The sequence below is a fragment of the Sphingobium sp. BHU LFT2 genome, from assembly GCF_018604485.1.
GTDB lineage: Bacteria > Pseudomonadota > Alphaproteobacteria > Sphingomonadales > Sphingomonadaceae > Sphingobium > Sphingobium yanoikuyae_A.
Map to the genome: position 1 here is coordinate 1 of NZ_JAFCGW010000004.1, position 56313 is coordinate 56313.

The window sequence follows — 56313 nt, forward strand, 5'->3', positions numbered from 1 at the left end:
TGTCCTGCTATGTTGGCGACCGTGCGTGGCGAGAACCGTTGGTCATCACCGCGTCGGTGGAGTGGCATCTAGGCCCGTCAGGCGAACCCGTCAACTCCTTTCTCGCAAAAAAAGAACCAAAAACGAAAATCACCGCGCAACGGCCCACCTGTATGCCCTGGAGGCTGCGCTACGAGGCCGACTTGTAGAAGGAACAGAATAACTTAATTCACGCCCCTGCCCCTTTCGGATAGCAATCCGGCCGCGATCCCATCGCCCTCGCCTCCGCAAAGACGACGACGTCATGCGCTTCCTTCCACATTGACGGGACAGCAGCGTCGGAAACCGGCGTCGCGTCCTGGGGATAGTTCATGATCTTTGCACAATTTGCGCAATCTCCCGTCGCGACACCGGATATTCCGTGATGGAAAGTGGGGGGTCGCTCGTTCTGGACATCGGGTCGGAAGAATAAGGCGTGTCCGTGATACGAAGGTGCAGAAGAGCCGGTGTCGCGCGGCCGGGGCGGCATGCGCTGCGCCGGATCGCGACAATCGGCGCGCCCCTACTCCTGGCCCTGCCCATCGTGCCCACCCCGGCATTCGCGCGCAGCGGCACTGACACCTCCTTCGATATACCGCGTCAGAAGCTGGAAACCGCGATCCAGCAGCTCGCCTTGCAGGCAGGCCGGCAGATCGTCTTTCGCTCCGCCCTCGCCGGTTCGGCCACGTCGCATCGCCTGTCGGGCACCATGTCCTTTTCGAGCGCGCTGCGCCGGCTGCTCAAGGGCAGCGGCCTGACCTTCCGGGAGACGGACGCCCATGTCATCCTGATCGAACCAGCCTCCCCGGTCCGCGGCACAGCCGACATTGCAGCCGCCCCCCCCCCATCCCCCCGGCCCCCGACCCGCCCGCTGATCGTCACCGCGCAGCGTCGCACCGACCCGGTCAGCTTTGCCGGCGACCTGCGGCTGCGACCCAGCGGGGCGGGGATCGCGACCCTGGTCGAAGCCAGTCCGGGTATCAGCAGCGAGCCGGGTAATGCCGGTCAGCGCGCGCTGGTCGTGCGCGGCGTCGGCATGGCGGGAGAATCCACCACCCTGGTCTATTTCGGCGACGTGCCGATCGCCGGCCCGTCGGGCACCGGCAGCGACGCCGCGCGCACGACCAGCGACCTGTCGCTGGTGGACGTGGCGCAGGTCCGCATCGCCCGCACCGCACGCAGCGCCGAACATGGCGTCGGCGCGCTCGCCGGCGAGATCGAGATCGCGCCGGAAGAACCGCATCTGGGCCAATGGGGCGGCGGCGCCAGCCTGGGCCTGGGCATGCAGCAGGGCGGCGAGCCCGACCTGTCGGCCTCCTCCACGCTCAATATCCCGCTGGGCCAGCGCGCCGCCCTGCGCACGACCGCCTATGTCAGCCGCGCGGGCGGCTATGTCGACAATGTCCGCACCGGCGCGCGCAACGTCAATGACGACGACATATCGGGGCTGCGCCTGATCGCGCGGATGGTGCCGCAGCCCGATCTCGACATATCGGCGCTGCTCACCTGGCAGCATCGCCGCATTGCCGATGCCTCCTCCTGGTTCCAGTCGCTCGGCCCCTATCGCACCGATCGCTATTTCGCCGCGCCCACCACCCATGATTTCCTGATGGGGCGGCTGAAGATCGGCTATGGCGGCGGCCCGGTCCGCCTGACCAGCATCACCGCCGCCTATCGCTGGTCGCTCGACCGGCGTTATGATCGGACCAATGCCACCTTGTTGCAGGGGCAGGATCCCGAAGCCTGCCAACGCTATTTCGGACTCGACAGTCCGTCCTGCGACCCGGCGCAGACGCAGCAGTTCGCCGATTATGCCGCCGGCCTCGCGCCGTCGCTGCTGCATATTCCGATCGTGTCGACCCGCATCCTGCAGGAACTGCGCCTGGGCCATGACAATGTTCACGGGCTGGGCTGGGTGGCGGGCGTGCTGATCGATCATCGCAGCGAGCGGCTGCGCAGCGAACTCTCCTCCTACAACGGTGATCCCGATGTCACCGGCGAACTGTTCGGTGCGCGCCGGCTGGCAATCAGCCGCGACCAGGCGGCACTGTTCGGCACCCTCTCCTATCGCGAGGATGACCTGCTCGTCTCGCTCGGGCTGCGCTATGACGATTATCGCGTCGCATCGCAAAATGACGTGGTCGTGCCCAATCTGCTCAGCGGATCGATCGACTCCTGGCCGCGCACCGTCAGCCGGTCGGGCGGGCTCAGCACCCGCGTCCATATCGACCTGCCGATCGCGCCGGGCGCCAGCTGGCATACCCAGCTGACGCGCAGCATCCGGCCGGGCGGGGTCAATACGGCTTCGGTATTGCTGCCCGACCGGCGCACCTATGATGGCGACAGCCTGTGGGGCGCGGAACTGGGCTTCAACCTGCATCTGGGACGCGACAGCGAGATGACGCTGACCGCCTATATGAACGACTGGCGCGACATGCAGTATCGGGCCCTGTCCGAAAATCGCTCGCACGCCTATCTGGTCAATGTCGGCAATGCGATGATCCTGGGCACCGAGTTCGAACTGGTCGCCCGGCCGCTGCCGGGCCTGACCGCCCGGCTGGAAGCCAGCCTGATCCGCGCCGACCTGACCCGCGTGTCCGACGCCGCGCCGCTGGTCGGTGGCGCCGACAAGGGCGACAGCATCCCCTTCGTGCCGCATCGCCGGTTGCAGGCCAGCCTGGCGCGCAGCTGGTCGGTCGGCGGCCATGGCCAACTGACGGTCGATGGCGATTGGCAATATCAGTCGGGTTCCTGGTCCACCTTCACCCGTGACGATCCCGATTTCGTCGAGACCTCCGGCTTCTCACTGTTCGGCGCAGGGGTCAGCTGGCGCCGGGAACGGACCAGCCTGTCGCTGCGCGCGCGCAATATTTTCAACCGCGTCGCGAATTTGCGCGCAGTGACTAACGGATATGGGGTCGGTCAAACGTTCAGTTCAGGACCGCGATCGATCCTGCTGAGCTGGGACCGGCATTGGTGATGCGGGTCGCCGGGGCGGCCCGCAAGGGATTGGAAAGCGCGGACAAGGGGTTTCGGGGTTGAACCGTCTATCAGGATCGTCGTTGCCGCAACCGGGCGGGGCGGAAAACAGGGCGACGGACTATTCCGCCTATATCCCGGCGCTGCGCCGCTATTTCGCCCGCCGCGTGGCCAACGCCCATATCGTCGACGACCTGGTGCAGGATGTGATGCTGCGCATGCATGTGCGCCAGTCGCCCGACGGCATCGACAATCTGGAAGGCTATATCTTCCGCACCGCATCCAGCGTATTGCGCGATCAGGCGCGGCGCGATCAGGTCCGTCATGCCAAGGGGCATGATGAACTGACGGAAAAGGATCATCCTGCTGAGGAACGGACCGCCGACCGCGTCTTACAGGCAAGGGAAGAGATCGCCCAGGTCGTCCGCGCGCTGGAAGAGCTGCCGGAACGGACCCGCGACATCTTCCTGATGCGGCGCTACGAAGGGCTGGCCTATGGCGATATTGCGGAAAGGCTGGGCATTTCGGTGAGCGCGATCGAGAAACATGTCGCCAAGGCCGTCGCGCATATCGCCCGGCGCATGGCACGATAGGATAGCGGTCACTTCATGACCCAGGACGGGGACGACCCCTTCGATATCGCCGCCGCCCATTGGGCGCGGTTGCAGTCCAGCACGGCGACATCCGCCGAGCGGGCGGCGATTGCCGCCTGGTGCGACGCGGCCCCGGCGCATCGCGCGGCCATGGACGCGGTCGAGCGCGGCTGGGACGTCGCCGGCGCTGCGGAGCAGGATGACGCGATTGCGGCGATGCTCGCCCAGATGCAGGCGCGCCAGACCGAAGCCTCCGCCCCCTCCACTAGCCGCCGCCCCTGGCGCGCCGCCTTGCTGGCCGCGTCGCTGACCGCGCTGCTGGCGGTGCCGGCAACGCTCTGGTTCACCAGCCGACCTGCCGAGCATCCCGTGCCACCCGCCCTGTCCGGCGAACAGGTGGCACAGGCGACGGGCACGCGCCTGTTCAGCCCAGCCGGCCGCCGCCGCAATATCCAGCTGCCCGACGGATCGCGCGTGATCCTGGACGCCGACAGTGCGATCCGCTTCGCCTTCTCCGCCGACAAGCGGGCGGTCGCGCTGGAATCGGGCCGCGCCTATTTCGCCGTCCACAAGGACAAGAACCGCCCCTTCAGCGTATCGGCCGGCAAGCTGACCGCCACGGCAGTCGGCACCGCCTTCGACGTGTCGCGCCTCGCGGGCCGGGAACAGGTCACCACGACCGAGGGGCTTGTCCGCGTCGTGACGGCTGCAGCAACCCACAATGGCAGCCGCGCCACCCTGCTGCCCGCCGGCATGCGGCTGACGCAGAAGGATCAGAGCGTTTCGGTCGACCCGGTCGACGTGACCCGCGAAAGCGCCTGGCGCGACGGCCGCATCGTCTTCACCGGCCGCTGCCTGTCCGATGTCGCGGCAGAAATGAACCGCTATGGCTCGGGCCGGCTGGAGGTGAAGGAGGATGCCGCGCATATCGCCATCAGCGGCGTATTCGACATCGACAATGCCGATGGCCTGGCCGAAGCACTGGAGCAGCAGGGGCTGGTGCATGTAGCGCGCAGCGCCGACCGGATCGTCCTGACCCGCGGCGACCAGATCATCCCCGGCGACTGCGCCGTCCGGGGCTGATCCAAAAAAACGGGGCGTCCGATGACGCCCCGCTCCTTTCCTTATTTCCGATCGGCCGCGCCATAGAGCAGCGCGTTGAACAGGAATTTGAACGTGCCATAGGATTGAGCGCGCTGCGCCACTTCCGGCCCCATCACCAGCAGCTTGCCCTTGCCGACATCGACATCGGCGACGGCGATCGTGCCGGCCAGCTTCTCCTGTCCCACGGCCCAGCCGCTGCGCAGCAGATCGCGGCCCTCGAACCAGGATACCTGGCCATAGGGGGTGGCATTCGCCGTCACGAAAGTCTGCGAGCGGTTGAAGAAGATATCCACCTGATCGGGCAGGCCATAGGCCAGCGGCTGGCGGTTATCGACGCGCGCGCGCAGGATCGATCCGGGGATGAAGAAGCTCTTGGTGTCGAGCGGCTTCATCGCCCCCTCCACTTCCCGAGCCAGCGCGGGCTTGAGCGGCGTGCCGAGCAGGTCGATGAAGCGGGCCGAATTGCCGATCGCCACCACCGCGCCGCCGTTGCGGGCGAAGTCCGCGACCGCTGGCACCGTCTTGGCGTCGGTCAGATCGCCCAGCATCGGCACGAACTCGGCCGGCGTGTCCTTGACGTCCGGCTGCTTGCCGGCACGGGCCGTTCCCCAGGCACCGCTCGGCGGCAATGCGCCGTCGGCGAACAGCAGCACGTCATAGTCCTTCGCCAGATTGCCCGCATCCAGACGCTTGGCATAGACCGGCGCGAAGGGGAATTCGAACTTCTCCAGCAGGAAGCGGGTCCAGCCGGTCGGGATATTGCCGCCATAGCGATCGACCAGGCCGATGCGCAGGGGTTTGAGCGCAATGCGATCACCCTGCGGCGCGGCGTTGAGCGCATGGGCGGTCAGGCCCAGCTCCGTCACCGCATCGCCGATGATCTTCTGCGCGCCGGCCGATGCCGGGATCCAGATCGCGCCGGCCTGCATCGCCTCGCCATCGGCGCTCACCGCCTGCTTCAGCCAGGCCGGACGCACACCGGCCTTCAGCAGACGGTTGGTCAGGATGAAGCTGTTGTTGCTTTCATGACCGACGATCCAGCCGGCCTTGCCCTGCCCCACGATCCGGCCGGGCGGCGGCGCCAGCAGGTCGGGGACCGGGGTGAAATGCTGGTCCAGCCCGTCGAGCAGCCGGTCGAAGCCGATCCCCATCTGATAGGCCAAAGTATAGCCGGTAATGTCATAGGGCGCCTTGGGCGGGCCGCCGGGGAAATCCGTATCGTGCGGATGGTCCTGCGGCTCGAACATGTCGATCACATGCGGGCGATAGGCCTGATCGGTGCGTACGATATAGGAGCCGGCGGCATAGCTTTTCCCGCCCGCCTGGAACGGCGCGTCGGCCCGCTCCACCTCGACGCCATTCTTGATCAGCGCGTTGAGGAAGGCGATCGCAGTCGGCATGTCGCGCTGCTCGGCGGGGATGATATAGGCGCGCGGATCGCGCTCGGCGGGCGCCTGCAGCATCGTCTTGTAGAGGCCGGGATCGACCTTCTTGGGGCCACGCCCTTCGTCCAGCGCCTTGGCATTGGCCAGCCGGTCGACCTTGGACGGGGTGATGGTCCAGCTGTCCTTGCTGCCCTTCTCGATGCTGTTGGCGCCCATCTTCCAGATGTTGAACAGCAGCCGCTCGCGATTGCGCGACGCATAGTCGATGACCGCGCGGTCCAGCGTCCACTGATAGTCGAGCGAATCCTGCAAATGCCAGTCGCGCGGGCCGATCGGCATCATCTCGTCGCCGCGCGGCAACTGGGTCGATGGCACCAGCGGGATCTTCGCCGGGGTCGGCCCGCCGATGATCTCGGTCAGCAGGCCGATGCTGTTGTGGAAATAGGCGACCGAGCGTTCCATGCCATTGTGCCAGGTCGAATAGGGCGCCGCGCTGCGCGTGCCGGAACCCGCCTTGCCTTCGGAAATCAGGCGCGAATGCATGGCGAAGCCGACTTCGTTGAGCTGCGCCATGACGATCGGGTCATAGTTGAAATTGAACGGATCGCGGAACGGCGGCACGAACACCACCATGCCCTCCGGCCCAGTCTGATGCTGGTTATAGACGATCTGCGGATACCATTGGCGGAACAGCACCCGATTGACATTCTCGGTCTCGGGCATCGCCGCCATGAAGCTGTCGCGATTATTATCGTGGCCGATATATTTCTGGTAGAGGCGTGGCAGCGTCGCCATCTCGCGCTTCTTGGGATCGGCCGAGCGCATATACCAGTTGGCGACCAGTTCCATGCCATCGGGATTGTCATGCGCGAACAGGATGATGCAATCGTCCAGCATGCGCATCGTTTCCGGGTCCGACTGGGTCAGCATCCGGTAGAGCACTTGGATCTGCCCCTGCGACGTCACCGTCTCGGTCGCGTGCATGCCCGCGTCGATCCAGACCACCGCCTTGCCCTGCGCCGCCAGCGCGCGCGCCTGCGTCTCGTCCACGCCATGGGCGCGGGCCAGCTTCTCGGCAATGGCGCGATACTCGTCCAGCTTGGCCAGGTTCGCGGGCGAGGAGACGATTGCCATCCACTGGCTGCGCCCTTCCGCGCTCTTGCCGATGTCGACCAGCTTCATCCGGTCGCTCTGGGTCGCCAGCTTCTGGAGATAGGCCTCATATTCGCTGTAGTTGGCGAGATAATGGTCGGTCCCCGGCGGCTGCTTGAAGAAGCGCTCGGGCGGGGTCGGCGTGCTGGTCTGGGCCACGGCAGGGACCGCCTGCAACAGCAGCGCGCCCGACAGGAAAAGCCAATGGGGTTTCATGCAATCTCTCCAGATATCTGGTCGTAAGCGGGCAGAAAGGGGAAAGGGGCGCGATGCTTCATCGCGCCCCTTTCGAACAGGCCGTCAGCCCTTAGTAGAAGCGGACATTGTCGATCTGCAACCACATGCGCTTGCCCGGACCGCGCGATCCGCCGAACTCGACCTGGGTGATGCCGTCACCGGTGAAGGCCGGGCCGACCTTGCCGCGGCGCTCGACCGGCTTGAACTGGCTGAACGGCACCTCGACCGCAGCCCAGCCGGCGCCGCCCTGCACCTGCGCTTCCCAGACGCCATCGAGTCCGTTCAGGCGAACGGTGTAGGCGCCGTCGCCCTTCAGCTCGAAGCGCAGGCCCTTGTAACCGCTGATCTTCGCCGGGGTGATCGACCCGCGGCTCAGCGGAATGGCAAAGCCGGCATAGGCCGCTTCCTTGACCGCCATGCGCGCCGACAGCGACAGCGCCTTGCCGCCCTCGTCGCGCGGCACCGTCTGGGTGATCTCGACCGACCGGTCGATGCCGCCATCGGGCGTGTCGACGCGCAGCGTGTCGATCGACGAGCGGCGATCGTCGCGCTCGAAATCGTCGATCAGCGCGGGCACGCTGATCGAGGGCAGACGGTCGGTCTTGTTGGCGGCGGGCAGCGCCGGGGCGCCGGCGCCATAGGCCAGCTTGCCGTCGATCAGCACCTGCGAGACCTTGTAGACATCCTTGATGTTGGTCCAGGGGGTGCCGTCGATCAGCACGATGTCGGCGCGCTTGCCGACCGCAATGGTGCCGCGATCGGCATCGATGCGCATGATCTTCGCACTGGTCTGGGTGCCGGCGACCAGCGCCTGGCTCGGCGTCAGGCCGGCCTGCACCAGCAATTCCATCTCGTGCAGGGTGGACGGACCATGCGGCGTGCCCGGCATGCCCGCATCGGTGCCCAGCGCGATCGGCACGCCGGCATCGAACAGCGCCTTCACATTGCCCAGCGCAAAGCCGAACTTGCGGAATGTCTGCTTCAGGCGCGGATCGTCCGCCTTCACGTCGCCGCGCTTATAGGGATCATAGACCGCCAGCGTCGGGGCCATCGCCATGCCGCTCTGCTTGATCGCGGCGACTTCCTCGGCGGTGATCGGCCGGTCCTGCAGGCCATGGGCCAGCGAGTCCACGCCCGCCCGCGCCGCGACCAGGCCGCGATCAACGGTGACGGTGTGGGTCAGCACCGGCCAGTTCTGGACATGGGCCGCCTCGACCGTGGCCTTCAGCGTCCATTCGTCCATGCTGGTATTGTCGGGCGACACGCCATAGCGCCAGCCGTCGGAGAAGATCTTCACCAGATCGGGCTGATAGGGCACCAGGCTCTCGATCGCGGCCTTGCCGGCGCCGGGCGTGTTGACCCAGATGGTGGTCGCCTGATCGGCCCAGTCGGCGCCATGGCCGCCGGGCGTGCTGATGCGCGCGGCGAAGCGGACATGGGGGGCGTTCATCTGGCCCAGCCAGGCGCGCAGCGGCGCGAACGCCTCGGGCGCCTCGTTGAAATCATTCACCGTGGTCACGCCCGCCGCGACATAGGCATTGGCGATCTGCGGGAAGGTGCTGGGGCTGCCGCCGGCGGTCCAGTGGGTATGGACGTCGAAGAAGCCGGGCAGCAGCGCCTTGCCCTTGGCGTTGATGACCCTGGCGCCGCGCGGCACCTTCACGTCGGCGCCGACGGCCGTGATGCGGCCATCCTGGATCAGCACGGTGCCGGGCGCGGGCGCAGCACCAGTGCCGTCGAAAATGGTCGCGCCGACGATGGCGACCGTGCCGCCATCGGCCGGGGCCGAGACGGAGGCGGCGGAATGCAGCGCGATCGGCAGGGCGATGGCCGAGGCCAGCAGAGCAGTGACAACAGATTTACGCATGGGACTTCCCCCTCAAAGGCAATGATTATTCTTCGGTCGCCGGCACCGCCGGCATGCAGAACCAGCATTCGGCATCGCTGCCGATCGGCGCGCCCGGCGGGATCGGCGGCGGCGGCGCGATCGGCTCGGCCAGCTTGGCGCGCTCCTCGGGCGAAGCGGTCAGCATTGTGGCGAGATAGCGATTATGCGCGGCGTCGGCGGCGGCGCCACGCTTGCCGAGGCGCCCGGCCAGGCTCTCCATATGGGCCCGCACGATGGCGATCGCGGTCGACGACAATTGCTTGTCGTCGGCCAGGCTGATGAGGCGCAGGACATAGCGGGCACGGACCTGCCGCGCGATTTCCGCCTGCCGGCCCGTTGCCCCGGCGGCCATCACCCGATCGTCGATCGCGCCCAGATATTCGTCGAGCGACAGCTGGCCGGCATCGGCGGCATGCTGCGCCACCAGCCGGTTGAGCCGCTCGGGCGCCAGCATCGCGATGAAGCTGCCGTCGGCCGCCACTTCGGCCGCGCGCGCCCAGTCGAAGGCGGCGGCGGTGCGGCCAGGCAGCAGTTCGATGTCGGTCTGGCGGTCGCTCATGCCCGACTGGATCGATGACAGCAAAGGTGACAGGCGATCGGGCAGATCGAGCGCGGCGGGATCGAGTGTCGCGAGCAGGGCGCGCAGCGCCGCCCGCTGCTGCGCGGCGTCGACCGGCAGCGCCTGCTCATGGCCGTCGCCCTTTACCGCATAGCTGTAATCCACCCCGCCGATCAGCTTCGACGCGGCCGTTACCTGATAGCGGTGGAACAGGTAGATCGGCACGATCATCCGGCGCAGGTCGGCGGCGGCCGCCCCGGCCGGCAGATTGTCGAGGCCGAAGCGATCGAGCGCGATCCGGCGCACATCCATGATATGGGTGAGCTGCCCGGCGGCGTCCGTGCCGTCATCCCACATATTGCCCCAGGGCTGGGCATCGCCATCGCCGCGTGTGTCACCATCGGCGACAAAGCGATAGCCCTTGGCCTGAACCGCGCGGGTCATGGCGTCCAGCGCGCCCTTCTCGTCGGTGCCGGCCGGGAACTGGCGATAGAGCCAGTCGATCGCGAACTTGTCCCAAGCGCCGACGCCGGTGGCATAGGCATCGGAAAAGTCGAGCGCACCGTCCCGCACGGCGATGCGCGGCGCGGGATAGTCCATCACCGACGCCCGGTTCTCGAAGGTCGAACCGGCGAAATTGTGCGACAGGCCCAGCGCATGGCCGACCTCATGCACGGCGAGCTGGCGCAGCCGCGCCTTGACCAGAATGATCGGGTCATCGCTGGCGCCGGTGCCTTCCCTGGATGCGCCGGCCAGCCCCTCGAAGATCAGCTTGTCCTGCCAGGCCCGCAGCGATCCCAGCTGCACCACGCCGCGCACGATTTCGCCGCTGCGCGGATCGACGATGGTGGTGCCGGTCGACCAGCCGCGCGTCTCGCGATGGACCCAGGCGATGACATTGTAGCGCGCGTCCATCGGGTTGGCGCCGACCGGCAGTTCCTCGACCCGGAAGGCGTCGACGAAGCCGGCGGCATCGAACGCCTGCGCCCACCATTGGGCGCCTTCCTTCAGCGCATCGCGGATCGCCTGCGGCGCGGCGCGGTCGACATAGAAGATGATCGGCTTCCTGACGGCCGAACGCTCGGCATTGGGATCGGTCTTTTCCAGCCGGAACCGGCGGACCAGCCGGGTGACGATCGGCTCGTCCAGCGCGGCGGCATAATTGTTGCGGATGACCTGCACCGACGTGCCGGTGCGCGGGTCATGGGCGCGGGTGTGGAAATTATCGTCGGGCAAGCGGATGAAGCTGTGATGCACCCGCACCGTCAGCCCGCGCGCATCGGGCAGCACCCGCTCGATGCTGCGTCCCGGCTCGTCGCTGGTGAAGGTCAGCGCCGCCTCGAACTCGACATTGTCCGGGAAGGCCAGGCTCTGCGCCGGATCGACATAGGACAGCGCCGGCGCAATCTTGAAATTGCCGGCCTTGGTCGCCTTCAGCCGACCGGCGACATCGAAGGCGTCGCGCATCAGCAGGCCGGACAGGTCGAGGGTGATGCCCTTGTCATCTTCGCTGACAATATCGCCCGACCAGATCGGCGAATTGGAGAAGGAGCGCGCGACCGCCTGCTCTTCACCGGCGTCGCCATTGAGCGCGCGGAAGCGGTAATTCTCGAACTCGGCCAGCACCTTGTTGCCGACCTTGCGGAACAGCAGCACCTGCGTCTCGCCCAGCCGCGCGCGATCCAGGCCGATCTCTGCTGCGCCAAGTCCCCCGGCGATCGAAGGGGTGTAGAGATAGCGGGCGATGACGCCATTGGCGCCTGCCCTGGGCAGGACGATCTTCTGCCCGCCCGCCAGCGTGAACAGGCTGGCCGGGGCCGGACTTGCCGCTACCGGCGCAGGCTGGGCCAGCGCAGTGCCGGCCGGCACGCTCAGGATCATCAGGGCGACAAGCGGCAGCGCGCGCAGCGATTTCATCAATAACATGTCCCGAAAGCAAAAAATGGGCACCGGCGCGATGGCCGGTGCCCCAGGAGGCATCAGAATTTGTGGCTGACGTTCAAGTACCAATAGCGACGCAGCGGCGAATAAAGCTGGCCCTGATAGCCACTGGACGACAGCGGCGGCGCCTTGTCGAACAGGTTGCGCACGCCAATCCGCATGCTGGTGCCGCTCAGCGAGCCCTCGGTGAAGCGATACTGGCCATAGAGGTTCGCCGTGGTGGTCGCCTTGACCGTCCAGTAATCGCCGTCCGCATCGATCAGGCCGGTGTCATAGACCTTGCCGGTATATTGGGCGAAGGCGCCGACCGTCACATTGTTCAGCGACCAGGTGAGCGAGGCCGAACCGCGCCACTTGGGCTTGCGATCGAGCTGCAGCAGGCTGCGGCCGCCCGAGATGTTGACGGCGGCGTCGATGTCGCCCGCGTCTTGCGCCGCCAGCAGTTCGGCAATGCCCGGCGAGGGTTCCTGATAATATTTCAGGAAGTGCGACGCATTCACCGCGAAGTTGAAACTGCCGATTCTGGTTTCGGGCGTGCGATAGGTCAGGTTGAAGTCCAGGCCCTTCACCGTCTGCGGCTGCAAATTGGTATATTGGTCGAGGACGTAGAGAACCTCGCCCGCCGGGGTCAGGCCGGTGCCGGCAAAGGCTTCGACATCCGAAGCGGTGGCCGCGGCGCGGATCACGTTCGGATTGCTCGAACCCTGCTTGCGCAGCAGATAGTCGAGGATCAGCGCATTGCCTTCGCCGAAGATGCCGACCAGGCCGGTCTGGCGCACCCGCCACCAGTCGGTGGTGAAGGTCAGATGGCCCATGCCGTCGGGCAGCGGCGGCTCCAGCACGACGCCGAAGGACAGGGTCTTTGCCCGTTCGGGATCGAGATCCGGGTTACCCGAACGCCGGGCCGAGGTGGTCTGCGCCCGCGAACATTGCGAGAAGTCGGTGATGCGGCCGGCGCGGACGTCCGCCTCGCACATGATATAGTCGGTGCGGCTGTTCGCGCGCGTCACGACCGTTGCGTTGGTCTGCTCCAGGTTCGGGGCGCGGAACGACTTGGCCCAGGAACCACGGAAGCGGATGCCGCGCACCACTTCCCAGGCACCGGCGATCTTGGGCACGGCGACATCGCCGAAATCGCTATAATGTTCGTAACGGCCGGCCAGCTGGAGATCCAGGCTGCGCACCAGCGGAATGTCCATTTCCGGCGAAACCAGCGGCACGGCAAATTCCGCATAGGCGCCGAACACTTCGCGATGGCCGCTGGTGTCGTTGTTGAGCGCGGAGTTGACGAAGTCGCCCGAGACCGCGCCGGTCAGCGGATCGGTGTAGGTGATGGTGCCGTCGATGCGCGGATCGCGATCGTCAAGCTGGGTCTCGCGCCGTGCCTCGATGCCGGCGGCAAAGCCGACATTGCCACCCGGCAGGGTGAACAGGTCGCTCTTGGAGATGCGGAAGTCATAGGTCGCCAGGGTCGACTTGGTATAGCGGACCAGCTCCTCGCGCATCGCGTCGATGGTCGACTGGCTGTTCACCGACGTGCCGAAGATGTTATAGGCATCCGGGGTCGACAGCGACAGATATTCCTGCAGCTTGGTGCGGCTGATATTGTCGCTGACGTCGCGGGCCCAGGCTTCGGAATAGCTGATCGCGCTTTCCCAGTTGAAGCCGTTGAACTCGCCGCGCAGACCGGCCAGCAGGCGATATTGCTGGTTGGTCACGGTAACGTTCATCGGACCGAAGTCATCGAACAGATAATTGTTGATGGTGAGCGGCAGGCCCGCGGCCGGTGCATTGGTGCCGGCCAGACGGTTGGGATTGACGGTGCCGTTGGCGAACACGGCCTGACCCAGCGGGTTCCAGTAATTGCTTGCCGGCACATAGATGGGGATCGAGCTCAGCGTCGCGACCGGGCTCTGCTGCGCCTTGGTCTTGCTGCGATAGAAGCCGGCTTCGGCGAAGAAGCTGACATCGTCGCTGATGTCATAATGGCCGGTCATGAACAGGTTGAGGCGGTTGAGGCGCGGCATGATCGACGTGCCCTGCGCCAACGAGTCATAACGCAGGTCGCGGTCCGCGCCTGCCGTCGCCATCGCCCCATTCTGGATGCAGCGATCATTGCCGATCGTGGCAACACAGCCCGTGCTGCTGGTCGGCTGCAGGTGGAACTGGCCCGATGCGTTGGTCAGGGACGTGCCGTTGATGGTGACGGGCACATTGCCATAGGTGCGCAGGTTGGCGAAGGGCGTGGTGGTCGACCGGCCGTCAAGCGAGGTCGAGCCTTCAAATGCCGTCCCTTCGAACAGGCCGCGCTTGTCGGAGGATTCGGTATAATATTGCTCGGTCGAATCCAGGCCGGTGCCATGGTCATAGCTGCCGAACAGGGTGATGTTGCCACGATTTTCGGCAAAGTTGGTGCCGATCACGCCATTGGCGTTGAACTCGCGCAGGCCGGTGCCTTCCGCGCCGCCATATTGCAGCGACAGCTCGGCGCCCTGATAATCGGTCTTGAGCACGGTGTTGACCACGCCCGCCACCGCGTCCGCGCCGTAAATGGCGGCCGCGCCGTCGCGCAGCACTTCCAGCCGCTCCAGCCCGTTCACCGGGATGGCATTGGTGTTGTAGCTCAGCACTGGCACCAGCTGGTCGTTCGCCTGGCTGGTCGGGTGGGCGACGACACGGCGGCCGTTCAGCAGCACCAGCGTGTTGCCGATGCCCAGGCTGCGCAGATCGAGCGAACCGACGTCGCCGCGCGCGCCGTTGGAGCTGCCGGGCAGATATTGGCTGTTGAACTGGACGTCGCCAAATTGCGGGATCGAACGGAACAGTTCGTCGCCCGACACGGCGGCAGCGCTCTTGATCTCGTCGGTCGATACGACCGTGACCGGCAGCGCCTCGTTGATCTTGGCGCCCTTGATCTGCGAGCCGACGACGACGATGCCGTCCGCCGCATCCGCCGCCGGGGCGGCGTCCTGCGCCAATGCGCTGCCTGCGGTCATGGCCCATCCCATGGCGATCAGGCTCGCCGCGCAGGCTCCCTTGTTCCGATACACACCCATATGTCTTCCCCTGGCTCCCGCCATCCGATCCCTTCGGATGGGCTCTGATCTTTTGAGGTTGTCCCCTCGTCCGGCTGCGTGGCCGGAAACCCTCTCATTGTCGGAGACGCAGGCCCGAAAATTTCCCCCATCAAAAATTTCACTTTTGTGATGGTGGTATCCATCGCCCTGATCGATAAGCCGTTTCACCAGTGGGGGATGGTGCTGACCGCCCCGCTTCATGCAGCCAGGGGATCCATCCATGTCACGCTTCGCCCGCTCCTTCCTCGCCCTCCTCGCGCTCGGCGCATCGGCGCCCGCCCTGGCCGGGCCGCTGGCCGATGGCGACAAGATGGCGATCATGGCGGATGTCGATCGCGGCGCGGATACGCTGGCCAAGAACGCGCTGCAGATCTGGAACTATGCCGAAATCGGCTTTCAGGAGACCAAGAGTTCGGCCCTGTTGCAGCAGCAGTTGAAGGCCGCCGGCTTCACGGTCGAGGCCGGGATAGCCGGCATGCCGACCGCCTTCGTCGCCCGCTTCAGGACCGGCGACGGCCCGGTCATCGGCCTGCTCGCCGAATATGACGCGCTGCCCGGCCTGCCCCAGGCGGCCGAGCCGGTGCGCAAGCCGATCGAGGGCATTGCCGGCCATGGCTGCGGCCATAATCTGTTCGGCGCCGCCTCGGTCGCGGCCGCCATCGCCACCAAGGACTGGATGGTCGCGCACAAGATCAAGGGCGAACTGCGCCTCTATGGCACCCCGGCGGAGGAAGGCGGATCGGGCAAGGTCTTCATCGTCCGCGCGGGCCTCACCAAGGATGTGTCGGCGATGATCCACTGGCATGCCGCCGACAGCAACAGCGCGTCGCAGAATACCGCGCTCGCCAATATCAGCGGCAAGTTCCGCTTCCACGGCACCGCCGCCCATGCCGCCGCCGCGCCCGAACGTGGCCGCTCCGCGCTCGACGGGGTCGAGGCGATGGATGCCATGGTCAATATGATGCGCGAACATGTGCCGCAGGAAACCCGCATCCATTATGTCATCACCGATGGCGGCAAGGCGCCCAATGTCGTGCCAGACACGGCCGAGGTCTATTATTATGTCCGCCACCCCAATCAGCAGGTGGTCGCCGACATCATGGATCGGGTGAAGAAGGCGGCCGAGGGCGCGGCCATGGGCACCGGCACCACGGTCGAGTTCAATCAGGTCGGCGGCACCTTCGACCTGCTGCCAAACGACACGCTGGGCCATGTCATATATGACAATCTGAAACAGGTGACCCTGCCCAGCTATAATGCGCAGGAACAGGCCTTCATCACCCAGATCCAGTCGAGCTTCCCCAAGGGCACGCGCATGGGCGACGGCAGCGTCGAAGCCTATAGCAGCGGCGGCCTGACCCCCGCCTCCACCGATGTCGGCGATGTCAGCTACACGACGCCGACGGTCGGCATGGTCGCGGCCACCTGGGCGCCGGGCACCCCGCCGCACAGCTGGCAGGCCGTCGCCGCCAGCGGCACCAGCGTCGGCACCAAGGGCGCGGTCGTCGCTGCCAAGGCGATGGCGCTGACCGCCGCGCAACTGTTCCAGAGCCCGGACACGCTGGCGGAGGCCAAGGCCGAACTGGATCGCCGTCGCGGCAAGGATTTCGTCTATCGCTCGCTGCTGGGCGACAAGGGACCGGCGCTGGAATATCGAAACGGGAAGTGACGATCCCGAAGCAGGACGATTACTCGCCCGCCTCCTTATAGGCGGGCAGACCCAGCCCGCGGCGGATCGCGAGCGCGCGCAGGCCAAATCCCAGCAGCGCCGCGATCACGCCTGCGACCGGCACATCCAACCCGGCGAGCCGCAACAGCACGAACAGGCCGGAGGCGAACGCCGCCGCCGTAACGTATAGTTCGGGGCGCAGCAGGATCGACGGCTCGCCGGCCAGCGTGTCGCGCATGATGCCACCGACACAGCCGGTGACCACGCCCATCATTCCCGCGACAAAGGGCGGCACGCCAAAGCTCATTGCCTTGGCCGCCCCGAACACCGCGAAAGCAGCCAACCCGACCGCATCGAGCCAGTCGAGCGCATGGTCGCTCCACCAGCGGCGCGGCGTGATCCAGACGGTGATGGCGGCCGCCATACACACGATCGACGGCGCCGGATCATGGATCCAGAAGACCGGCGCATCGATCAGCAGGTCGCGCACCGTGCCGCCGCCCACCCCGGTCAGCAGGGCGAAGAACGCAAAGGTCACCAATGTCTGGCGCAGGCGCGCGGCGGCCAATGCGCCGGAAGCCCCGAAGACGAAGGTGCCGATCAGGCTCAACGCCTCCAGCACGGGTCCGATATGGGTGGCGATGGTCGGGGTCGGCGGCAGCATGGCCTTCCGTAGCCGCTATCGGGCGCCAGCGGAAGGCGGCGCCCGATGGTCGATCATTTCCGGCCCTTCTCGGCCGACAAACGGGTCATCAATATGGCTGCCCGCTTGGCCTGGCGCGGCATGGTGGACAGGTCCGCCTTTTCCGCCGGGCTATGGTCGCCGGTCGAAGCGAGGCCGAGACCCACCAGCCCGTCGACATCCTGCGCGACGAAGCTGATATCGCCCGCGCCGCGCTTGAGCGGATCAAGCTCGGGCATTTCGGGCAGGCCCAGATCTTTGTTGATGCCATTCAATTTGCCCAGCAGCGCGCGATTGCCCGCCGTCGGCGCCATGGAGGGATAGCCCAGGTCAAAGGCGATGCTGGCGCCAGTGCCGGGCAGATGGCCGTTGTCGACGATCGCCTGCATCTTCGCCCGCACCCGCTCGGTCTGGTCCTGGCTAAGGGTGCGGAAATCGCCCTTGGCGACGGCGATCGGCGGGATGATGTTGGTCTTGCCGGTCACGGCGATGCGCACGCCATCCTTGTCGACGTCCGCGCTCTGGCCGCCGCCGATCAGGCCGACATTGAAGGTCAGGTTGGGTTCCGGCAATTCCTTGCGGAAAGCGGTGATGATCCGCGCCATTTCATAGACGGCGCCATCACCGGCCGCGGCCGAGAAGATGCCCGAACTATGCGCCGACTTGCCGCTGGTGGTCAGCGTCCAACTGTTGGAGGAGCGGCGCGCGATCGAGCCCATATCCTTGCCATCCTCGCGGCTCAGCCCCTCGAAATCGAGCGCGACGTCGGCGCGCTTGCCGGCCGCGATCAGGTCAGCGCGCGAGATCGAGACCGGATCACCCGAATCCTCCTCGTCACCGGTCAGCACCACCTCGATATTGGCGTTCTTGAGTGTGCCCGCCGCCTGCATCGCCTTCAGGGCCAGCAGCATCGTCACCACCCCGCCCTTGTCGTCGGACACACCCGGCCCCGATGCCCAGTCGCCCTCGCGCTTGAAGGTCTGGAACGGCGAGTCCGGCTCGAACACCGTGTCGAGATGGCCGATCAGCAGCATCTTCGTCGTGCCCGCCTTGCCCTTATGCACGGCGATAAAATGGCCGGCACGCTTGACCTGATCCATCGGTTTCCAGCTAACGGTGAAGCCCAGCGCCTCGAACTCGGGACGCAGCATATCGGCCACCGCCTTGACGCCGGCGACATTCATCGACCCGCTATTCTGGTTCACGATCTTTTCGAGGAGGGCGATCGCGGGCTCATGGCCGGCATCGACGCTGGCGCCGATCTTCTGTTCGGCCGGACTCAGTGCCGCCTGCGCCGTGGTCGCCAGCAGCATCGCGCCGCACAGCGCCGCCTTCACAATAGTCTGTCGCATGGGTTCGTAACTTCACCGAAACAAAGGAAAAATGCACCGCTCTGGGACGGCTGCAGAATAAAACGGGTGGCGCGCGCAGACACGCCACCCGTCGGACGCTTATTTTGCCAGTTCGGCTTCGATCGCAGCAACCAGCGCCGGATCGTCGGGTGCCGTCGTCGGCGCGAAACGGGCCGCGACGCTACCATCCTTGGCAATCACGAACTTCTCGAAATTCCACAGGATTTCCGGCACCGGATTGGGCGTCATGCCAAAGCCCTTGAGGCGCTCGCGGAAGCTGTCGCCATCGCCCCGTGCCTCCGGCAGGGCGCTCGTCAGAGCGGCATAAAGCGGATGCTTGTCCGGCCCGCTGACCACGATCTTCTCGAACATCGGGAAATCGACGCCGAAATTGGTGGTGCAGAAGGTGGCGATCTCGTCATTGCTGCCCGGTTCCTGGGCGCCGAAATCATTGGCCGGGAAGCCCGCGACCACCAACCCCTTGTCCCGATAATCGGCATAGAGCTTTTCCAGCCCCTCATATTGCGGCGTCAGCCCGCATTTGGAGGCGACATTGACCGCAAGCACGACCTTGCCGGCATAATCGGCCAGGGTCGCGTCGGCACCCTTGATGGTCTTGAGCGGTATCTGCTGGATTGCGGTCATGCATCGTCTCCCTAGGATATCAGGCGGCGGACCTTGCCATCATATGGCGGCGCCGAAAAGATGCCCCGCCGCCGCCGTCACAGCCATCGCCAGCGCGCCCCAGAAGAAGGTACGCAGCATCGACCGCCCCGGTCGCGCCCCGCCCAGCCGCGCCCCGACATAGCCCAGCAGCAACAGGCAGAGCAGCGACACCGGCACGACGCTGATCCCGGCCAGCGACGGCGCGATGGCTGCGGCGACCACCGGCGGCGCCGCGCCACAGGCGAAGCTCGCTGCCGAGGCCAGCCCCGCCTGTACCGGCCGCGGCGTGCTGAGGTCGGAAATGCCAAGCTCGTCGCGGGCATGGGCGCCCAGCGGATCGGTCGCCATCAACTGGGTAGCCACCTGCCCAGCCAAGTCTTGGTCCAGCCCGCGCTCGACATAAATGTCGCGCAATTCCTCCCATTCGGCATGAGGCTGCGTCGCCAGCGCCTTCTTTTCCTTGGCAAGATCGGCCCGCTCGGTATCCGACTGGGCGCTCACCGACACATATTCGCCCGCAGCCATCGACATGGCGCCAGCAACCAGCGCGGCGATGCCGGACAGCAGGATGGACTCGCCCGTCGCGCCCGATGCGGCGATCCCGGTCATCAGGCTGGCGGTCGACACGATGCCGTCATTGGCGCCCAGCACGGCCGCGCGCAGCCAGCCGACCCGGTTGACATAATGGACGGCATGATGCGGCCGTGGCGGCTCGACGCGCGGCGTGGTCATATGATGGAGCCCCCTGTCAGATCATCCAGCCCGTTGGCTATCAGATGCAGGGGACAGCGCAAGGGGCTCAGCCCAAGCCCTCGGCCTTCTCCGCCAGTTCCAGCCAGCGTTCCTCGGCCGCGTCCTTCTCCGCCCGCGCCCTCTCGATCGCAGCCGTCAGCGCCGCGAATTTCTTCGGGTCGCGGGTATAAAGCGCCGGGTCGGCCAGCGCCTCCTCGTCGCGGGCGATCGCCGCTTCCAGTTCCTCGATCTTCTTGGGCAGCAGGTCGAGGTCGCGCTGGTCCTTGTAGGTCAGCTTGGTCGAGGTCGGCTTGGGCGGCGGCGGGGCCGCAGCCTCCTTCTTCTCCGCCTTGGGCGCACGGCGCGGATCGCGCTTGGCGATCCAGTCGGCATAGCCGCCGACGATCACATCGACCTTGCCCGATCCGTCGAGGCCGAGCGTCACGGTGACGGTGCGGTCGAGGAAGTCGCGGTCATGGCTGACGATCAGCACCGTGCCATCATAGTCCGCGATCACTTCCTGCAGCAGGTCGAGCGTTTCGAGGTCAAGGTCGTTGGTCGGTTCGTCCAGTACCAGCAGGTTGGATTCGCGGGCAAATTCGCGCGCGAACAGCAGACGCGAACGCTCGCCACCCGACAGGGTGCCGACCTTCGCCTCCGCCAGCGAGGGATCGAACAGGAAGTCCTTGAGATAGCCATGGACATGCTTGCGCACGCCGCGCACATCGATCCAGTCGCCGCCCTCGGCCAGCACGTCGCGCACGCTCTTGTCGCCCTGCATCAGGCTGCGCTGCTGGTCGATGAAGATCATGTCCAGCGTCTTGGCCAGCGTCACCGCGCCGCTGTCGGGCGCCAGTTCGCCGGTCAGCAGCTTCAGCAAAGTCGACTTGCCCGCGCCATTGCCGCCGACGATGCCGATCCGGTCGCCGCGCTGCACCCGCAGGCTGAAGTCGTTGATGATGGTCCGATCACCAAATGTCTTGGTGACATGCTCGGCCTTGATGACGCTCTTCGTCTTGCTGTCGTCGCTCGCCACCGCGATCTTGGCGGTGCCTTGCGGCCCCTGCATCGCGGCACGCTGGGCGCGCATCTCCCACAGCTTGGCGAGGCGCCCCTGGTTGCGCTTGCGCCGGGCGGTCACGCCGCGCTCCAGCCAGTGCGCCTCGATCTTGAGCTTGGCGTCCAGCTTCTCGGCGGCGCGCGCCTCTTCGGCATAGACCGCTTCCATCCAGTCCTCGAAACCGCCGAAGCCGATCTCGTTGCGGCGCATCTGGCCACGGTCGAGCCACAGCGTCTGGCGGGTCAGGCGGGTCAGGAAGGCGCGGTCATGGCTGATGACGATGAAGGCGCCGGTATAGCGGGCGAGCCAGCTTTCCAGCCAGTCGATCGCCGCGATATCCAGATGGTTGGTCGGCTCGTCCAGCAGCAGCAGGTCGGGTTCGCTGGCCAAGGCGCGGGCGATCGCGGCGCGGCGGCGCTCACCGCCGCTCGCGGTCGCGGCCTCGCGCGACAGGTCGATGCCCAGCTGGTCGGCGATTGCCTCGACCTCATGGGCGGGCGGCGCGAATGCGCCGGCCAGCGCGAAATCATGCAGCGTCTTGAAGGCGCTGACGTCCGGATCCTGTTCCAGCGTCACCACCCGCGCGCCCGGCTGCACCGAACGAATGCCCTCATCCGCCTCGATCTGGCCGCCGATCAGCTTGAGCAAGGTGGTCTTGCCCGCGCCGTTGCGCCCGATCAACGCCAGCCGGTCGCGCTGGCCGACATGGATGTCGATATGCCGGAACAGCCAGTGGCTGCCCTGCGAGAGGCCGAGATTTTCGAAGGAGAGAATGGGTGCTGCCATGGCGGTGCAGCTAGGGCCTATCGGGCGTCGGGGCAAGAGTGGAACCGGAAAGCTGTCGGACGGCTTTCAACGCAGGACAGCGTCCATTCATCGCACCCCGGCCAAAAACGGGTGCAGGACTTACAGAGGAGACCATGTCCATGAAATCCGCCCTCGCCCTGATGGCGCTCGGCGCCGCCGCACTGCCTGTCGCGGCTGTTGCCCAGACCAGCGTCACCATCGCCGAGACCGCGCCGGTGGTGACGTTGAACGTCACCGAAAGCGTCGAGGCCGCACCTGACGTCGCGACCATCGGCACCGGCGTCCAGACCAAGGCCCCGACCGCGGCCCAAGCGATGAAGGACAATGCCGCCAAGATGGACGGGCTGATCGCGGCGCTGGCCAAGGCCGGCATCGCCAAGACCGACATCCAAACCAGCGGCATCAACCTCAACGCCCAATATGATTACAGCAATCGCGACGGCCAGCCGTCCGGTCCGCGTTTCCTGGGCTATGAGGCGTCGAACCAGTTGAGCGTCAAGGTGCGCGACGTGAAGAAGGTTGGCGCGCTGCTCGATACGCTGGTGCAGGCTGGCGCGACCAACATCAACGGGCCCAGCTTCTCGGTCGAGAATCCGAGCCCGCTGCAGGCCCAGGCCCGCGCCACCGCGCTCAAGACCGCCAAGGCCCAGGCCGATTTCTATGCCCAGGCGGCGGGCTATCGCTCGGCCCGGCTGGTCTCGATCTCGGAAAGCAGCAGCGGCGGCAATGCGCCGATGCCGCTGATGGCCGCCCGCTTCAAGGCCGACGCCGCGCCGACCCCGGTGGAACCCGGCCAGGTCAGCGCATCGATCAGCCTGACGGTCCAGTACGCGCTGGAACGCTAAGCCGTCATTCCTCGACGCGCCAGTGCGGCACCGCAAGGTCCGCGCTGGCGCCTTTGACCAGCCGCGCGTCGATGCCGCGATCGGCAAAGGGCTTGAGCAGCCCCTCATGCCCCTCCCCCTTGATCGACAGGTCGATCGGCAGGCCGGTGCGCTGCGCCGCCCACAGGACGAGCGCCAGCCGATCCTTGTCCGTCACGGCCCCTTCATCATCCAGTGCCAGCGACGGCAGCGGCAGGGTCGGCGGCGTAATCTCTATCGCCCAGCCGGGCGTTGCCGCCGCCGCCCGCCGCTCCAGCGCCCAGTAGGCGCCAAGGCCCGCATCCGGCAAAGCCCGCGCCCGCACCACCGCCCGTTTGCGCGCTGTATCGACAGTCACCGCATCGGGATTGACCCCCGCGACCAATGCCAGCCGGTCGGTCAGGCGATCGACCTGGCCCTGCACCTCACGCCGGGCGGTCTGGGCGGCGAGCAGCTGGGCATTGTCGGCATCCGTCCCCTCACCCACCCGGATCTGTTCGATATCCAACGACACCGGCTTGCCCAGCATGTCGCCCAGAATATGGCCGGCCCGCGCGGACGCGTCGCGCTCATAATGGCTGGTGAGGACGCTGGCGGTCACGGCAAGCGGCCTGGCGGCGAAATCCAGGTCGAGCTGTGCGATCCGGGCGCCATCGGGAAATTCGCGCCGGATGACGTCGCGGGCATCGCGGGCGGCCCGCGCTTCCCAGGCGATCTGGCCGAGCGACAGGCCGAGCGGCACTGCCAGCGCCAGGAAGATGGCACCGATGAAGACAGTTTGCAGCCAGCTCTGGCTGGGCGACAGGCGCCGGCCAAAGCCATAGAGGCGCGCCATGATCGCCGCGGCCAGGGCGATCGTCACGAAATTGGTGAAGAAGAGCAGGAAGGCACCGCCCGCGACCGTCGCATTGAGCGTCGCCAGTCCAAAGCCCACCGTTGCCAGCGGCGGCATCAGCGCGGTGGCGATCGCGACGCCGACGATCGTCCCCGCCTTGCCGCGAATCATCGCATAGGCGCCCGCCAGCGCGGAAAAGAGCGCGACCATCAGGTCGAACAGATTGGGCCGGGTGCGCGCGGCGATTTCACTGGTCACCGTCTGCAACGGCGACAGCAGGACGATGAAGGCCGTGAACGCGATCGCCACCAGCGCCCCGCCCGCCAGCGCGACGATCGTCCGGCGGATTTCACGCGCGTCGGTCATGGCGAGGCCAAAGCCCAGCCCGACGATCGGCCCCATCAGCGGCGAGATCAGCATCGCGCCGATCACCACGGCCGGCGAGGAGAGCAGCAGGCCGAGCACCGCAATGCCCGCCGACATCAGGATCATGAAGGCGTAGGACGGGGTCCAGCCATCATCGGCCCGGACCCTTTCGAGCACCGCCTGATGATCGATCCCGCGGATCACATGGCTGCGCCACCAGCGCGGAACGGAGCGCCACAAGGGCGCATCGGTTACGGGCCTGTCATCTTCATTCTCCATGGCTGGCAAGCCTAATTCGCCCGGCCGCTCCTTTCCAGCGCGGAATGACCGGTCATTCACCACCTGTTCAATGCGCTTCGCCTATGCCATGCCCATGACAATGATCGCCAAAAGCCTGACTGCCGGACTGGGCGCCCTACTGGCCCTGTCCCTGATGACACCGGTCGCAGAGGCCGGTGGCCGCCGTGACGAGCAGGATGCCGCGCGCCGCGCGATGCTGGACGGCCAGGTCATGCCCTTTTCGATGATCAAGCGCCGGGTCGACGCCCAGGTGGGCGGTGCCACCTATGTCGGCAGCGAGTTCAACCCTTCCACCAATCGCTATCGCCTGAAATATGTGAAGGACGGCAAGGTGATGTGGGTTGATGCCGACGGCCGGACAGGCGATATCATCGGCTGGGCACGCTGACCGCGTGCCGGCCAAACCCATTGCGTCGATAACAAGAAACGGAACCCTATGCGCCTGCTGATCGTCGAGGATGAACCGAGTCTGGGCCAGCAGCTCAGGAACACGCTGGAAGGTGCCGGCTATGCCGTCGACCTCGCCACCGATGGCGAGGATGGCCATTTCCTCGGCTCGACCGAAAATTATGACGCCGTGGTCCTGGACCTGGGCCTGCCGACGATCGACGGCCTGACCGTGCTTGATCGCTGGCGCAAGGAAGGGCGCAGCTTCCCGGTGCTGGTGCTGACCGCGCGCGACAGCTGGTCGGACAAGGTTGCCGGCCTCGATGCCGGCGCCGACGATTATCTGGCCAAGCCCTTCCAGAGCGAGGAACTGATCGCCCGCCTGCGCGCGCTCATCCGCCGTGCCAGCGGCAATGCCTCGAGCGAACTGATCGCCGGCGACGTCCGCCTCGACACCCGTTCGGGCAAGGTGACGCTGAAGGGCGATCCGGTGAAGCTGACGGCGCAGGAATATAAGCTCCTGTCCTATCTGCTCCACCACAAGGGCAAGGTGGTCAGCCGCACCGAGCTGATCGAGCATATTTACGACCAGGATTTCGATCGCGATTCCAACACGATCGAAGTGTTCGTGACGCGCATCCGCAAGAAACTCGGCGCCGACGTCATCACCACCATCCGCGGCCTTGGCTACAGCTTGGACGAGCCGGGGCGCTGATCCGCGCCCCATCCGCCTCCGTTCGCTGCGGGCGAAGTCGACAGGCGAACAGGTCCGACCCATCGGCCATGTTTCTCGGCTGCGCCAGCAGTGAACGGGTGTAGGATCATTTTGCATGGCCAGCCCGTCGCCCTCCCCCGTCCGGTCCACCGGGTCGATCAGCCGCCGCATGATCGGCATTGCCGCGCTGTGGATCAGCGTGCTGCTGCTGGGCGGCGGCGTCGCGCTCGACCGGGTGCTGTCGGACGCGGTGACGCGCAATTTCGACGACGGCATGAATTATGTGCTGACGGCGATGATCGCGGCGGCCGAGATCGGCCCGGACGGCGAAGTGCTGTTCAACCGCGAACTGGCCGACCAGCGCTTCCTGGAACCCAATAGCGGCCTCTATTACCAGATCAGCGCCAAGGGGCATGAGGATTGGCGGTCGCGATCGCTGTGGGACCGGGCGCTCAAGGTGCCGGGCGACCATGCCGACCGCAATTTCCATGTCTATGACAGCAAGCAGTTTCCCGGCGAGGATCTGCGCGTCATGGAGCGCAGCGTCATCCTGCCCGGTTCCGATGCGCGCTGGATGTTCATGGTGGCACAGGCCCGCCAGGGCCTTGATGGCCAGATCAAGACGCTGCGATCCACCCTGTTCAAGAGCTTCGCGCTGCTGGCGCTGGGCCTGATCGTGCTCGCTACCTTGCAGACCATCTATGGCCTGCGGCCGCTGCGCAAGGTGCGGCTGGAAATCATCAAGATGCGCGATGGCGACAAGAGCCGGGTGACCGAACCCATGCCCGCCGAAGTGCTGCCGATGGTCGAGGAACTGAACGCGCTGCTCGCCCATAATGAGCGGCAGGCAGAGGAAGCGCGCACCCATGCCGGCAACCTCGCCCATGCGCTCAAGACGCCGCTGACCGTCATCATGAACGCCGCGACCGCCAATGCGCCGGACCTGGGCGAAACGGTTGTGCGCGAGGCGACGACGATGCGGCGCCAGGTCGACCATCACCTCGCCCGCGCCCGCGCCGTCGGCCGGCGCGGCGCAGCGCAGAGCCGGGCTGAGGTCTGGGCCAGCCTGGAGGCGGTCGAGCGCGCGGTGCGCCATCTCTATCAGGATGCGCGGGTCGACATGGACGGCGACAAGCATGCGGCAGTCCGCGTCGAGCGGCAGGATCTGGACGAAATGCTGGGCAATCTGGTCGAGAATGCCGCCAAATATGGCGGCGGCAGCGTGTTCGCGACGGTCAGCCGGGTTGGCGCGATGGTCGAGATCATGGTCGAGGATGATGGCATGGGCATCCCCGAGGCCGACCGGGTGCGCATCTTCGATCGCGGCGTGCGGCTCGATTCGGGCAAGCCCGGCACTGGCCTTGGCCTCGCCATCGTCCGCGATGTCGCCGAAATCTATGGCGGGTCGGTGGCGCTGGAGGAGAGCGAGGATCTGGGCGGGCTGCTGGTCCGACTGCGCCTGCCGGCCGCCTGACAAAAGGCGCGCGACGAAAGGCAATTGCGTTCCTGCAAATCAATAGCATAGACAGGACAGACCGGGCCGCATCGGCCCATTCCAGACGGGATCGACGGGTGCGGCGCCATCTCTATCTCATTGCCGGCTTCCTCTCGATCGGATTGGGCACGCTGGGCGCCTTCCTGCCGCTGCTGCCGACCGTCCCTTTCATGATCCTCGCGGCCTATTGCTTTGCCCGCTCCAGCCCGGAACTGGAGGCAAAGCTGCTGGATCACAAGCATTTCGGTCCGCATATCCGCCGCTGGCGCGAACGCGGCGCGATCAGCCGGAGGGGCAAGAAGGCCGCGCTCGGCGCCTTTGCCTTCAGCGCGATCCTGGCGCTGATCTTCTCCCCCTTCCCCTGGTATCTGATCCCGCTGGCCGCAGCGCTGATCGGCGGCAGTTGGATCTGGACCCGGCCCGAAAGCTGAGCCGCCTGGCTGAGATCGAAATCAGCCCTTAGCCCAGCGTCTTTGCATAATCGCGCAGCGCGCGCAGATCGCGGGTAATCCACTTGGCGTCGCGCGCAAAATCCTCGTCGCTCATACCGGGCTGGCGAAAAAGCGTCAGCATCACCTCTGCCCCATCCCCATTCTCAATGACGCGCAGCGGGACATGAACCTCCCGGCCATCACCGGTCTCGACGAAATGGTCCATCACGCCAAATTCATTGTGCGGCGTGAAGCGAACGACGATCGGCCCATCGGGACCGTCGGCAATCCATCCGGTGCCGCCCCTGCGCAGATCGGCCTCGGTCAGGCCCGATGCCCATTTCGGGAATATCTCCGGCTGCCAGATCTCTTCGTAAAGCTCGCGCCAGTTGCGCGCTATCGTGACACTGTAGGTTCGCGCGGTAAGCATGCAGAATTCTCTTTTAGAAGTGGAACTGCGCTGTACCGCCGCCAGCCTTTCTTGTCACCGCAACGAATGTTTCTTGGCTAGATGCCGCCAGACACCGGAGGCCAGCCCCCCTCCATCAACGCGGCGCTGAGGTCCGCGACGCACGCATCCAGCACCGCTTGGTCGGTCGAGCGGATGACGAAATTGGCGCCGGTGCGCCCTTCGCGGAAGAAGGGGTAGCTGCCGATCTGGACGCCGTCATGGGCGCGCTCGGTGGCGCCGAGCAGGTCGGCAATCTCGCTTTCCGCGACCCAGCAGCCGATCGTCGCGGAGAGGACTGGCAAGCCGCCTTCCAGCGTCCCGGTCAGGCTGTCGAGCATGCCGGCGGTGATGTGCGGCACCCCGGCCATGATGAAGACATTGCCGTGGCGAATGCCCGGCGCGCCCGACATCCGGTTTTCGATGAGGTCGGCGCCCGCCGGCACCCGCGCCATGCGCAGCCGCGCGTCGGTAAGGCCCCCACGCGTGACATAATAGCGCTCCAATATCGCCCGCGCCTCCGGATGGATCTCGACGCCGACGCCCAGCGCCGCCGCGATCGCGTCCACCGTGATGTCGTCATGGGTCGGGCCGATGCCGCCGGTGGTGAAGAGATAGTCGTTGCGGGCACGCAATATGTTGACCGCCTCGACGATCGCGTCCTGCACATCGGGCACCACCCGCACCTCGCGCAGGCGGATGCCCTGGACATTGAGCCAGGTGGCGATCTGCGCGACATTCTTGTCCTGGATGCGGCCGGACAGGATTTCATCGCCGATCACGATCACGGCGGCGGTCCAGATACGGTCGCTCATGCCAGCGGCTCCGCGCGGGCGGCAAGCGCCATCAGCCGGGCCAGCCGATCGGGCGGCAGGATGTCCGCCGGCTTGTAGCTCGCCTCGAAGACCGGCACGTCGGCCGGCAAGGCAGTCCAGTCCGACCGATCGGCCACGAAGATCGCGGCATCGGGCCGTATCGCCGCGCGATCATCCAGCGTGCCGACGCGGATCGCAGCGCCCGCCCGGCCGAGACGGGGATAGAAGCTCCAGACCGCCGTGCCGCAGTTGGCGCAGCGCACGATCACCTGGGTCTTGCCGCTGCCGGTGGGGACGACATGTTCGCTGAGGTCACCGGACAGGAGATGGAGATGATCGACCTCGACAAAGGCGTTGACCGCAGACGCCGCGCCGCTCTGTCGCTGACACAGGCTACAATGGCAGTTGTTGACGAAGATGGGGTCGGCATCGACCCGATAGCGCACCTCACCACAGGCGCATCCGCCTTCCATCACCATGTCCGTTTCTCTTTTCCTGATAGCGACCGCGGGGCTGAGCGAAGACACTCGCAATGCCGGATCGCAGGGTCTATATCAACCACATGACCGAATATATGACGATGACGGCCGACGCGCCGGTTTCCCGCTCTACCGCGATCAAGCTCTATGACGCGGCCGGTTTCGACGGCATGCGCAAGGCCGGCCGGCTGGCCGCCGAGATCCTCGACGCGCTGGTCCCCCATGTGGTGCCGGGCGTGACCACCGGCGAACTGGACGACATCGTCCGCCGCATGACGCTGGACGGCGGCGGCGTGCCGGCGACCCTGGGCTATCGCGGCTATACGCACAGCTGCTGCATCTCGCTCAACAATGTCATCTGCCATGGCATTCCGGGCGACTATAAGCTCAAGGACGGCGATATTCTCAATATCGACGTTACCCCGCTGGTCGATGGCTGGCACGGCGACACCAGCCGCATGTTCATCGCCGGCGACGCCCCGATCAAGGCGAAACGGCTGGTCGAGATCACCTATGAATGCCTGATGCTCGGCATCGAGCAGGCCAAGCCCGGCAATCATCTGGGCGACATCGGCCATGTCATCCAGCGCCATGCCGAAAAGCATCGTTACGGGGTGGTCCGCGATTTCTGTGGCCATGGTCTGGGCCGCGTCTTCCATGACAGTCCCGAAGTGGTCCATGTCGGCCGCCCCGGCACCGGTCCGGAGCTGAAGCCCGGCATGTTCTTCACGATCGAGCCGATGATCAACATCGGCAAGCCCGGCGTGAAGATGCTGGATGATGGCTGGACGGCGGTGACGCGCGACCGCACCCTGTCGGCCCAGTTCGAACACAGCATCGGCATCACCGAAACCGGCTGCGAAATCTTTACCAAGAGCCCGACCGGCCTCGACTGCCCGCCCTACGTGCGCTGATTTCTGCCTGCTCATGGCGGTCCCAAAGGCCCGCTCCGTTCATGCCATCGGGGTCATAACTGACCGGCGTCGACGGGGCGGGCCTTTTGCATGACGGGCCGTTCAACCACTGCCCAAAAAACAGGCAGAATGACATGATATTGCCCGGAATCCGGGCAATATGGACAAAGATTGCTGCATCGCCGAAAGCAGGCCTAGCGATTCGCCACTTGGCACGGTAATTGATTGTTAAGGGAGACGGCGCTTGCCTCGGGGGGCATGATGATCGTCGCTTGAAGGTTGAAGGATGCGGGGCCAACCCGCGTCCGTTCGTGCGTCATGGGTTGGGATTAAGTGATGAAGAAGATCGAGGCGATCATCAAGCCGTTCAAGCTGGACGAGGTGAAGGAAGCGCTGCACGAAGTGGGCGTGTCCGGCATCACCGTCACCGAGGCGAAGGGCTTCGGCCGCCAGAAGGGCCATACCGAACTCTATCGCGGCGCCGAATATGTCGTCGACTTCCTGCCCAAGGTGAAGCTGGAGGTCGTCGTCGACGACGCTCTAGCCGACCGGGTCGTCGAAGCGATCTGCAGCGCCGCCCAGACCGGCCGCATCGGCGACGGCAAGATCTTCATTTCCGCCATCGAGGGCGCGGTGCGCATCCGCACCGGCGAACGCGACAGCGACGCCATCTGATTTTCGACAGGTTCTAGCCGGCGGACAGGGGTTCGGCGGACACAGGCTTCAACGACCCCTTCGGGGGGGTATCCATAGAGAAGGGCAACTGCACATGGCCAACACGCCAAAAGATATCCTGAAGATGATCGAAGAAAAGGAAATCGAGTGGGTCGATGTCCGTTTCACCGATCCCAAGGGCAAGTGGCAGCACCTGACCATGGTGTCTTCGGTCCTCGGCGAAGATGAGCTGACCCAGGGCCTGATGTTCGACGGTTCGTCGATCGAAGGCTGGAAGGCGATCAACGAGTCGGACATGATCCTGAAGCCCGACCTGGACGCCGTCTATGTCGATCCGTTCAGCGCCACCCCGATGCTGATCATCTTCTGCGACATTGTCGAGCCCGACACCGGCGAACTCTATGCCCGTGACCCGCGTTCGTGCGCCAAGCGCGCCGAGGCGTTCGTCAAGTCGGCCGGTTTCGGCGACACCATCTATGTCGGCCCGGAAGCCGAATTCTTCATGTTCGACGATGTGCGCTTCGAGAATGATTACTCGCAGAGCTACTACAAGATCGACGACATCGAGCTGCCGACCAACACCGGCAAGGAATATGAAGGCGGCAACCTGGGCCACCGTCCGCGCGCCAAGGGCGGTTATTTCCCCGTCGCGCCGGTCGATCCCTGCACCGACATCCGCGCCGAAATGGTGTCGACCATGCTCGAAATGGGCCTGCCCTGCGACAAGCATCATCATGAAGTCGCCGCCGCGCAGCACGAACTGGGCCTGACCTTCGGTACGCTGGTCCAGACCGCTGACCGCATGCAGATCTACAAGTATGTCGTGCAGATGGTCGCCCAGGCCTATGGCAAGACCGCGACCTTCATGCCCAAGCCGATCGCACAGGACAACGGTTCGGGCATGCACACCCACATGTCGATCTGGGAAGGCGGCAAGCCGCTGTTCGCGGGCGAAGGCTATGCCGGCCTGTCCGACACCTGCCTCTACTTCATCGGCGGCGTCATCAAGCACGCCAAGGCCCTCAACGCCTTCACCAACCCGACCACCAACAGCTACAAGCGTCTGGTGCCGGGCTTCGAAGCCCCGGTTCTGCTGGCCTATTCGGCCCGCAACCGTTCGGCCTCCTGCCGTATTCCCTACGGCGCCGGTGCCAAGGCGAAGCGCGTGGAATTCCGCTTCCCCGACGCGATGGCCAACCCCTATCTCTGCTACGCCGCGCTGCTGATGGCCGGCCTCGACGGCATCGAGAACAAGATCCATCCGGGCGCCGCGATGGACAAGAATCTCTATGACCTGCCGCCCGAAGAGCTGAGCCAGGTGCCGACCGTCTGCGGTTCGCTGCGTGAAGCGCTGAACAGCCTCGAAGCCGATTATGAGTTCCTGCTCAAGGGCGACGTGTTCACCAAGGACCAGATCGATGCCTATATCGAACTGAAGTGGCCCGAAGTGTATCGCTGGGAAATGGCGCCCTCGCCGGTCGAATTCGACATGTATTACAGCGCCTGATCCTTTCACAGGTTGCTGGAGGACGGGCCCGGTCGCGCAAGCGGCCGGGCCTTTTCCGTTGCGGCGCAGCAGGCGTGCTGTTCTATTCCGGCACCACGCATCGACGAAGGGAGACTCGCCTTGCAGATCAGCGGAAAGCTTGCCCGCGCCGCCCGCGCCCTGGTGGAATGGCCGCGTGATCATGTCGCTCGCCTTGCGGGGATCGATACGCCGATGCTGGCCGATTTCGAAGCCGGCCGCGCCGATCCGGGTGACGATGCCAAGGCACGACTGCGCCTGATACTGGAACAGGGCGGCGCCGTCTTCCTGCCGGAGGATGGCGAACAGGGCGCTGGCGTTCGGCTGAAATTCACCGCACGCGACGTGCGCGCAATCAACCGCATGGAAGGCGAAGGCGGCCCGATGGGCACCGACGACGTCTGATCCCCCTGTTGCAGGATCGATCGCCACCGCCCACATGATCTGCATGAACCCGATCGACGCGCTAGACCTTTCCCTTCCCCTGATCCAAGCGCCGATGGCGGGCGTATCCACGCCGGCGATGGCCGCCGCCGTCAGCAATGCCGGGGCGCTGGGATCGATCGCCGTGGGCGCAACCGATGCGGCGGGCGCCCGCGCCATGATTGCGGCAACACGCGCACTCACTGACCGACCGTTCAACGTCAATCTGTTCGTCCATGCGCCGCCCCGCGTTCGTCCGGCTGAGGAACAAGCGTGGCTGGCGGCGCTGGCACCGCTCTTTGCCGCGCAGGATGCGGCACCACCCACCCGCCTGGAGACCATCTATCGCAGCTTTGCCGAAGACCCGGCGATGCTCGACCTGCTGGTCGAAGCGCGCCCGCGCGTGATCAGCTTCCATTTCGAGCTGCCTGGCGCGGCCCAAATCGCGGCGCTCAAGCAGGCGGGTTGCCTGCTGCTCGCATCCGTCACCAATTTGGACGAGGCGGTCGCCGCCCGCACTGCCGGCATCAATGTTCTGGTGGCGCAGGGATTTGAAGCCGGCGGCCATCGCGGCATGTTCGATCCCGATGCGCCCGATGCAATGCTCGGCACCTTCGCGCTGACCCGCCTGCTGGTGGAGAAGGCCGGCTTGCCGGTGATCGCCGCCGGCGGCATCATGGACGGACGGGGCGTCCGCGCCGCGCTCGACCTGGGCGCGGTGGCGGCGCAACTGGGCACGGCGTTCATCGCCTGCCCGGAAAGCAGCGCCGACGCCGCCTATCGCGCTGCCCTTGCCAGCCCAGCCGCCCTGCACACGGTCATGACCCGCGCCATTTCCGGCCGCCCGGCCCGCTGCCTTGCCAATCGCTTCACCCAATGGGGCGCTGAAAATGGTGGCGACGTCCCCGACTATCCACGCGCCTATGCCGCCGGGAAGGCGCTCAACGCCGCCGCCAAGATCCAGGGCGAAGGTGGCTATGGCGCGCAATGGGCAGGCCAGGGTGCGCCCCTCACCCGTTCCTTGCCGGCCGCAGACCTAGTCACGGCGATCGCAGCGGAAATGCGCGAGGCATGAGCCGCGTCGCGCATGACGTAGCACTGCAACGCACGGGCGTCCTGACGTTATTGGCGCCCTATGATCCCCATGTTGCGGGCACGCCGCCGCTTGGCCTCGACCTGCCGGACAGCGACATCGATATCGTCTGCGAGGTGCGGGATTTCGATGCCTTTGCCGCCTTGCTGACCGAGCATTTCGGCGATCGCCCCGATTTTGCGGTTCATGCGCGCCCCGACCTTGATGCCATGATCGTCCGCTTCCGCGCGTGGGACTGGCCATTCGAGATCTTCGGCCAGGCCTTGCCGGTCGCGCAGCAACATGGCTGGCGCCATTTCTGTGTCGAGCGGCGCCTGCTCGATCTAAGCGGCCCTGCTTTGGCGCAGGCGATCATGGCCTTGCGCCATCGCGGCCTGAAGACCGAGCCCGCCTTTGCCGCGCTGCTCGGCCTGACGGGTGATCCCTATGCCGCGTTGCTGGAACTGGAGGGACAGGACGACGCAGCCCTGCACGCCCTGCTGCCCTGATTCATTCCAGCCCGAATTATTCTGCGCGGTCAGGGATGGCGGCGCCGAACAGCAGCACCGAATCGCCCGGCGGCGACAGCACGATCTCGCCGCCAGCCTCCATCACCAGCGCCCGCACCATCCAGGCCGCCGCCGTGCGCGACGCCAGGCCACCGGCCGGCAAGGTTCCTGCCAGCGCCGCGCGCAGTTCGGGATCGAGAATGACCTTGGGCCCTTCGCCACGCACCACGATCTCCGTCACGCCGGGCCGCTTCTCCGCGCCGATGTCGAGCTGCCCGCCGCGCACCAGCGCATCGCCGGCGATCAGCGCCAGATTGAGCAGCACCTTGACCGCGAGCTTGGCCAGCATCTGTTCCTCGACCATCCAGCCAAGCTTCACCCGGCCCGAGGCGAACATGCCCTCGATCGCGACTTTCGCCTCATGCGGCGGCACCGCATCGCCAAAGCCGCCCGCCGAACCAAAGGCCAGGCGAAAGAATTTCAGCTTGTTGGCCGAGGTGCGGGCGCTATCGGCCAGCAGGTCCAGGCAGCGCTGGCGCATGTCCGGATCGGTTTCGTCGGCCATGAGTTCCAGACCATTGTTGAGCGCCCCGACGGGGCTCAGCAGGTCATGGCAGAGGCGCGAGCAGAGAAGGCTGGCAAATTCGATGCTGTCGATCGGATGGGTCATGGAGATGGAGGCCGCCGGATTTACGGGAAAAGACACCTTCCCGGCTAGGCTTCCCCAGCCGATGATGCAAGCCCGGCTCACCCCCTTTGCATCACCTTATGTCGAGCAACGCCTCCACGAAGGCCACGCCCCCCTCCCCGTCCGGCCCGGCCACCCATGCGCGCACCGTTCCCCCGCCGACTATCAGCCACAAGGCGCCGTCCGGCGCGGCGCAGGCCCGGTCCGTTTCCGACGGAATCGGAGCGCCCGATGGGTGGGAATGATAATGACCAAGCACCGCCGGTCCGCCCCGGCGCGCGGCCCGATGCGCGTCCAGCAAGGTGGCTGGCGCCAGTTCGAAATGACGGGCCGGGTCAGGCGCGACATTGGCCGCTGGCAGGATCGCGTCGATGCGCGCGCCCTGCCCCAGCAACAGGCCGCAGACCTCCCCCGGCTCGGCCGCGGCCAGGGCCATGATTTGTTCCAGCAGCACCCTTGAAATTTCGGCCTTCATTCCTACATCCCTAGGCAATGGTTCCGGGGGTTTCCATCATTGAAACGACGATAGGCGAAGCCCAGGCGGGTTTGCGCCTCGATCGAGCACTGGCCGAACTGCTGCCCGACCTGTCGCGCGAGCGGATCAAGGCGTTGATCGTCGAGGGACAGATCGTCTCCGGCGGTCGATCGCTCAACCCGTCGATGAAGGTGGCGGTGGGGCAGGATTACAGCATCACCCTGCCCGCGCCGGTCGCGCTCGACGCGGTGGCGCAGGATATTCCGCTCGACATCGTGCATGAGGATGCCGACCTGATCGTGGTGGACAAGCCTGCGGGCCTGGTGGTCCACCCGGCGGCCGGCAATCTGGACGGCACGCTGGTCAATGCGCTGTTGCATCATTGCGATGGTCAGTTATCCGGCATTGGCGGCGTGGCGCGTCCGGGCATCGTTCATCGCATCGACAAGGATACTTCCGGCCTGTTGGTCGTTGCTAAATCGGACAAGGCCCATGAGGGCCTGGCCCGACAGTTCAAGGATCACAGTATCGACCGGCTCTATGCCGCGATCGTCTATGGCATTCCCGCGCCGGGGTCCGGCACGGTCGATGCCTGGATCGGGCGGTCAGACGCTGATCGAAAGAAGATGGCGGTTCATCGGGAAGGGCGCGGCAAACATGCCGTCACCCATTACCGCGTGATGGAGCGCCTGCGCGGCGCTGCGATGGTGGAATGCCGGCTGGAAACCGGCCGCACCCATCAGGTTCGCGTGCATATGGCACATCTGGGTCACCCCTTGATCGGCGACCCGGTTTACGGTAGAGACAGAAAAGGTTTCAAATCAATACTGGAAACGCTGGGTTTCAAAAGGCAGGCATTGCACGCGAAACGGCTGGGGTTCATACATCCTGTGACGGAGGAACCCCTGGCTTTCGACAGTCCCCTGCCTGCAGATATGCAGGAACTGTTAAGCGAGCTTCACGTATAGGTTCTGACAAGTTTGCGCGGCCAGCGGATGCCACTTTCGGGTCCGCCTGGCGCGCATGTAAAGGGAAGGAATTGTGACATGGCCAATCGGAGCAATGTCCCCGCGGTTCCGGCGCTGGGCGGTGAAGCCAGCCTCAACCGCTATCTGTCGGAAATTCGCAAGTTTCCGCTGCTGACCCCCGAGCAGGAATATATGCTCGCGAAGCGCTACGAGGAACATCAGGATCCCGAGGCGGCGGCCCAGCTCGTCACCTCTCACCTGCGTCTCGTGGCGAAGATCGCCATGGGCTATCGCGGCTATGGCCTGCCGGTCAGCGAACTGATCAGCGAAGGCAATATCGGCCTGATGCAGGGCGTGAAGAAGTTCGAGGCCGAACGCGGCTTCCGCCTGGCGACCTACGCCATGTGGTGGATTCGCGCGTCGATCCAGGAATTCATCCTGCGTAGCTGGAGCCTGGTCAAGATGGGCACCACTGCGTCGCAGAAGAAGCTGTTCTTCAACCTCCGCCGGATGAAGAACAATATCGAGGCGTTCGAGGACGGCGATCTGCGCCCCGAGGACGTGACCAAGATCGCGACCGATCTGGGGGTGTCGGAAGATGACGTGGTGTCGATGAACCGTCGCATGGCGATGGGCGGCGATACCTCGCTCAACGTGCCGATGCGCGAGGATGGCGATGGCCAGTGGCAGGATTGGCTGCAGGACACCGATCCGCTGCAGGACGAACGGGTCGCCGAGGAGCAGGAACGCACCCAGCGTCACGAGATGCTGGTCGAGGCGATGACCGACCTCAACGATCGCGAGAAGCATATCCTGGCCGAGCGTCGCCTGGCCGAGGAGCCCAAGACCCTTGAGGAACTGAGCCAGGTCTATGGCGTGTCGCGCGAGCGCGTCCGCCAGATCGAGGTTCGCGCCTTCGAGAAGCTGCAGAAGGCGATGATGCGCATCGCCGGCGGCAAGCTGGAAAAGATGGCACGCTTCGCCGCCGCCTGATCCGGCGACACAGGAAAAAGAAGAAGCCCCGGAGCGATCCGGGGCTTTTTTTTCGTCTTAGAGCACCCGCACCATCGAGACGCTGTCCGCGCCATAACTGTCGGCGGCAACCGGCGCGTCGACGAAACCCTGTCGGCGCCAGAAGGCGTCCGCGCCGTTCACGGCGGTCAGGGTGATGCGGTCGAAGCCGGCGGTACGCGCCAGTTCCACGGCCAGGTCCACGGCCGCCGCAGCAGCGCCGGTCCCGCGCGCTTCGGGCAGCAGCGCCAGGTCGTGGAGATAATAGCGATCGGGCGCGTCCGGCAGCGCGCCGATCAACTGGTCGAGCGCCGGCGGCCGGTCGCCGGCCCAGGGATGGGTGACGAGATAGCCCAGCGCCTCCCCATCCCGCTCCAGCAGGAAGCAACCCGCCGGATAGAGGCGCAGCCGTTCGGCATAAATGGCGGGCTTCTCCGTATAGGCGCCATGGACCCGGTCGGAAATGACCGCCACCGCGTCCACATTCCCCTGCCCCATCGGTCTCCACCGGGCGCTGCCGCTCATGCCTCGACACCCAGGGCACGGCGATTGGCCGCCAGCAATTCCTTCGACAGCGCCGGATCGTCCACCGCGCGGGCCAGCACCATCGTGCCGACCAGTTGCGCCATGCGGGCGAGCGCCGCGTCGCGATCGGCGATACCGGCATTTTGCAACGCGGCGGTCAGATCCTCAAACCCTTCGCGAAAGGCGGCGGCGAGCGGTCCGCCCTTGCGCGCAGCGTCCGGGCCGAGCGCGATCAGCGCGCAGCCGATTTCGGGCGCGTCGCGGTTACGGGCACTCAGATAATCGGCGGTGATCGCATCCGGCCCATCCTCGGCCGACAGGCGACGCCACTTGGCCGCGCCGCGCGCGAGCGACGTGGCACAGGCTTCGGCCGCCAACGCCTCCTTCGATTCGAACTGATTGTAGAATCCGCCGTGGGTAAGGCCGCATTCGCGCATCACCTCACCAATGCCGACGCCCTCCACACCACGGGCACGAAACAGGCGGGATGCGGCATCCACCACCTTCTCGCGATTGCGCTCGGCCTGTTCACGGCTGACTTTCATGATCCTGCATCTCCAATTGGCCTCTTGACCTTATATATGATACCTATCATTTAACGCCAGTCCGTTTTCCGGCTCAAAAAGCAGTTCAGGGGCCAGTCCAAGGGCCAATCCAAGGGGAAGTCGATGCTGTCCACCATGTTCGCCCGCCGCCTGGCCGCGCGCAATGTCCATTATGGCTGGGCCGTCGCGGGTACGACCTTCCTCACCATGCTGGTGGTGGCCGGCGCTGTCGGCGCGCCGGGCGTGTTCATCGTCCCCCTGCAAAAGGAATTTGGCTGGAGCGCGGCGGATATTTCAGGCGCACTGGCGATCCGTTTCCTGCTGTTCGGCGGCATGGGGCCCTTTGCCGCGGCCTTCATGAACCGCTTCGGCGTGCGGCGGATGATGCTGATTTCGCTGTCGATCGTCATCGGCGGCCTGCTGCTGTCGCTTGGCATGACGCAATTGTGGCAGCTCGTCCTTCTCTGGGGCGTGGTGATCGGCGTCGGCACGGGCCTGACAGCCATGGTGCTGGGCGCGACGGTCGCCACCCGCTGGTTCAGCGAGCGGCGCGGACTGGTGATGGGGCTGCTGTCGGCGAGCACCGCGACCGGCCAGCTTGCCTTCCTGCCGCTGCTGGCCAGCATGACCGGCAGCTATGGCTGGCGCGTGGCGATGTTGCTGGTGTGTGGCGCGATCCTGGTCGCGGCCGTAGCGGTCATGCTGCTTATGCGCGACCGGCCGTCGGACCTGAACCTTCCCCCCTATGGCGAGCAGGCGATCCAGCCCGTCCCTGCCCAGCCGGCGAGCCTGGGCGCGTTGCTGGCGACGCCGCTGATCGTGCTGCGCGACGTGGCGAAGGTGCCGACCTTCTGGATCCTTTTCTTCTCCTTCTACATCTGCGGCGCCAGCACCAATGGCCTGGTCCAGACCCATTTCATCTCGCTGTGCGGCGATTATGGGCTGGCGGCGGTGGGCGCAGCGTCGATGCTGGCGATGATGGGGCTGTTCGACTTTGCCGGCACGCTGGCATCGGGCTGGCTCAGCGATCGCTACGACAATCGCTGGCTGCTCTTTTTCTATTATGGGCTGCGCGGCCTGTCCCTCCTCTACCTGCCGTTCAGCGACTTCTCGATCTACAGCCTGTCGCTGTTCGCCATCTTCTATGGTCTCGACTGGGTAGCGACGGTGCCGCCGACGGTGAAACTGACAGCGCAGCGCTTCGGCCCGGAAAAGGCGAATATCGTGTTCGGCTGGATCTTTGCCGGGCATCAGCTGGGCGCAGCGAGCGCAGCGCTGGCCGGTGGCCTGTCGCGCACCGCCTGGCAAAGCTATATGCCCGCCTTCATCGCGGCCGGGGTGCTGTGCCTGATCGGCGCGGCGCTGGTGCTGCTGATCAACCGGGGCCGCACGCCGAGCCTGGCAACCGCCTGAAGGAATCGATGACGGCGGCGCGCAGGGGCGCTAGTTTGTGGCCCATGAAAAAAGCCAAAGCCGCGCCCAAGCCTGCCTCCACCCAGAAACGTCGCTCCCGCTGGATCAGCATCCCCCTCAAGGTCGCCATCGGCTTTGTCGGCCTGTCGGTCGGCACCGTTGTCATCTATCGCTTCGTGCCGCCGCCGGTGACGATCACCATGCTGCTCGACCCCAATGGCATCACCAAGGAATGGAAGCGCCTGGACGCGATCGATCCGGACATGCCGCGCGCAGCGATCGCGGCGGAGGATAGCCGCTTCTGCAGCCATCACGGCTTCGACGCGGTCGCGATCGCTCAGGCGATGCGCCACAATGCCAGCGGCGGGCGCATTCGCGGCGGCTCCACGATCAGCCAGCAGACGGCGAAGAATGTCTTCCTGTGGCAGGGTGGCGGTTTCGTCCGCAAGGGCTTCGAGGCCTGGTTCACCGTGCTGATCGAGGCGATCTGGGGCAAGCGACGGATCATGGAAGTCTATCTGAACGTCGCGGAGACCGGCATCGGCACCTATGGCGTCCAGGCCGGGTCGATCCGCTATTTCGGCCATGGCGCGGGCAAGCTGAGCCGGGCCGAGGCGGCGCGGCTGGCGGCGGTATTGCCGCTGCCCAAGAAGCGCGAGGCGATCGACCCGCACGGCTTCACCCGTCGCTATGGCAACAGCATCTCCGCCCGCATCCCGGTGGTACAGCGCGACGGGCTGGACGACTGCCTGAACTGAGGCAGCGGCCGAGCGCCCGAAAATAGGAAATCGGGCGCTTAACTTCCCATATTTCCCGCACATTTCGACATTTTATTGCGCTGCCCTGATCCTATCGAAAAGCGCACACTAGCCTATCCCCGATCATAATCGGGCGGCGGCGAATAGGACATGAAAAAGGGAGGCGCGGACCGCTCCGCACCTCCCTTCCTTTTTGCCTGTCGGCGTCTGGCTTAGAAGCCGATCACCAGCGAGCCGCTGATGGCGCGCGGAGCACCGAAGTTGACGTTCGTGCTCGACGCGGTGGTCAGGCCGCCGCTGAACGAACCGATGTAGAACTTGTCGAACAGGTTCGACACGTTCAGCTGGAAGAAGGCCTTGTCCAGACCCATGTCCTTCAGGTTGTAACGCAGGTCGAGGTCGACAACGGTGTAACCCGCCACCTTGAAGGTGTTGATGTCGTTCAGCCAACGCGAACCGGTGCGCTTGATCTGGGCGCCCAGATCAACCGGACCCAGCGTACCCTGAATGCGACCGCCCCACAGATAGCCCGGAGCGCTGCGTTCGCGGTTGCCCTTGGTCGCTGCGAAGCTGTTCGCGCCAGTCTGGACGTCGGCACCGATTTCGGATTCGATCCAAGAACCAAATGCGTAAACCAGCAGGCCGTCCATCGGGCGAACGGACACGTTGGCGTCGATGCCATACTTCTTCACGCCACCCAGGTTGGTGTCGATCGAGCAATCGCATTCGAAGCTGTAGGCCGAAGCGATACGGTTCTTGTACTTCGCGTACCAGCCGGTGACAGCCGCCTGAACGATGTTGTTCTGGTAGCGCAGGGCCAGGTCGAAGCTGTCCGACGTTTCGGCAACCGGCTTCGATGCGGCGTTGGTCGCCGGCAGGAAGATCGAGTTGTAGAGCGTGTCGGTGCCCGGAACCGAGATGTTGGCGGCATAGCTACCCGCGACGCTCACTTCCGGCGTGATCTTGAAGATCGCGCCGACGTTCGGCAGCAGCTTGTCATACTTGTAGACGCGCTGCTGCGGCGCGGCGAAGGTCGGATTGGCCAGAGCATAAGCCGCGACATCGCCACTGGCGACGCAGTTCACATTGCCGTTGGCGGCCGTGGTGAAGCAGTTCTGGTTCAGTTCGCGCTTGAAGAAGGGCGCGCGAACGCCGAGGTTCACGATCAGACGTTCATCGACGAACATGCCGCGATATTCGCCAGCGACCTGGTTCAGGGTCGCGTAGGACTTGCGATCACGCTTCTGCAGGATGTTGCCGACGGAATCGGTCAGCGGATCATTGACCGGGAAGACGTCCAGCGGCTCGCCGTTATGATCAAGCAGCGCAGCTTCGCCGGTCTGGCGGTGACGGGCGCGATCGAAGCTGTACGACAGACGCAGACGGTTGTTTGCGTCAAATTCATAAGCGAGGTTCGCGATGGCGACCCAACGACGGGTGTTCGTCTGGCTGGGATTGACGATCGCGGTGCGATCCGATTCCGTCGGGTCGACGCGGCCATTGCCATTCGCGTCAACGCCGAGTTCGCCGTCACCGTTCAGGTCGTTGCCGAAATAGGCCGAGCCGCCGAAATAGCCGGTGTAGGCCTGGCCGTTCTGATAGTAGAAGCTTTCATAAGCTGCCACGCCGCCGCCGCCATTGGCCTTGGTGGTGCTGTAGGCAGCATCGGCCGAGAAGATCAGCTTGTCGGTCAGCGTCAGCCGCGTGCTCATGCGCTGAATGCCGGTGTTCGACGGATTGTAGCGACGCTCCCACTGCGAGCCGCAATAGCCCGAAGGAAGCTGGTCAGCGACACCGGCAACCGGCGTCGGCAGGACGCAGGGTGCGCCCGCACCGCCGACGTCATAGAAACGGGCGCTCTTGTCACCCGAGAAAGCGGCAGCCGAACCGGGCGAACCACCGAAGTTGTTGCGGTTCACGTTATAGTGCGCAGCCAGCGAGATGAAGTCGCCATTGCTGCCGATCTCCTGGTAGATCTTGCCGTTATACTGGGCCTTGTCGACCTTGCCGTAGTTGGCAAACGACGCTTCGTTATAAGCGCGCGAGGCCGAAACCCACGCCTTGGTGCCATGGCCGGTGAAATCGCCGGTCTGGATCATGCCGAACACGCGGTGCATCGGACGATCGCCGGCACCCTTGGCCGCGATGTTGCCGTAGCTGACGCTGGCCAGCGCACCGAAATCGTCGCTGGGGGTCAGCGAGTTGATGTTGACGGTGCCGCCAACCGCAGCAGCGGTCGGGCTGTCGACATCGGTCGCGCCGAGGTTGACGTTGATGCTTTCGACCAGTTCGGGGTCGATCTGCTGGTTGGTGTAGATGGCATAGTTACCCGAGTCATTCATCGGGATACCATCGAGGATCTGGGCGATACGGTCCGAGCTGAAGCCACGGATGGTGAAGCTGCCGCCCGACGAACCCCAGGGATCGTTGTTGGTGAAGCTGACGCCCGGCACCAGGTTGATGATTTCGTTGACGGTCTGGCCGGGGCGCTGACGCTCGATGATTTCCTGGGTCAGAACGACCTTCGCCTTGGGCGAGTCAGGGATCTTCACGCCGCCGACGCCCTGGTTCACCACTGCACCGGTGACGACGATCGAATCTTCGAAATCCTGCGAACCGGTCGACTGCGCGAAAGCGACAGCCGGGGCAGCGACGGCGAGAATCGCGGCGCTGCACTTGAGAAACTGCTTCATTGACCCTTGTCCCTTTTTCAAGAGTGCGCCCCACGGCGCCATAACCATTTTGCTCTTCGAGCCGGCGCCGCATCTGGCGGCCACTGGCGACGCCCCTGTGATGCTATGATTGCAATTATGTTACAATGCAGGTGCGGGACTGTCACAATTGGACGGGCATCTGGACAAGGCACTGAAAAGCAGCCGGAAACACCAATCTATCACATTGATTTTATTGCATAATATGTCGAAATTTTACACCACGCCAACACTGGTGCAATTATGCAACGGCGCAGGAAATTTTGTGCAGTGCGAAAGACTTGCACGAAAAAGGGGCCGGTGGATGGTCCACCGGCCCCTTTTGTTCCAGCCTGAACGGCGAATGAACTAGGCAGCGTCTTCCGCGCGCTTGTCCTTCTCGCTGAACACGCGAATCGGTTCCTTGGTCCCGGCGACGACATCCTTGTCGACCACCACTTCACCCACACCCTCCATCGAGGGCAGGTCGAACATGGTGTCGAGCAGGATCGCTTCCAGGATCGAACGCAGGCCACGGGCACCAGTCTTGCGCTCGATCGCCTTCTTCGCGATCGCGGTCAGCGCGTCGTCGGTGAAGCTCAGTTCGACATTCTCCATGTCGAACAGCTTGCCATATTGCTTGACCAACGCGTTCTTGGGCTCGACCAGGATCTTGACCAGCGCGGTCACGTCCAGATCCTCCAGCGTCGCGATCACCGGCAGACGGCCGACAAATTCGGGGATCAGGCCGAACTTCAGCAGATCTTCCGGTTCGCTCTGACGCAGCAGCTCGCCCGTCTTGCGCTCTTCGGGCGCCGCGACATGGGCGCCGAAACCGATCGACTTGGCCTCCAGACGGTCGCCGATGATCTTTTCCAGACCCGCGAACGCGCCGCCGCAGATGAACAGGATGTTGGTCGTGTCGACCTGCAGGAATTCCTGCTGCGGATGCTTGCGCCCACCCTGCGGCGGAACCGAGGCAGTCGTGCCTTCCATCAGCTTGAGCAGCGCCTGCTGCACGCCTTCACCCGACACGTCGCGCGTGATCGACGGGTTTTCGGCCTTGCGGCTGATCTTGTCGATCTCGTCGATATAGACGATGCCGCGCTGCGCCTTCTCGACATTATAGTCGGACGCCTGGAGCAGCTTGAGGATGATGTTCTCCACGTCCTCGCCGACATAGCCGGCTTCGGTCAGCGTGGTGGCATCCGCCATGGTGAAGGGCACGTCGAACGTCTTGGCCAGCGTCTGCGCCAGCAGCGTCTTGCCGCAGCCGGTCGGGCCGACAAGCAGGATGTTCGACTTGGCCAGTTCCACCTCGCCCGGCTTGGAGCCATGGTTGAGGCGCTTGTAATGATTGTGGACCGCGACCGACAGGACGCGCTTGGCGCGCTTCTGGCCGATCACATAATCGTCGAGCACATCGCAGATCTCCTGCGGGGTCGGCACGCCGCCATCCTTCTTGCCGACGAGACCGCCCTTGGTCTCCTCGCGAATGATGTCGTTGCACAGTTCCACGCATTCATCACAGATGAAGACGGTCGGCCCCGCGATCAGCTTGCGCACCTCATGCTGCGACTTGCCGCAGAAGGAGCAGTAAAGCGTGCTTTTTGAATCGGAGCCCGTAAGCTTAGTCATTCGCCAATCTTTCCTCCCCGCCGTCGGCACCATGCCGGATCTGGCCGGGGATATTCTGGTCCAAAGGCCATCCTAGACCGGGGCACGGCGGTTTCACAAGGGGTGATATACCGCGCCCCGGTAAAGATCGCCTTTAGGCTTCTGCGGATTCCGCAGCGGCCGGGCGGCGATCGAACACTTCGTCGACCAGACCGAACGCCTTGGCTTCGTCAGCCTCCAGGAAGGTGTCGCGGTCCATCGCCCGCTCCACCGCTTCCAGCGACTGGCCGGTATATTTCACATAGAGATCGTTGAGGCGGCGGCGAATCCGAAGGATTTCCTTGGCCTGGATCTCGATATCGGACGCCATGCCCTGGGCGCCGCCCGACGGCTGGTGGACCATGATGCGGGCGTTGCTGAGCGCGATGCGCTTGCCCGGCTCGCCGGCGGCCAGCAGGAAGCTGCCCATCGAGGCGGCTTGGCCAATGCAGACGGTGCCGACCTGGGGGCGGATATATTTCATCGTGTCGTGGATCGCCATGCCCGCCGTGACGACGCCGCCCGGCGAGTTGATGTACATCCAGATGTCCTTCTTCGGATTTTCCGATTCGAGGAACAGAAGCTGGGCGACGATCAGCGAGGCCATATGGTCCTCGACCTGGCCGGTCACGAAGATGATCCGCTCGCGCAGAAGACGCGAGTAAATATCGAAGCTGCGCTCGCCACGGTTCGATTGCTCGATGACGATGGGAACCAGCGCGGCCATGGGATCATGCATGATGTTGGTCATTGTGCTCTTTCAGTCAGGTGCTTTTGCCCGACCCCCTACATCGGCACAAAACCCGACTGGTTCAAGGGGGAACCATGTGTCACCCCTACCGTTCCACAATCGTTTCAAATCGCGACAGGGGGAACAAGCCGATGGTTTCCGACGTGCATTCCGATATTCCGCCCCATGACGGCCGGGCCGGACCGGGGCTGATCGCCGCCTTCTCCTTCGGTTGGAAGGCGCTGGCGCTGCGTGGCGTGGTCTCGATCATCCTGGGCATCGTCGCCCTGGCCTACCCGTTCAGCGCGCTGTTCGCGCTGACGCTGATCTTCGCGGTCTATGCACTGGTCGACGGCATATTCTCGGCGATCAGCGCCTTTCGCCGGATGGGGCATGGCCGCCATTGGGGCGCGATGCTGCTGCGCGGACTGCTGGGCATTGCCGTCGGCATCATCTTCATCGTCACCCCGATCGCGATGACGATCACCTATGCGCTGCTGACCGTGTTCCTGATCGCGGGCTGGGCGATCATCGCCGGCGGGCTGGAAATCATCGCCGCGATCCGGCTGCGCAAGGAGATAGAGGGAGAATGGCTGCTGGCGCTGAGCGGGCTGCTCTCGCTGCTGCTGGGCCTGTTCGTCCTCTATCTGGCCCTTGCCAACCCGCATGTGTCGGTGGCGATGCTGGGCTGGGGCATCGGCTTCTATGCGCTGGTGACGGGCGTCACCCTGCTGATCCTGGCGATGCGGCTCCGCCGTCGGGTTCAGTCCTTCAAGGCGTAGTCGCTCGGCGCGCGGAAGGCGAGATAGGCGAGCCGCCGCACTTCGCGGCGGCCGCGCACCACCGTGTCGAGGATGAGGCCGCACATGCCGCTCAGGGTCGCCAGGATCATGAGGCCGGTGACCAGGATTGCGGTAGGAAACCGCGGCACCAGCCCGGTCTGGGCATAGGTGACGATCAGCGGCACGGCCAGACCGAGCGCGAGCGCTGCGAGGAAGGCCGCGATGATGCCGAAGAAGAGGATCGGCCGTTCGATGCGATAAAGGGTGATGATCGTGCGCAGGATGCGCCAGCCGTCGCGATAGGTCGAAAGCTTGCTGACCGATCCTTCAGGGCGCGCGCCATAGGCGGTCATCACTTCGGACACCGGCATCGCCAGTTCGAGGGCATGGACGCTGATCTCGGTCTCGATCTCGAAGCCGGCCGACAATACTGGGAAGCTCTTGACGAAGCGGCGCGAAAAGACGCGATAGCCCGACAGGATATCGGTAAAGCTGCGGCCGAAAAGCTGCTTCAACAGGCTGGTGAGCGCCCAGTTGCCGAAGCGATGGCCACGCCGATAGGCTGCCTCGACCTGGTCGCGGCGGCAGCCCACCACCATGTCGAGATTATCCTGCAGCATGGCAGCGATCATCTGCGGCGCAGCAGCGGCCTCGTACGTCGCGTCGCCATCGGCCATGATGTAGATGTCGGCGTCGACGTCGGCGAACATGCGGCGCACGACATGGCCCTTGCCCTGCTGGGCCACGCGGCGAACGATCGCGCCCGCGCCGGCCGCCAGTTCGCGGCTGCCATCGCTGCTGTTATTGTCGAAGACATAGATTTCGGCATGGGGCAGCGCGCGGCGGAAATCCTCCACCGTCTGCACGATCGCCCCGGCCTCATTATAGCAGGGCAGGATAACGGCGACGCGCGGATGACCGACGCCAATGTTCGAAAGATTGTCCATATCCATAAATTGCCCCAACCTATGCTGACCAAATATGGCCGTCGCCCGTCAGACCGGCGGCGGCAACATGTATCGCGCAACGACGGTCAGCGCCAATATGGCTGCCGGCACACCCACCGTTGCCACCGCCAATGCCGAATGTCGCCGCATCATGGCCCTTATCGTCGCATCGGACAATGCGAGCGGCAGGGCCAAGCAAACCGCCAATGTCGTAAAGAAGAAATAGCGCTGATCGGTCGCCACCCCGACAAGCAGGAAGGTGCCTGTATATATCAAGGCAAGCCATATCAATATCGCGCAGACACGCAGCAGCGCATCGCGCGAGGCGCGCAGCGCGGCAATGATCCAGGGCAGCAGCGCCAGCGCGATGGCGACCATCATCACGGGCGAGGTCAGCGGCGAATAGCGGACCTGGTCCAGCAACCGGTTCTTGAACGACCCGCCGCGGTTGCCGGCGGTGTTCAACTTGCGCACGGCTTCGGTATGATGGACCGGCACCCAGAAATAGAGGGTCGAATTATAATGGGTCAGGCGATGGCGCAGATAGGCCAGCGGATGACGCCGGATCGCGCCAGTCCAGCGTGACGACAGCGATGCGCCCCCGCCATCCCGGATCGCCTGCTCGACATTCTTGAGCACATGGCAATTCCAGTGGGCATAGGCCAGCGTATCCCACATGATCGGGCTGTAGCAGCGATGGACATCCTGCGTCAGCGCCTGCGCGCCCGGCAGATCGGCCAGGATATCATCCCCGCCCCGCACCATGATGCCGGCGATGTCGAATATCTGCAGCGACCGGATTGCCCCGGCATCCGATGCGCCAAGGATGCGATGATTGACGATATTGCTGGCCGGGACCAGCAGCACTCCGCCGACCGCGGACAGCGCCAGCATCAGCACCGGCCGTGCCATCAGCGCCGGCCGGCCGGCAAAGACCAGCATCGGCGCAACCAGGAACACGGCATTGCTGCGCACCAGCGCCGCCATGACGACGATCAGCAGCGCCAGCACCCAGCACAGCGTCCGGGCTGGCCGCGCGGCGACGAGCCCTTCCTGCACCGCCCCGATGATCGCCACGGCCAGCAGCAGCATCACCGCCATCATGATGTCCTTGGCGATGTTGACGCTCATCATCAGCAGCATCGGCTGGGCCGCGAGGAAGATCATGCAATAGGCGCAGAGCCACCGGCCGCGTCGCGCCGGCAGGCTGGCCAGAAGCGCAACGCCGCAGCCGTAGAAGATCGTGTCGAAGGCAAAGATCGGCCCGGTGCCCGCGCCGAACAGGGTCAGCGCTTCCCAGATCCGCGCCATCAGCGGCGGATGCCAGTCGTTGAACCGGCCGGTGACGATCTGATGATATTGTCTGTTGCTGTCGCTGTTCGGCTCACCGGGAAAGCGCAGGAGGAAGAAGGCGAGAAACAGGAACAGGCAGACGCCCACCAGGAGCCACCTGTTCATCAGCAATTGCCCAAGACCCCGACCAGAACCGCCCTTGACGACTTGCATAAGCCCTCCGCGATCAGTTCATCGCCTGATCCCTAGTTTCGGGCCTTCATCAGAATATATTGCAGCGCAAAAATAAAGATCAGGAAAAGCGCGTATGATCCCGGCGTTCGCGCCGAGGGCTCATAGCCAATCACCCGCGCGCCCATGCAAAACGCCCGCCCTTCCCTGTGGGGAAGAGCGGGCGTTCCGATTTGCTGGCTGGAAAGGCTTATTCAGCCTTGGCAGCGGCCTTCTTGGCGGGAGCCTTCTTCGCCTTGGGCTTTTCCTCGGCGGCAGCTTCCTCAGCCGGGGCTTCGTCCTTCTTGGCGGCAGCCTTCTTGGCCGGAGCCTTCTTGGCGGGCGCTTCCTCGGTTACGGCTTCGGCCTCGGCGGGCTCGGCCTTCTTCTTGGCAGCGGCCTTCTTCGCCTTGGGCTTTTCGTCATGGTCATGGCCGCAGCCCGGACCGTGGACGTGGGGCTTCAGATCGCCATCTTCGGCTTCGATCGCGGCTTCCAGTTCCTCACGGCTGACAGCGCGATCGCTGACTTCCGCCTTTTCGAACAGGAAGTCGACGACCTTGTCCTCATAGAGGGGCGCGCGCAGCTGGGCGGCGGCCATCGGATCCTGGCGGACATACTGCACGAAACGCTCACGATCCTGCGGGCTGTACTGCTGGGCAGCCTGCATGATGAGACGGTTCATTTCATTGTCCGAAACGACGACATTGTTGGCCTGGCCGATTTCCGACAGCAGCAGGCCCAGGCGCACGCGGCGCACGGCGATGCCGCGATAATCTTCCTTCTCGGCTTCCATTTCGGCCAGAGCGGCTTCCGGATCGGCTTCGTGGCTGGCTTCATGCTGAAGCTGCTGCCAGATCTGGTTGAATTCGGCTTCCACCATGCTCGGCGGAACGTCGAAGTCGTGCGAAGCGGCGAGCTGGTCGAGCAGCTTGCGCTTCATGTAGGTGCGGGTCAGGCCGTTATGCTCCTGCTCGATCTGGCCCTTGAGCAGATCCTTGAGCTGGTCGAGACCTTCCAGGCCCAGCGACTTGGCGAAGTCGTCATCGAGCTTGGGCTTGTCGGCGTTCAGCACCGACTGCACGGTCACGTCGAAGGTCGCGGCCTTGCCGGCGAGGTGCGCGGCGCCATAATCTTCGGGGAAGGTGACTTCGATGGTCTTTTCTTCGCCCTTCTTCACGCCGCCGAGCTGCTCTTCGAAGCCGGGGATGAACTGGCCCGAACCGATCTTCAGCTTCACGCCTTCGGCCGAACCGCCTTCGAACGCTTCACCGTCGACCTTGCCGACGAAGTCGATGACCAGCGTGTCGCCGTCCTTCGCCTTGTGGCTGGCGGCATATTCTTCCAGAGCCCCCTGCTGGGTGGCGATGCGGCCGGCCTGTTCCTCGACCTGCGCGTCGCTGACTTCGGCAGTCAGGCGCTCCAGCTTCAGACCGTCGATGCTCGGGGCCTCGATCACGGGCAGAACTTCCAGTTCCACCTTGACCTGCGCGTCCTTGCCGAACTCGAAGCTTTCGTCCAGCTCGACCGAAGGCTGCATCGCGGGACGCAGCTTCTGGTCGGCGATCAGCTTCTGAACGCTTTCCTGGATGGAATTGTTGAGCGCGTCACGCTGCAGGCTTTCACCATGCATCTTCTTGACGAGGTTCGCCGGCACCTTGCCGGGGCGGAAGCCGGGCATGCGCACCTGCGGCGCAATCGCCAGCACTTCCTTCTCAACGCGGGCGTCGATATCCTTCGACGTGATGGTCACGGTGTAGGCGCGCTTCAGGCCCTCGTTCAACGTCTCGACAGTCTGCATCTCTTCTCTCAAACGCTTTCTTAGCTGAATCTCGTTGGCGCCGGATCAAGCCAAGCCTGACACTGGTGCGGGCGAAGGGACTCGAACCCCCACATCTTGCGATACCAGAACCTAAATCTGGCGCGTCTACCAGTTTCGCCACGCCCGCATCGGTCGCCGGTCGGCGCGGCATAGAGAAAAGCATTGGCGAGAGCAAGGGATATGGATGCATTGGTGGAACCGGCGTCCTTGCCCGCGCGTAGCTTCTTCTTTGCAGGAGAGCATAGCATGGCCACCCAGCCCGATCCAGCGCCCGACACCCTGCCCCCGCCCGACCGGATCGAACCCCAGTCGCCGCCCGAAACGCCGCCGCCCGCGACTCCGGACGAGACTCCGATCAACGAGCCGCCCGAAATCATCCCTGGCGAACCCGACTATGACCAGCCCGATCGCGCGCCGGACGAGGTTCCGCCTGACATAATTTCGTAACCACGCAACAAAAGAAGGCGCCCGAAAACTTTTTTGCAACAGGGTGGAACTTTTTATGGCGGATTACGGAATATGCGTAATCACGTGCTGGACACCCCCCGGAATCCATGATTGAAATGTGACAACAAAAAGAAATTCAGGAGAGGCGCGCTGACATAAAAGGGGGTCGACGTGCATAGGGTTCGCGCCAAGCTAGAGTGGTTCAAGACCGTGATTTTGCCGCAGGAAGCTGCCCTGAGGGGCCGCCTGCGTCGCATTTTGCCCTCCACCCACGAGCTGGAGGATATGGTCGCCGAAGTTCTTGCCCGTGCCTATGCCACGGAGAACTGGGAAAATGTCACCACCGGGCGCGCCTATCTCTTCACCATCGCCCGCAACCTCGTCATCGACACCGCCCGCCGCAACAAGGTGGTGAGCTTCGAGACGATCGCCGATCTGGAATTGCTGGGCGGCGAAAACACCATCGAGGCACAGCTTCACGCCCGCGAGGCGCTCCGCCAGGTCGAGGCGATTGTCGATTCGCTGCCCACCCAGTGCCGCCGCGTCTTCATTCTTCGCCGTATTCACGAAAAATCGATGCTGGAAATAGCGGAGGAAATGTCTCTGTCCGTTTCTACTGTTGAAAAACATCTGGCCAAAGCGATCGGCATAGTTATGCGGGCCTGGGCAGAACGTGAGGAAACGGATTTCGAACGTGCAGGCGTCGGGACCAGGTTCAAACAGCGGGGACAGGGACGCGATCGCGTTGGAAGCCGCGCGCCTGCTGGCCAGGCTTAACAGCGACCCTACTCCCCAGGACGAAGACGAGATATGTGCGTGGATCGAGGCCGATCCGCGCCATGGCGTGGCCTTTGCCCGCGCCGAAGCCGCCTGGGACGCGGCCGAGCGGCTGAAGAGCGCCGCCGCCGAAGTCAATCTCCCCCCGCTCGAAGCGATCGTCAGCGAGGAACAGCAGCGCCGCCTGTCGCGCAACATCATGATCGCCGCCGGCATCGCCATCGCCTTCTTCATCGTCGCCGCGATCGTCACCATCCGCACCTTCAGCGGCGTGGATCGCTATGAGACGGCAGTGGGCCAGATCCGCGACGTCGCGCTCGCCGACGGCTCCATCCTGCACCTCAACAGCAATAGCGAGGCGGAAGTCCGCTTCACCGACATCGGCCGCAAGGTGCGCGTGCTGAAGGGCGAAGCCTCCTTCGACGTGGCCCATGACAAGGGCCGCCCCTTCGACGTGGAGGTGCGATCCGCCCAGATCCGCGCCGTCGGCACCGCCTTCAACGTGCGCATGCGCCCGTCGGTGGTGGAACTGACCGTCACGCAAGGCACGGTGACAGTCCATTCGGGCAATAGCGGACTGGAAAAGGTCAGCGCCGGCAGCGGCGCTGTGATCCAGTCGCGCAGCATCGACCTCACCCATCTCAGCCCCAAGCTGATCGACCAGCGCACCGCCTGGCGCGACCAGATGGTCGAGCTGGACGGGGAAACGATCGAACAGGCGGCCAGCGAGTTCAACCGCTATCGCCGCGCCCCGATCCTGATCGGCGATGCGCGTGTCTCCTCGCTGCGGGTCGGCGGGCGCTTCCGCGTCAGCGACAGCAAGGAATTCCTGTCCGCCCTGCAACTGAGCCTGCCGATCCGCGCGGTGAATGGCGAGGATGGATCGGTGATGCTGCTTTATCGCGATGAACCCGATGGCGCCGACATCATGGCGGCCCCCAGCGAATAAGGCCGGTCATCCGAGCAGGTCGCGGACCAGCGCGGGCACAAGTTCGCTTGCCGGGCCAAGCCGGCTTTCCTCGAAATAGCTGCTGCCCGCCGACGGATCGAGATTGAGCTCCAGCGTGCGGGCGCCATAATGGCGCGCCATCTGGACGAAACCGGCGGCCGGATAGACCGCGCCCGACGTGCCGATCGACACGAACAGATCGGCCTGTGCCAGCGCCTCCTCGATCCGCTCCATATCATAGGGCATTTCGCCGAAGAAGACGATGTCGGGCCGCAGGCTGGGCGCGCCGCAACCGGCGCAGACGCTACCGGGCGGCAGCGGATCGGCCCAGGCCACCGCCTTGCCGCAGGCGGCACAAAGGACGGACTTCAATTCCCCATGCATGTGGAGCAGGCGGGTCGCCCCGGCCCGCTCATGCAGGTCATCGACATTCTGGGTGACGATCAGCAGGTCGCCCGACCAGGCGCGGTCCAGCGCGGCCAGCGCATCATGCGCGGGATTGGGCGCCACCTCCGCCAGCTTCGCCCGCCGCTCGTCATAGAAGCGATGTACCAGCGCCGGATTGCGCGCCAGCGCCTCGGGCGTGCAGACATCCTCCACCCGATGCCCCTCCCACAAGCCATCCGGCCCGCGAAAGGTCGCAAGCCCGCTCTCGGCCGAAATACCCGCGCCGGTAAGGATGACGATGTTGTCGATGCCGGTCATGCGACGTTCGCCCCCTTCATTTGTTGCGCCGGATGAACTGGCTGGCAAACCGGACATTATAGGCGTGCATCTCGCCTTCTGGAGTGATCACCAGTTCGGTGACATTGGCGCGCTGAAAATCATCCTCACGCTCCTCATCATCGACCTTCAGGCTGACCGTCACCACATCGTCATCCGTGGCGACAAGCTTATAGTCATAGGACACGATGCGGCCGAAGCAGGCGACCTCACCACCGTCTACCGACAGTTCGACCGTCGGATCGTCCGCATCGATCCAGAGCCCCTGCATTTCCATCGGAAGGGCTACATCCCGGCCTGAGCGATCCATCCTTACCTCTTTTCCTGTTCGGGACGGCCGCTCAACCTCGCTGCAAGGGCCGCGCCATTGTCTTAAGCCTTGGTCAGCATCTTCTGGGCGCTGGTCTTGATGAAGTCGGAGATCGGGCCGGACATCATCTTGAGGAACATCGGGATCGACACGGTGCCACGCACCTTGTCCTCCTCGATCAGCAGCTTGACCGGGATGGTCTGGGCCATGGCAGAGATTTCCATGTCCAGCGCATAGTCGGACGGCCAAGTCGCGGTCATGGTGCCGCCGCCGGGGATATGCTGTTCCAGCTTGGGCAGGCCCTGCTCCACCCGGCGCTTCGCTTCGTCCCGGCCGAGGTCATGGGGAATGTCGATATCCATCCTGTTTATCCTTGTTCTGATGGTCAGTTCTGAAAGGCGATGTCGAGCGGCGGCAGGCCGGCGATGGTCGCCTGCACTGCCTGGCCGGGCGCGATCGGGCCGACGCCGGCGGGCGTGCCGGTGAAGATCAGGTCGCCGGGCGCCAGTTCCACATAGGTGGAGAGATTGGCGATGATTTCGGGCACCGACCAGATCATGTCGGACAGGTCGCCCGACTGGCGCGGGTCGCCATCGATGCTGAGCGCAATGGCGCCGCTGGCCGGCGGCGTACCGGGGCGGATCGGGCCGATCGGCGCGGAGCGATCAAAGCCCTTGGCCATGTCCCAGGGGCGGCCTGCCTTCTTCGCGACCGCCTGCATGTCGCGGCGGGTGAGGTCGATGCCGACCGCCCAGCCGTAGATCAGCGCCAGCGCATCCTCGACCGCGACATCCGTGCCGCCCGCGCCGAGCGCGACCACCAGTTCGACCTCATGATGCAGATCCTGCGTGCGCGAGGGGAAAGGCAGCGACGCGCCATTCTCGACCACGGCATCGGCCGGCTTGGTAAAGAAGAAGGGCGGCGCGCGATCGGGATCGCCGCCCATTTCGCGCGCATGTTCGGCATAATTTTGCCCGACGCAGAAGATGCGGCGGACGGGGAAGCGATCGGCACGGCCGTCGATCGGCAGGGTCGGAACGGAGAGTCGGGGAAGATCGAGCATGGCCATCTCTTAGCCATGGTAGGTCGCCTTTCCCAAGAAATTCATAGTGCCGGATGACAAAGGGTCGCCGCTCTGGCATCGCGCGCTGACTTATAGCCAAGGAACGGATCAGGGCATGACCAGCATCGGGATTTTCGGCGCCGCCGGGCGCATGGGCCGCGCCATCGCGCAGGCCGCGGCGAAAGCCGGGCTGACCGTGGCGGGCGGCACCGATCGCGACGGCGGCGGCGAACTGGCCCCCGGCGTCGCGATCACCAATGATCCGCTGGCATTGGCACAGGCGGCCGACGTGCTGATCGACTTTTCCGTGCCAGCCGCGCTTTCCGCCAATCTCGACGCCTGCATCACCGCGAACAAGCCGATCCTGATCGGCACGACGGGGCTGGAGGGCGAGCATCATGCGCTGATCGACCAGGCGGCGGCGCGCATCCCGGTGCTGCAGACCGGCAATACCTCGCTGGGCGTCAACCTGCTCGCCGCGCTGGTGGAGAAGGCCGCCGCCAGCCTGGGCGACGATTGGGACATCGAGATTGTCGAAATGCATCATCGCCACAAGGTTGACGCGCCGTCGGGCACTGCGCTGCTGCTGGGCGAAGCGGCGGCGAAGGGACGCGGCATCGCGCTGGCCGACCATAGCGAGCGCGGCCGCGACGGCATCACCGGCGCGCGCGCCAAGGGCGCGATCGGCTTTGCCGCGCTGCGCGGCGGATCGGTCGCGGGCGACCATCAGGTCATATTGGCGACCGAGGGCGAGCGGATCGAGCTTGGCCATCGCGCCGAGAACCGCAGCATCTTCGCGCGCGGCGCGATCAAGGGTGCCCGCTGGCTCGCCGGCCAGCCGGTCGGCCGCTATGACATGAAGGGCGTGCTGGGGCTCTGATGCCATGAACAAGGGCCAGATCTTCGACTTTTTCAGCCGCCTGGCAGAGGCCAATCCCGCGCCGGTGACGGAGCTGGAATATGGCAATGCCTATCAGCTGCTGGTCGCGGTCACCCTGTCGGCGCAGGCCACCGATGTCGGCGTCAACAAGGCGACCCGCGCCCTGTTCCGCGAAGTCGAAACGCCGCAGCAGATGGTCGATCTGGGCGAGGATGCGCTGAAGCAGCACATCAAGACAATCGGCCTGTTCAACACCAAGGCGAAGAATGTCATCGCCCTGTCCGAGATATTGGTACGCGATTTCGGTGGCGAGGTGCCGCAGGATCGCGACGCGCTGACCACCCTGCCCGGCGTCGGCCGCAAGACCGCCAATGTCGTGCTCAACACCGCCTTCGGGCAGGAAACCTTCGCGGTCGATACCCATATCTTCCGCGTCGGCAATCGCACCGGCCTGGCGCCGGGCAAGACGGTGCTGGCGGTCGAGGACAAGCTGGAAAA

53 protein-coding genes and 1 tRNA gene (1 of these 54 only partly in view) are annotated in these 56313 nt (G+C 65.0%); 26 read left to right on the forward strand and 28 right to left on the reverse strand.

The window, feature by feature from the left end:
- The 4 genes from JQK15_RS09450 to JQK15_RS09465 all read left to right on the forward strand — a co-directional run.
- A partial coding sequence (locus JQK15_RS09450) for a hypothetical protein (RefSeq protein WP_214865168.1) occupies positions 1-188 on the forward strand: 188 nt, incomplete at its 5' end.
- Positions 189-562: 374 nt separating this feature from the next.
- On the forward strand, positions 563-2998 hold the full coding sequence (locus JQK15_RS09455; protein ID WP_353047194.1) for a TonB-dependent receptor: 2436 nt from the start codon (positions 563-565) through the stop codon (positions 2996-2998).
- An 82-nt stretch (positions 2999-3080) separates the two neighbouring features.
- Complete coding sequence (locus JQK15_RS09460; protein ID WP_214865170.1) at positions 3081-3590, forward strand: RNA polymerase sigma factor; 510 nt, start codon at positions 3081-3083, stop codon at positions 3588-3590.
- Positions 3591-3605: 15 nt separating this feature from the next.
- On the forward strand, positions 3606-4673 hold the full coding sequence (locus JQK15_RS09465; RefSeq protein WP_214865173.1) for a FecR family protein: 1068 nt from the start codon (positions 3606-3608) through the stop codon (positions 4671-4673).
- A 41-nt stretch (positions 4674-4714) separates the two neighbouring features.
- Here the strand turns inward: JQK15_RS09465 and JQK15_RS09470 are convergent, their stop codons facing one another.
- The 4 genes from JQK15_RS09470 to JQK15_RS09485 all read right to left on the reverse strand — a co-directional run bounded on the left by JQK15_RS09470 (position 4715) and on the right by JQK15_RS09485 (position 14852).
- Positions 4715-7447, reverse strand: a complete 2733-nt coding sequence (locus JQK15_RS09470) for a M14 family metallopeptidase (protein WP_214865175.1) — start codon at positions 7445-7447, stop codon at positions 4715-4717.
- Positions 7448-7538: 91 nt separating this feature from the next.
- Positions 7539-9335 (reverse strand): CIA30 family protein, encoded by a 1797-nt coding sequence (locus JQK15_RS09475; protein WP_214865177.1) that lies wholly within the window; start codon positions 9333-9335, stop codon positions 7539-7541.
- Positions 9336-9360: 25 nt separating this feature from the next.
- Positions 9361-11832: a zinc-dependent metalloprotease gene (locus JQK15_RS09480; RefSeq protein WP_214865180.1), complete on the reverse strand. Its 2472-nt coding sequence runs from the start codon at positions 11830-11832 to the stop codon at positions 9361-9363.
- 62 nt (positions 11833-11894) lie between these two features.
- Positions 11895-14852 carry a TonB-dependent receptor domain-containing protein gene (locus JQK15_RS09485; RefSeq protein WP_251007687.1) on the reverse strand — a complete coding sequence of 986 codons (2958 nt, stop codon included), beginning with the start codon at positions 14850-14852 and terminating at the stop codon, positions 11895-11897.
- A gap of 301 nt (positions 14853-15153) precedes the next feature.
- Between JQK15_RS09485 and JQK15_RS09490 the strand changes: the two genes are divergently transcribed.
- Complete coding sequence (locus JQK15_RS09490) at positions 15154-16602, forward strand: amidohydrolase (protein ID WP_214865183.1); 1449 nt, start codon at positions 15154-15156, stop codon at positions 16600-16602.
- 19 nt (positions 16603-16621) lie between these two features.
- Here the strand turns inward: JQK15_RS09490 and JQK15_RS09495 are convergent, their stop codons facing one another.
- The 5 genes from JQK15_RS09495 to JQK15_RS09515 all read right to left on the reverse strand — a co-directional run bounded on the left by JQK15_RS09495 (position 16622) and on the right by JQK15_RS09515 (position 21880).
- Positions 16622-17266 (reverse strand): trimeric intracellular cation channel family protein, encoded by a 645-nt coding sequence (locus JQK15_RS09495; protein WP_214865185.1) that lies wholly within the window; start codon positions 17264-17266, stop codon positions 16622-16624.
- A gap of 53 nt (positions 17267-17319) precedes the next feature.
- Positions 17320-18636 carry a M20/M25/M40 family metallo-hydrolase gene (locus tag JQK15_RS09500; protein WP_214865187.1) on the reverse strand — a complete coding sequence of 439 codons (1317 nt, stop codon included), beginning with the start codon at positions 18634-18636 and terminating at the stop codon, positions 17320-17322.
- Between the two features lie 99 nt (positions 18637-18735).
- Positions 18736-19281: a glutathione peroxidase gene (locus tag JQK15_RS09505; protein WP_214865189.1), complete on the reverse strand. Its 546-nt coding sequence runs from the start codon at positions 19279-19281 to the stop codon at positions 18736-18738.
- 39 nt (positions 19282-19320) lie between these two features.
- Positions 19321-20034, reverse strand: a complete 714-nt coding sequence (locus JQK15_RS09510; RefSeq protein ID WP_214865191.1) for a VIT1/CCC1 transporter family protein — start codon at positions 20032-20034, stop codon at positions 19321-19323.
- Between the two features lie 67 nt (positions 20035-20101).
- Positions 20102-21880, reverse strand: coding sequence for an ABC-F family ATP-binding cassette domain-containing protein (locus JQK15_RS09515; protein WP_214865192.1), 1779 nt, complete (start codon positions 21878-21880; stop codon positions 20102-20104).
- Between the two features lie 140 nt (positions 21881-22020).
- Here JQK15_RS09515 and JQK15_RS09520 point away from each other — a divergent pair, with 140 nt between their 5' ends.
- Positions 22021-22746 carry an SIMPL domain-containing protein gene (locus JQK15_RS09520; RefSeq protein ID WP_214865194.1) on the forward strand — a complete coding sequence of 242 codons (726 nt, stop codon included), beginning with the start codon at positions 22021-22023 and terminating at the stop codon, positions 22744-22746.
- 4 nt (positions 22747-22750) lie between these two features.
- Here the strand turns inward: JQK15_RS09520 and JQK15_RS09525 are convergent, their stop codons facing one another.
- Positions 22751-24244 carry a DUF389 domain-containing protein gene (locus JQK15_RS09525; protein ID WP_214865197.1) on the reverse strand — a complete coding sequence of 498 codons (1494 nt, stop codon included), beginning with the start codon at positions 24242-24244 and terminating at the stop codon, positions 22751-22753.
- Positions 24245-24314: 70 nt separating this feature from the next.
- Here JQK15_RS09525 and JQK15_RS09530 point away from each other — a divergent pair, with 70 nt between their 5' ends.
- The 4 genes from JQK15_RS09530 (at position 24315) to JQK15_RS09545 (ending at position 27293) form a co-directional block, all read left to right on the forward strand.
- Entirely contained in the window at positions 24315-24653 is a 339-nt protein-coding gene (locus JQK15_RS09530; protein WP_010336069.1) for a hypothetical protein, read from the forward strand.
- A 48-nt stretch (positions 24654-24701) separates the two neighbouring features.
- Entirely contained in the window at positions 24702-25367 is a 666-nt protein-coding gene (locus JQK15_RS09535; protein ID WP_004207541.1) for a response regulator transcription factor, read from the forward strand.
- Between the two features lie 169 nt (positions 25368-25536).
- Positions 25537-26841 carry a sensor histidine kinase gene (locus JQK15_RS09540; RefSeq protein WP_026109023.1) on the forward strand — a complete coding sequence of 435 codons (1305 nt, stop codon included), beginning with the start codon at positions 25537-25539 and terminating at the stop codon, positions 26839-26841.
- A gap of 98 nt (positions 26842-26939) precedes the next feature.
- Positions 26940-27293 (forward strand): YbaN family protein, encoded by a 354-nt coding sequence (locus tag JQK15_RS09545; protein ID WP_097383553.1) that lies wholly within the window; start codon positions 26940-26942, stop codon positions 27291-27293.
- A 28-nt stretch (positions 27294-27321) separates the two neighbouring features.
- On the opposite strand, the gene JQK15_RS09550 is transcribed toward JQK15_RS09545, so the two are convergent.
- The 3 genes from JQK15_RS09550 to JQK15_RS09560 all read right to left on the reverse strand — a co-directional run bounded on the left by JQK15_RS09550 (position 27322) and on the right by JQK15_RS09560 (position 29035).
- Positions 27322-27723 (reverse strand): polyketide cyclase, encoded by a 402-nt coding sequence (locus tag JQK15_RS09550; RefSeq protein WP_214865199.1) that lies wholly within the window; start codon positions 27721-27723, stop codon positions 27322-27324.
- Positions 27724-27800: 77 nt separating this feature from the next.
- Entirely contained in the window at positions 27801-28556 is a 756-nt protein-coding gene (locus JQK15_RS09555) for a competence/damage-inducible protein A (protein WP_214865200.1), read from the reverse strand.
- Positions 28553-29035 (reverse strand): GFA family protein, encoded by a 483-nt coding sequence (locus tag JQK15_RS09560; protein ID WP_214865202.1) that lies wholly within the window; start codon positions 29033-29035, stop codon positions 28553-28555. Before JQK15_RS09560 ends, JQK15_RS09555 begins: the two co-directional genes overlap by 4 nt.
- Positions 29036-29118: 83 nt before the next feature.
- Here JQK15_RS09560 and map point away from each other — a divergent pair, with 83 nt between their 5' ends.
- The 6 genes from map (at position 29119) to JQK15_RS09590 (ending at position 34153) form a co-directional block, all read left to right on the forward strand.
- Positions 29119-29949, forward strand: a complete 831-nt coding sequence (gene map / locus JQK15_RS09565; protein ID WP_214865595.1) for a type I methionyl aminopeptidase — start codon at positions 29119-29121, stop codon at positions 29947-29949.
- A gap of 336 nt (positions 29950-30285) precedes the next feature.
- Positions 30286-30624 carry a P-II family nitrogen regulator gene (locus JQK15_RS09570; protein ID WP_004207549.1) on the forward strand — a complete coding sequence of 113 codons (339 nt, stop codon included), beginning with the start codon at positions 30286-30288 and terminating at the stop codon, positions 30622-30624.
- A 94-nt stretch (positions 30625-30718) separates the two neighbouring features.
- Positions 30719-32131 (forward strand): type I glutamate--ammonia ligase, encoded by a 1413-nt coding sequence (gene glnA / locus JQK15_RS09575; protein ID WP_004207550.1) that lies wholly within the window; start codon positions 30719-30721, stop codon positions 32129-32131.
- Positions 32132-32251: 120 nt separating this feature from the next.
- On the forward strand, positions 32252-32554 hold the full coding sequence (locus JQK15_RS09580; RefSeq protein ID WP_214865204.1) for a helix-turn-helix domain-containing protein: 303 nt from the start codon (positions 32252-32254) through the stop codon (positions 32552-32554).
- A gap of 34 nt (positions 32555-32588) precedes the next feature.
- Positions 32589-33647: an NAD(P)H-dependent flavin oxidoreductase gene (locus JQK15_RS09585; RefSeq protein ID WP_502956805.1), complete on the forward strand. Its 1059-nt coding sequence runs from the start codon at positions 32589-32591 to the stop codon at positions 33645-33647.
- Positions 33644-34153 carry a DUF4269 domain-containing protein gene (locus tag JQK15_RS09590; RefSeq protein ID WP_214865208.1) on the forward strand — a complete coding sequence of 170 codons (510 nt, stop codon included), beginning with the start codon at positions 33644-33646 and terminating at the stop codon, positions 34151-34153. Before JQK15_RS09585 ends, JQK15_RS09590 begins: the two co-directional genes overlap by 4 nt.
- 16 nt (positions 34154-34169) lie before the next feature.
- Here the strand turns inward: JQK15_RS09590 and JQK15_RS09595 are convergent, their stop codons facing one another.
- A complete protein-coding gene (locus JQK15_RS09595; RefSeq protein WP_010336062.1) occupies positions 34170-34823 on the reverse strand; it encodes a histidine phosphotransferase family protein in 654 nt (217 codons plus the stop codon).
- A gap of 91 nt (positions 34824-34914) precedes the next feature.
- On the reverse strand, positions 34915-35316 hold the full coding sequence (locus tag JQK15_RS09600) for a M67 family metallopeptidase (protein ID WP_214865210.1): 402 nt from the start codon (positions 35314-35316) through the stop codon (positions 34915-34917).
- Positions 35317-35333: 17 nt separating this feature from the next.
- Between JQK15_RS09600 and JQK15_RS09605 the strand changes: the two genes are divergently transcribed.
- Positions 35334-36284 (forward strand): RluA family pseudouridine synthase, encoded by a 951-nt coding sequence (locus JQK15_RS09605; protein ID WP_161733197.1) that lies wholly within the window; start codon positions 35334-35336, stop codon positions 36282-36284.
- A 78-nt stretch (positions 36285-36362) separates the two neighbouring features.
- A complete protein-coding gene (gene rpoH / locus JQK15_RS09610) occupies positions 36363-37277 on the forward strand; it encodes an RNA polymerase sigma factor RpoH (RefSeq protein WP_004207557.1) in 915 nt (304 codons plus the stop codon).
- A 57-nt stretch (positions 37278-37334) separates the two neighbouring features.
- Here the strand turns inward: rpoH and JQK15_RS09615 are convergent, their stop codons facing one another.
- Both JQK15_RS09615 and JQK15_RS09620 read right to left on the reverse strand, forming a co-directional pair.
- Complete coding sequence (locus JQK15_RS09615; RefSeq protein ID WP_251007688.1) at positions 37335-37793, reverse strand: GNAT family N-acetyltransferase; 459 nt, start codon at positions 37791-37793, stop codon at positions 37335-37337.
- 23 nt (positions 37794-37816) lie between these two features.
- Entirely contained in the window at positions 37817-38365 is a 549-nt protein-coding gene (locus JQK15_RS09620) for a TetR/AcrR family transcriptional regulator (protein ID WP_214865214.1), read from the reverse strand.
- 123 nt (positions 38366-38488) lie between these two features.
- Between JQK15_RS09620 and JQK15_RS09625 the strand changes: the two genes are divergently transcribed.
- Both JQK15_RS09625 and mtgA read left to right on the forward strand, forming a co-directional pair.
- Positions 38489-39778: an MFS transporter gene (locus tag JQK15_RS09625; protein ID WP_214865216.1), complete on the forward strand. Its 1290-nt coding sequence runs from the start codon at positions 38489-38491 to the stop codon at positions 39776-39778.
- A 44-nt stretch (positions 39779-39822) separates the two neighbouring features.
- Positions 39823-40536: a monofunctional biosynthetic peptidoglycan transglycosylase gene (gene mtgA, locus JQK15_RS09630; protein ID WP_125986769.1), complete on the forward strand. Its 714-nt coding sequence runs from the start codon at positions 39823-39825 to the stop codon at positions 40534-40536.
- 212 nt (positions 40537-40748) lie between these two features.
- Here mtgA and JQK15_RS09635 read toward each other — a convergent pair whose 3' ends face one another.
- The 3 genes from JQK15_RS09635 to clpP form a co-directional block, all read right to left on the reverse strand.
- Positions 40749-43229: a TonB-dependent receptor gene (locus tag JQK15_RS09635; protein ID WP_004207562.1), complete on the reverse strand. Its 2481-nt coding sequence runs from the start codon at positions 43227-43229 to the stop codon at positions 40749-40751.
- 366 nt (positions 43230-43595) lie between these two features.
- Positions 43596-44864: an ATP-dependent Clp protease ATP-binding subunit ClpX gene (gene clpX, locus JQK15_RS09640; RefSeq protein WP_004207563.1), complete on the reverse strand. Its 1269-nt coding sequence runs from the start codon at positions 44862-44864 to the stop codon at positions 43596-43598.
- A gap of 133 nt (positions 44865-44997) precedes the next feature.
- Positions 44998-45633 carry an ATP-dependent Clp endopeptidase proteolytic subunit ClpP gene (gene clpP, locus JQK15_RS09645; RefSeq protein ID WP_004207564.1) on the reverse strand — a complete coding sequence of 212 codons (636 nt, stop codon included), beginning with the start codon at positions 45631-45633 and terminating at the stop codon, positions 44998-45000.
- 131 nt (positions 45634-45764) lie between these two features.
- On the opposite strand from clpP, the gene JQK15_RS09650 reads away from it, so the two are divergent.
- Positions 45765-46394, forward strand: coding sequence for an HdeD family acid-resistance protein (locus JQK15_RS09650; protein ID WP_214865218.1), 630 nt, complete (start codon positions 45765-45767; stop codon positions 46392-46394).
- Here JQK15_RS09650 and JQK15_RS09655 read toward each other — a convergent pair.
- The 4 genes from JQK15_RS09655 to JQK15_RS09670 form a co-directional block, all read right to left on the reverse strand.
- Positions 46376-47347, reverse strand: a complete 972-nt coding sequence (locus tag JQK15_RS09655) for a glycosyltransferase family 2 protein (RefSeq protein WP_010336051.1) — start codon at positions 47345-47347, stop codon at positions 46376-46378. The two genes, JQK15_RS09650 and JQK15_RS09655, sit on opposite strands and share 19 nt — an antisense overlap.
- Before the next feature lie 42 nt (positions 47348-47389).
- Complete coding sequence (locus tag JQK15_RS09660) at positions 47390-48799, reverse strand: hypothetical protein (RefSeq protein WP_214865220.1); 1410 nt, start codon at positions 48797-48799, stop codon at positions 47390-47392.
- A gap of 256 nt (positions 48800-49055) precedes the next feature.
- The gene (tig, locus tag JQK15_RS09665) at positions 49056-50645 is read right to left on the reverse strand and encodes a trigger factor (protein ID WP_010336049.1); all 1590 of its coding nucleotides are present in this window, start codon (positions 50643-50645) and stop codon (positions 49056-49058) included.
- A 63-nt stretch (positions 50646-50708) separates the two neighbouring features.
- A tRNA-Leu gene (locus tag JQK15_RS09670) sits at positions 50709-50793 on the reverse strand.
- A 119-nt stretch (positions 50794-50912) separates the two neighbouring features.
- On the opposite strand from JQK15_RS09670, the gene JQK15_RS09675 reads away from it, so the two are divergent.
- The 3 genes from JQK15_RS09675 to JQK15_RS09685 all read left to right on the forward strand — a co-directional run bounded on the left by JQK15_RS09675 (position 50913) and on the right by JQK15_RS09685 (position 52839).
- Positions 50913-51113, forward strand: a complete 201-nt coding sequence (locus JQK15_RS09675) for a hypothetical protein (protein ID WP_214865222.1) — start codon at positions 50913-50915, stop codon at positions 51111-51113.
- Between the two features lie 171 nt (positions 51114-51284).
- Positions 51285-51890 carry an RNA polymerase sigma factor gene (locus tag JQK15_RS09680; protein ID WP_004207570.1) on the forward strand — a complete coding sequence of 202 codons (606 nt, stop codon included), beginning with the start codon at positions 51285-51287 and terminating at the stop codon, positions 51888-51890.
- Complete coding sequence (locus tag JQK15_RS09685; RefSeq protein WP_037511612.1) at positions 51859-52839, forward strand: FecR family protein; 981 nt, start codon at positions 51859-51861, stop codon at positions 52837-52839. Before JQK15_RS09680 ends, JQK15_RS09685 begins: the two co-directional genes overlap by 32 nt.
- A 6-nt stretch (positions 52840-52845) precedes the next feature.
- On the opposite strand, the gene JQK15_RS09690 is transcribed toward JQK15_RS09685, so the two are convergent.
- From JQK15_RS09690 to JQK15_RS09705, 4 genes are all read right to left on the reverse strand, one after another.
- Positions 52846-53544, reverse strand: coding sequence for an NAD-dependent deacylase (locus JQK15_RS09690; protein WP_214865224.1), 699 nt, complete (start codon positions 53542-53544; stop codon positions 52846-52848).
- A 16-nt stretch (positions 53545-53560) separates the two neighbouring features.
- A complete protein-coding gene (locus JQK15_RS09695) occupies positions 53561-53872 on the reverse strand; it encodes a hypothetical protein (protein ID WP_038292597.1) in 312 nt (103 codons plus the stop codon).
- 62 nt (positions 53873-53934) lie between these two features.
- On the reverse strand, positions 53935-54234 hold the full coding sequence (locus tag JQK15_RS09700) for a polyhydroxyalkanoic acid system family protein (RefSeq protein ID WP_004207574.1): 300 nt from the start codon (positions 54232-54234) through the stop codon (positions 53935-53937).
- Between the two features lie 23 nt (positions 54235-54257).
- Positions 54258-54941 (reverse strand): fumarylacetoacetate hydrolase family protein, encoded by a 684-nt coding sequence (locus JQK15_RS09705; protein ID WP_214865226.1) that lies wholly within the window; start codon positions 54939-54941, stop codon positions 54258-54260.
- Between the two features lie 109 nt (positions 54942-55050).
- Between JQK15_RS09705 and dapB the strand changes: the two genes are divergently transcribed.
- Both dapB and nth read left to right on the forward strand, forming a co-directional pair.
- On the forward strand, positions 55051-55815 hold the full coding sequence (gene dapB / locus JQK15_RS09710) for a 4-hydroxy-tetrahydrodipicolinate reductase (RefSeq protein ID WP_214865228.1): 765 nt from the start codon (positions 55051-55053) through the stop codon (positions 55813-55815).
- A gap of 4 nt (positions 55816-55819) precedes the next feature.
- Positions 55820-56313, forward strand: the 5' portion of a protein-coding gene (gene nth / locus JQK15_RS09715) for an endonuclease III (RefSeq protein ID WP_069338244.1). Its footprint extends 166 nt past the window's final position; only the first 494 of its 660 coding nucleotides appear in the window; its start codon is at positions 55820-55822; the stop codon falls past the right edge of the window.

Coding starts and splice junctions, on each gene's coding strand:
- JQK15_RS09465 (WP_214865173.1), top strand. CDS start 3,606: ATGACCCAGGACGGGGACGACCCCTTCGATATCGCCGCCGCCCATTGG.
- JQK15_RS09470 (WP_214865175.1), bottom strand. CDS start 7,447: ATGAAACCCCATTGGCTTTTCCTGTCGGGCGCGCTGCTGTTGCAGGCG.
- JQK15_RS09475 (WP_214865177.1), bottom strand. CDS start 9,335: ATGCGTAAATCTGTTGTCACTGCTCTGCTGGCCTCGGCCATCGCCCTG.
- JQK15_RS09480 (WP_214865180.1), bottom strand. CDS start 11,832: ATGAAATCGCTGCGCGCGCTGCCGCTTGTCGCCCTGATGATCCTGAGC.
- JQK15_RS09485 (WP_251007687.1), bottom strand. CDS start 14,852: ATGACCGCAGGCAGCGCATTGGCGCAGGACGCCGCCCCGGCGGCGGAT.
- JQK15_RS09490 (WP_214865183.1), top strand. CDS start 15,154: ATGTCACGCTTCGCCCGCTCCTTCCTCGCCCTCCTCGCGCTCGGCGCA.
- JQK15_RS09495 (WP_214865185.1), bottom strand. CDS start 17,266: ATGCTGCCGCCGACCCCGACCATCGCCACCCATATCGGACCCGTGCTG.
- JQK15_RS09500 (WP_214865187.1), bottom strand. CDS start 18,636: ATGCGACAGACTATTGTGAAGGCGGCGCTGTGCGGCGCGATGCTGCTG.
- JQK15_RS09505 (WP_214865189.1), bottom strand. CDS start 19,281: ATGACCGCAATCCAGCAGATACCGCTCAAGACCATCAAGGGTGCCGAC.
- JQK15_RS09510 (WP_214865191.1), bottom strand. CDS start 20,034: ATGACCACGCCGCGCGTCGAGCCGCCACGGCCGCATCATGCCGTCCAT.
- JQK15_RS09515 (WP_214865192.1), bottom strand. CDS start 21,880: ATGGCAGCACCCATTCTCTCCTTCGAAAATCTCGGCCTCTCGCAGGGC.
- JQK15_RS09520 (WP_214865194.1), top strand. CDS start 22,021: ATGAAATCCGCCCTCGCCCTGATGGCGCTCGGCGCCGCCGCACTGCCT.
- JQK15_RS09525 (WP_214865197.1), bottom strand. CDS start 24,244: ATGGAGAATGAAGATGACAGGCCCGTAACCGATGCGCCCTTGTGGCGC.
- JQK15_RS09530 (WP_010336069.1), top strand. CDS start 24,315: ATGCGCTTCGCCTATGCCATGCCCATGACAATGATCGCCAAAAGCCTG.
- JQK15_RS09535 (WP_004207541.1), top strand. CDS start 24,702: ATGCGCCTGCTGATCGTCGAGGATGAACCGAGTCTGGGCCAGCAGCTC.
- JQK15_RS09540 (WP_026109023.1), top strand. CDS start 25,537: ATGATCGGCATTGCCGCGCTGTGGATCAGCGTGCTGCTGCTGGGCGGC.
- JQK15_RS09550 (WP_214865199.1), bottom strand. CDS start 27,723: ATGCTTACCGCGCGAACCTACAGTGTCACGATAGCGCGCAACTGGCGC.
- JQK15_RS09555 (WP_214865200.1), bottom strand. CDS start 28,556: ATGAGCGACCGTATCTGGACCGCCGCCGTGATCGTGATCGGCGATGAA.
- JQK15_RS09560 (WP_214865202.1), bottom strand. CDS start 29,035: ATGGTGATGGAAGGCGGATGCGCCTGTGGTGAGGTGCGCTATCGGGTC.
- map (WP_214865595.1), top strand. CDS start 29,119: ATGACCGAATATATGACGATGACGGCCGACGCGCCGGTTTCCCGCTCT.
- JQK15_RS09570 (WP_004207549.1), top strand. CDS start 30,286: ATGAAGAAGATCGAGGCGATCATCAAGCCGTTCAAGCTGGACGAGGTG.
- glnA (WP_004207550.1), top strand. CDS start 30,719: ATGGCCAACACGCCAAAAGATATCCTGAAGATGATCGAAGAAAAGGAA.
- JQK15_RS09585 (WP_502956805.1), top strand. CDS start 32,589: ATGATCTGCATGAACCCGATCGACGCGCTAGACCTTTCCCTTCCCCTG.
- JQK15_RS09590 (WP_214865208.1), top strand. CDS start 33,644: ATGAGCCGCGTCGCGCATGACGTAGCACTGCAACGCACGGGCGTCCTG.
- JQK15_RS09595 (WP_010336062.1), bottom strand. CDS start 34,823: ATGACCCATCCGATCGACAGCATCGAATTTGCCAGCCTTCTCTGCTCG.
- JQK15_RS09600 (WP_214865210.1), bottom strand. CDS start 35,316: ATGAAGGCCGAAATTTCAAGGGTGCTGCTGGAACAAATCATGGCCCTG.
- JQK15_RS09605 (WP_161733197.1), top strand. CDS start 35,334: ATGGTTCCGGGGGTTTCCATCATTGAAACGACGATAGGCGAAGCCCAG.
- rpoH (WP_004207557.1), top strand. CDS start 36,363: ATGGCCAATCGGAGCAATGTCCCCGCGGTTCCGGCGCTGGGCGGTGAA.
- JQK15_RS09615 (WP_251007688.1), bottom strand. CDS start 37,793: ATGGGGCAGGGGAATGTGGACGCGGTGGCGGTCATTTCCGACCGGGTC.
- JQK15_RS09620 (WP_214865214.1), bottom strand. CDS start 38,365: ATGAAAGTCAGCCGTGAACAGGCCGAGCGCAATCGCGAGAAGGTGGTG.
- JQK15_RS09625 (WP_214865216.1), top strand. CDS start 38,489: ATGCTGTCCACCATGTTCGCCCGCCGCCTGGCCGCGCGCAATGTCCAT.
- mtgA (WP_125986769.1), top strand. CDS start 39,823: ATGAAAAAAGCCAAAGCCGCGCCCAAGCCTGCCTCCACCCAGAAACGT.
- JQK15_RS09635 (WP_004207562.1), bottom strand. CDS start 43,229: ATGAAGCAGTTTCTCAAGTGCAGCGCCGCGATTCTCGCCGTCGCTGCC.
- clpX (WP_004207563.1), bottom strand. CDS start 44,864: ATGACTAAGCTTACGGGCTCCGATTCAAAAAGCACGCTTTACTGCTCC.
- clpP (WP_004207564.1), bottom strand. CDS start 45,633: ATGACCAACATCATGCATGATCCCATGGCCGCGCTGGTTCCCATCGTC.
- JQK15_RS09650 (WP_214865218.1), top strand. CDS start 45,765: ATGGTTTCCGACGTGCATTCCGATATTCCGCCCCATGACGGCCGGGCC.
- JQK15_RS09655 (WP_010336051.1), bottom strand. CDS start 47,347: ATGGATATGGACAATCTTTCGAACATTGGCGTCGGTCATCCGCGCGTC.
- JQK15_RS09660 (WP_214865220.1), bottom strand. CDS start 48,799: ATGAACAGGTGGCTCCTGGTGGGCGTCTGCCTGTTCCTGTTTCTCGCC.
- tig (WP_010336049.1), bottom strand. CDS start 50,645: ATGCAGACTGTCGAGACGTTGAACGAGGGCCTGAAGCGCGCCTACACC.
- JQK15_RS09675 (WP_214865222.1), top strand. CDS start 50,913: ATGGCCACCCAGCCCGATCCAGCGCCCGACACCCTGCCCCCGCCCGAC.
- JQK15_RS09690 (WP_214865224.1), bottom strand. CDS start 53,544: ATGACCGGCATCGACAACATCGTCATCCTTACCGGCGCGGGTATTTCG.
- JQK15_RS09695 (WP_038292597.1), bottom strand. CDS start 53,872: ATGGATCGCTCAGGCCGGGATGTAGCCCTTCCGATGGAAATGCAGGGG.
- JQK15_RS09700 (WP_004207574.1), bottom strand. CDS start 54,234: ATGGATATCGACATTCCCCATGACCTCGGCCGGGACGAAGCGAAGCGC.
- JQK15_RS09705 (WP_214865226.1), bottom strand. CDS start 54,941: ATGGCCATGCTCGATCTTCCCCGACTCTCCGTTCCGACCCTGCCGATC.
- dapB (WP_214865228.1), top strand. CDS start 55,051: ATGACCAGCATCGGGATTTTCGGCGCCGCCGGGCGCATGGGCCGCGCC.